The organism is Roseibium sp. 10G30-5 (assembly GCF_055809635.1).
In genome coordinates, this window is the sequence record NZ_JBVVUH010000001.1 from 227,288 (window position 1) to 284,958 (window position 57,671).

39 protein-coding genes, 14 pseudogenes and 1 riboswitch (1 of these 54 cut by a window edge) are annotated in these 57,671 nt (G+C 58.2%); of the genes and pseudogenes, 26 read left to right on the top strand and 27 right to left on the bottom strand.

Annotation, left to right across the window (positions count from 1 at the left end; genetic code table 11):
- Together AC0L7U_RS20075 and AC0L7U_RS20080 are read left to right on the top strand one after the other, a co-directional pair.
- Positions 1-821: the 3' portion of an amidohydrolase/deacetylase family metallohydrolase gene (locus tag AC0L7U_RS20075; RefSeq protein ID WP_473696311.1), read on the top strand. The gene continues 388 nt to the left of window position 1, outside the view; only the last 821 of its 1,209 coding nucleotides appear in the window; its start codon lies beyond the left edge, outside the window; its stop codon occupies positions 819-821.
- Between the two features lie 35 nt (positions 822-856).
- On the top strand, positions 857-1,369 hold the full coding sequence (locus AC0L7U_RS20080) for a RidA family protein (protein WP_473696313.1): 513 nt from the start codon (positions 857-859) through the stop codon (positions 1,367-1,369).
- A 9-nt stretch (positions 1,370-1,378) separates the two neighbouring features.
- Here the strand turns inward: AC0L7U_RS20080 and AC0L7U_RS20085 are convergent.
- A pseudogene (locus AC0L7U_RS20085) lies at positions 1,379-2,225 on the bottom strand (IclR family transcriptional regulator).
- A 97-nt stretch (positions 2,226-2,322) separates the two neighbouring features.
- On the opposite strand from AC0L7U_RS20085, the gene AC0L7U_RS20090 reads away from it, so the two are divergent.
- The 3 genes from AC0L7U_RS20090 to AC0L7U_RS20100 all read left to right on the top strand — a co-directional run bounded on the left by AC0L7U_RS20090 (position 2,323) and on the right by AC0L7U_RS20100 (position 6,200).
- On the top strand, positions 2,323-3,519 hold the full coding sequence (locus tag AC0L7U_RS20090) for an aminotransferase class V-fold PLP-dependent enzyme (protein ID WP_473696315.1): 1,197 nt from the start codon (positions 2,323-2,325) through the stop codon (positions 3,517-3,519).
- Positions 3,520-3,545: 26 nt separating this feature from the next.
- Positions 3,546-5,396, top strand: coding sequence for an ABC transporter ATP-binding protein (locus AC0L7U_RS20095; protein ID WP_473696317.1), 1,851 nt, complete (start codon positions 3,546-3,548; stop codon positions 5,394-5,396).
- 146 nt (positions 5,397-5,542) lie between these two features.
- A riboswitch (FMN riboswitch) is annotated at positions 5,543-5,680 on the top strand.
- A gap of 73 nt (positions 5,681-5,753) precedes the next feature.
- A complete protein-coding gene (locus AC0L7U_RS20100) occupies positions 5,754-6,200 on the top strand; it encodes a 6,7-dimethyl-8-ribityllumazine synthase (protein WP_473696319.1) in 447 nt (148 codons plus the stop codon).
- A 69-nt stretch (positions 6,201-6,269) separates the two neighbouring features.
- Here the strand turns inward: AC0L7U_RS20100 and AC0L7U_RS20105 are convergent, their stop codons facing one another.
- From AC0L7U_RS20105 to AC0L7U_RS20115, 3 genes are read right to left on the bottom strand one after another with little or no spacing between them, the layout of a single operon-like run.
- Positions 6,270-7,745, bottom strand: coding sequence for an FGGY family carbohydrate kinase (locus AC0L7U_RS20105; protein ID WP_473696321.1), 1,476 nt, complete (start codon positions 7,743-7,745; stop codon positions 6,270-6,272).
- Positions 7,742-8,704 (bottom strand): transketolase family protein, encoded by a 963-nt coding sequence (locus AC0L7U_RS20110; RefSeq protein WP_473696323.1) that lies wholly within the window; start codon positions 8,702-8,704, stop codon positions 7,742-7,744. The genes AC0L7U_RS20105 and AC0L7U_RS20110 overlap by 4 nt, the downstream gene beginning before the upstream one ends.
- Positions 8,704-11,007, bottom strand: coding sequence for a hypothetical protein (locus tag AC0L7U_RS20115; protein WP_473696325.1), 2,304 nt, complete (start codon positions 11,005-11,007; stop codon positions 8,704-8,706). Before AC0L7U_RS20115 ends, AC0L7U_RS20110 begins: the two co-directional genes overlap by 1 nt.
- A gap of 300 nt (positions 11,008-11,307) precedes the next feature.
- On the opposite strand from AC0L7U_RS20115, the gene AC0L7U_RS20120 reads away from it, so the two are divergent.
- The 5 genes from AC0L7U_RS20120 (at position 11,308) to AC0L7U_RS20140 (ending at position 16,505) form a co-directional block, all read left to right on the top strand.
- The gene (locus AC0L7U_RS20120; protein WP_473696327.1) at positions 11,308-12,246 is read left to right on the top strand and encodes a substrate-binding domain-containing protein; all 939 of its coding nucleotides are present in this window, start codon (positions 11,308-11,310) and stop codon (positions 12,244-12,246) included.
- Between the two features lie 95 nt (positions 12,247-12,341).
- Positions 12,342-12,989, top strand: a complete 648-nt coding sequence (locus tag AC0L7U_RS20125; RefSeq protein WP_473696329.1) for a DUF2291 family protein — start codon at positions 12,342-12,344, stop codon at positions 12,987-12,989.
- The gene (locus AC0L7U_RS20130) at positions 12,986-14,533 is read left to right on the top strand and encodes a sugar ABC transporter ATP-binding protein (RefSeq protein WP_473696331.1); all 1,548 of its coding nucleotides are present in this window, start codon (positions 12,986-12,988) and stop codon (positions 14,531-14,533) included. Before AC0L7U_RS20125 ends, AC0L7U_RS20130 begins: the two co-directional genes overlap by 4 nt.
- A complete protein-coding gene (locus AC0L7U_RS20135; protein ID WP_473696333.1) occupies positions 14,530-15,582 on the top strand; it encodes an ABC transporter permease in 1,053 nt (350 codons plus the stop codon). Before AC0L7U_RS20130 ends, AC0L7U_RS20135 begins: the two co-directional genes overlap by 4 nt.
- Before the next feature lie 113 nt (positions 15,583-15,695).
- Positions 15,696-16,505 (top strand): DeoR/GlpR family DNA-binding transcription regulator, encoded by an 810-nt coding sequence (locus AC0L7U_RS20140; protein WP_473696335.1) that lies wholly within the window; start codon positions 15,696-15,698, stop codon positions 16,503-16,505.
- A gap of 43 nt (positions 16,506-16,548) precedes the next feature.
- Here AC0L7U_RS20140 and AC0L7U_RS20145 read toward each other — a convergent pair whose 3' ends face one another.
- From AC0L7U_RS20145 to AC0L7U_RS20190, 10 genes and pseudogenes are all read right to left on the bottom strand, one after another.
- Positions 16,549-18,837 carry a polysaccharide deacetylase family protein gene (locus AC0L7U_RS20145; RefSeq protein ID WP_473696337.1) on the bottom strand — a complete coding sequence of 763 codons (2,289 nt, stop codon included), beginning with the start codon at positions 18,835-18,837 and terminating at the stop codon, positions 16,549-16,551.
- 293 nt (positions 18,838-19,130) lie between these two features.
- Positions 19,131-20,320: pseudogene (locus AC0L7U_RS20150) on the bottom strand (AGE family epimerase/isomerase).
- 55 nt (positions 20,321-20,375) lie between these two features.
- On the bottom strand, positions 20,376-20,693 hold the full coding sequence (locus tag AC0L7U_RS20155; RefSeq protein WP_473696339.1) for a WGR domain-containing protein: 318 nt from the start codon (positions 20,691-20,693) through the stop codon (positions 20,376-20,378).
- A gap of 134 nt (positions 20,694-20,827) precedes the next feature.
- A pseudogene (locus tag AC0L7U_RS20160) lies at positions 20,828-22,217 on the bottom strand (FGGY-family carbohydrate kinase).
- A gap of 5 nt (positions 22,218-22,222) precedes the next feature.
- A complete protein-coding gene (gene rhaM / locus AC0L7U_RS20165) occupies positions 22,223-22,537 on the bottom strand; it encodes an L-rhamnose mutarotase (RefSeq protein ID WP_473696341.1) in 315 nt (104 codons plus the stop codon).
- Between the two features lie 4 nt (positions 22,538-22,541).
- Positions 22,542-23,559 (bottom strand): annotated as a pseudogene (locus AC0L7U_RS20170) (ABC transporter permease).
- A pseudogene (locus AC0L7U_RS20175) lies at positions 23,556-24,541 on the bottom strand (ABC transporter permease). The pseudogenes AC0L7U_RS20170 and AC0L7U_RS20175 overlap by 4 nt, the downstream one beginning before the upstream one ends.
- The gene (locus AC0L7U_RS20180) at positions 24,538-26,055 is read right to left on the bottom strand and encodes a sugar ABC transporter ATP-binding protein (protein ID WP_473696343.1); all 1,518 of its coding nucleotides are present in this window, start codon (positions 26,053-26,055) and stop codon (positions 24,538-24,540) included. The pseudogene AC0L7U_RS20175 and the gene AC0L7U_RS20180 overlap by 4 nt, the downstream one beginning before the upstream one ends.
- Positions 26,056-26,193: 138 nt before the next feature.
- Positions 26,194-27,168, bottom strand: a complete 975-nt coding sequence (gene rhaS, locus AC0L7U_RS20185) for a rhamnose ABC transporter substrate-binding protein (protein ID WP_473696345.1) — start codon at positions 27,166-27,168, stop codon at positions 26,194-26,196.
- A gap of 83 nt (positions 27,169-27,251) precedes the next feature.
- Complete coding sequence (locus tag AC0L7U_RS20190; RefSeq protein WP_473696347.1) at positions 27,252-28,058, bottom strand: DeoR/GlpR family DNA-binding transcription regulator; 807 nt, start codon at positions 28,056-28,058, stop codon at positions 27,252-27,254.
- 185 nt (positions 28,059-28,243) lie between these two features.
- On the opposite strand from AC0L7U_RS20190, the pseudogene AC0L7U_RS20195 reads away from it, so the two are divergent.
- From AC0L7U_RS20195 to AC0L7U_RS20210, 4 genes and pseudogenes are all read left to right on the top strand, one after another.
- Positions 28,244-30,345 (top strand): annotated as a pseudogene (locus tag AC0L7U_RS20195) (bifunctional rhamnulose-1-phosphate aldolase/short-chain dehydrogenase).
- 14 nt (positions 30,346-30,359) lie between these two features.
- A pseudogene (gene rhaI / locus AC0L7U_RS20200) lies at positions 30,360-31,647 on the top strand (L-rhamnose catabolism isomerase).
- Between the two features lie 427 nt (positions 31,648-32,074).
- On the top strand, positions 32,075-32,608 hold the full coding sequence (locus AC0L7U_RS20205; RefSeq protein WP_473696527.1) for a TetR/AcrR family transcriptional regulator: 534 nt from the start codon (positions 32,075-32,077) through the stop codon (positions 32,606-32,608).
- A gap of 84 nt (positions 32,609-32,692) precedes the next feature.
- Positions 32,693-33,918: pseudogene (locus AC0L7U_RS20210) on the top strand (MFS transporter).
- Between the two features lie 175 nt (positions 33,919-34,093).
- Here the strand turns inward: AC0L7U_RS20210 and uxuA are convergent.
- Positions 34,094-35,316 (bottom strand): annotated as a pseudogene (uxuA, locus tag AC0L7U_RS20215) (mannonate dehydratase).
- A gap of 107 nt (positions 35,317-35,423) precedes the next feature.
- Between uxuA and AC0L7U_RS20220 the strand changes: the two are divergent.
- The 5 genes and pseudogenes from AC0L7U_RS20220 (at position 35,424) to AC0L7U_RS20240 (ending at position 40,048) form a co-directional block, all read left to right on the top strand.
- The gene (locus AC0L7U_RS20220) at positions 35,424-36,128 is read left to right on the top strand and encodes a GntR family transcriptional regulator (protein ID WP_473696349.1); all 705 of its coding nucleotides are present in this window, start codon (positions 35,424-35,426) and stop codon (positions 36,126-36,128) included.
- 81 nt (positions 36,129-36,209) lie between these two features.
- A pseudogene (locus AC0L7U_RS20225) lies at positions 36,210-37,258 on the top strand (L-idonate 5-dehydrogenase).
- 324 nt (positions 37,259-37,582) lie between these two features.
- Positions 37,583-38,332 carry a TRAP transporter substrate-binding protein gene (locus AC0L7U_RS20230; protein WP_473696351.1) on the top strand — a complete coding sequence of 250 codons (750 nt, stop codon included), beginning with the start codon at positions 37,583-37,585 and terminating at the stop codon, positions 38,330-38,332.
- A complete protein-coding gene (locus tag AC0L7U_RS20235) occupies positions 38,223-38,531 on the top strand; it encodes a hypothetical protein (protein WP_473696353.1) in 309 nt (102 codons plus the stop codon). The genes AC0L7U_RS20230 and AC0L7U_RS20235 overlap by 110 nt, the downstream gene beginning before the upstream one ends.
- A gap of 156 nt (positions 38,532-38,687) precedes the next feature.
- Positions 38,688-40,048, top strand: a pseudogene (locus tag AC0L7U_RS20240) (NAD(P)/FAD-dependent oxidoreductase).
- Positions 40,049-40,115: 67 nt separating this feature from the next.
- Here the strand turns inward: AC0L7U_RS20240 and AC0L7U_RS20245 are convergent.
- The 6 genes from AC0L7U_RS20245 to AC0L7U_RS20270 all read right to left on the bottom strand — a co-directional run bounded on the left by AC0L7U_RS20245 (position 40,116) and on the right by AC0L7U_RS20270 (position 45,703).
- On the bottom strand, positions 40,116-41,228 hold the full coding sequence (locus AC0L7U_RS20245; protein WP_473696355.1) for an ABC transporter ATP-binding protein: 1,113 nt from the start codon (positions 41,226-41,228) through the stop codon (positions 40,116-40,118).
- A 79-nt stretch (positions 41,229-41,307) separates the two neighbouring features.
- A complete protein-coding gene (locus AC0L7U_RS20250; protein WP_473696357.1) occupies positions 41,308-41,667 on the bottom strand; it encodes a hypothetical protein in 360 nt (119 codons plus the stop codon).
- A 147-nt stretch (positions 41,668-41,814) separates the two neighbouring features.
- Positions 41,815-42,465: a Gfo/Idh/MocA family protein gene (locus AC0L7U_RS20255; RefSeq protein ID WP_473696359.1), complete on the bottom strand. Its 651-nt coding sequence runs from the start codon at positions 42,463-42,465 to the stop codon at positions 41,815-41,817.
- Positions 42,466-42,563: 98 nt separating this feature from the next.
- Positions 42,564-43,400, bottom strand: a complete 837-nt coding sequence (locus AC0L7U_RS20260; RefSeq protein ID WP_473696361.1) for a carbohydrate ABC transporter permease — start codon at positions 43,398-43,400, stop codon at positions 42,564-42,566.
- 4 nt (positions 43,401-43,404) lie between these two features.
- Positions 43,405-44,292, bottom strand: a complete 888-nt coding sequence (locus tag AC0L7U_RS20265; protein ID WP_473696363.1) for a carbohydrate ABC transporter permease — start codon at positions 44,290-44,292, stop codon at positions 43,405-43,407.
- Positions 44,293-44,353: 61 nt separating this feature from the next.
- Positions 44,354-45,703: an ABC transporter substrate-binding protein gene (locus tag AC0L7U_RS20270; RefSeq protein ID WP_473696364.1), complete on the bottom strand. Its 1,350-nt coding sequence runs from the start codon at positions 45,701-45,703 to the stop codon at positions 44,354-44,356.
- A 251-nt stretch (positions 45,704-45,954) separates the two neighbouring features.
- Here AC0L7U_RS20270 and AC0L7U_RS20275 point away from each other — a divergent pair, with 251 nt between their 5' ends.
- From AC0L7U_RS20275 to AC0L7U_RS20290, 4 genes and pseudogenes are all read left to right on the top strand, one after another.
- On the top strand, positions 45,955-46,572 hold the full coding sequence (locus tag AC0L7U_RS20275; protein ID WP_473696366.1) for a GNAT family N-acetyltransferase: 618 nt from the start codon (positions 45,955-45,957) through the stop codon (positions 46,570-46,572).
- Positions 46,573-47,105: 533 nt separating this feature from the next.
- Positions 47,106-47,576: pseudogene (locus tag AC0L7U_RS20280) on the top strand (ROK family protein); the annotation flags it as partial.
- 17 nt (positions 47,577-47,593) lie between these two features.
- Positions 47,594-48,136: an ROK family protein gene (locus tag AC0L7U_RS20285; protein WP_473696529.1), complete on the top strand. Its 543-nt coding sequence runs from the start codon at positions 47,594-47,596 to the stop codon at positions 48,134-48,136.
- A pseudogene (locus AC0L7U_RS20290) lies at positions 48,133-49,775 on the top strand (amylo-alpha-1,6-glucosidase); the annotation flags it as partial. The gene AC0L7U_RS20285 and the pseudogene AC0L7U_RS20290, both read left to right, overlap by 4 nt.
- A 109-nt stretch (positions 49,776-49,884) precedes the next feature.
- On the opposite strand, the gene AC0L7U_RS20295 reads toward AC0L7U_RS20290, so the two are convergent.
- The 3 genes from AC0L7U_RS20295 to AC0L7U_RS20305 all read right to left on the bottom strand — a co-directional run bounded on the left by AC0L7U_RS20295 (position 49,885) and on the right by AC0L7U_RS20305 (position 52,264).
- Positions 49,885-50,799 carry an ROK family protein gene (locus AC0L7U_RS20295; protein ID WP_473696368.1) on the bottom strand — a complete coding sequence of 305 codons (915 nt, stop codon included), beginning with the start codon at positions 50,797-50,799 and terminating at the stop codon, positions 49,885-49,887.
- Positions 50,777-51,142, bottom strand: coding sequence for a winged helix-turn-helix domain-containing protein (locus AC0L7U_RS20300; protein WP_473696369.1), 366 nt, complete (start codon positions 51,140-51,142; stop codon positions 50,777-50,779). The genes AC0L7U_RS20295 and AC0L7U_RS20300 overlap by 23 nt, the downstream gene beginning before the upstream one ends.
- Before the next feature lie 177 nt (positions 51,143-51,319).
- Positions 51,320-52,264 (bottom strand): AraC family transcriptional regulator, encoded by a 945-nt coding sequence (locus AC0L7U_RS20305; RefSeq protein WP_473696370.1) that lies wholly within the window; start codon positions 52,262-52,264, stop codon positions 51,320-51,322.
- Between the two features lie 102 nt (positions 52,265-52,366).
- On the opposite strand from AC0L7U_RS20305, the gene AC0L7U_RS20310 reads away from it, so the two are divergent.
- The 3 genes from AC0L7U_RS20310 to AC0L7U_RS20320 all read left to right on the top strand — a co-directional run bounded on the left by AC0L7U_RS20310 (position 52,367) and on the right by AC0L7U_RS20320 (position 54,734).
- Positions 52,367-53,116: an SDR family oxidoreductase gene (locus tag AC0L7U_RS20310; protein ID WP_473696372.1), complete on the top strand. Its 750-nt coding sequence runs from the start codon at positions 52,367-52,369 to the stop codon at positions 53,114-53,116.
- A gap of 153 nt (positions 53,117-53,269) precedes the next feature.
- Positions 53,270-54,052: an SDR family NAD(P)-dependent oxidoreductase gene (locus AC0L7U_RS20315; RefSeq protein ID WP_473696374.1), complete on the top strand. Its 783-nt coding sequence runs from the start codon at positions 53,270-53,272 to the stop codon at positions 54,050-54,052.
- Positions 54,053-54,062: 10 nt separating this feature from the next.
- Positions 54,063-54,734 carry a TetR/AcrR family transcriptional regulator gene (locus AC0L7U_RS20320; protein WP_473696376.1) on the top strand — a complete coding sequence of 224 codons (672 nt, stop codon included), beginning with the start codon at positions 54,063-54,065 and terminating at the stop codon, positions 54,732-54,734.
- A gap of 35 nt (positions 54,735-54,769) precedes the next feature.
- Here AC0L7U_RS20320 and AC0L7U_RS20325 read toward each other — a convergent pair whose 3' ends face one another.
- From AC0L7U_RS20325 to AC0L7U_RS20335, 3 genes and pseudogenes are all read right to left on the bottom strand, one after another.
- Positions 54,770-55,840 (bottom strand): AbrB family transcriptional regulator, encoded by a 1,071-nt coding sequence (locus AC0L7U_RS20325; RefSeq protein ID WP_473696378.1) that lies wholly within the window; start codon positions 55,838-55,840, stop codon positions 54,770-54,772.
- Positions 55,833-56,442 (bottom strand): annotated as a pseudogene (locus AC0L7U_RS20330) (hydrolase). The gene AC0L7U_RS20325 and the pseudogene AC0L7U_RS20330 overlap by 8 nt, the downstream one beginning before the upstream one ends.
- Positions 56,443-56,708: 266 nt before the next feature.
- The gene (locus tag AC0L7U_RS20335; RefSeq protein ID WP_473696379.1) at positions 56,709-57,548 is read right to left on the bottom strand and encodes a GntR family transcriptional regulator; all 840 of its coding nucleotides are present in this window, start codon (positions 57,546-57,548) and stop codon (positions 56,709-56,711) included.
- Positions 57,549-57,671 lie beyond the last annotated feature (123 nt).

The following is a 57,671-nucleotide window of genomic DNA, read 5'->3' on the forward strand; positions in this document are numbered from 1 at the left end:
CGATCGGTCTTGTGGCCTGCAATCGGGTGCCGGAACTGCGCGACATCCACGACATCAATCTGGATCGTATCGTCGAGTGCTACGAGGCGAACAAAGAGCATATCGTCGGGATCAAGGTGCGGGCGAGCCACGTCATCACCGGATCCTGGGGTGTGATTCCGGTCAAACTGGGCAAGAAGATCGCCAAGATCCTTGACCTGCCGATGATGGTCCATGTTGGAGAACCGCCAGCGCTTTATGACGAGGTGCTGGAAATTCTCGGACCGGGCGATATTGTCACGCATTGCTTCAACGGCAAGCGCGGCTCCAGCATTCTGGAAGATGAAGATCTGTTTCAGCTTGCCGAGCGCTGTGCCGGAGAAGGGGTGCGTCTGGACATCGGCCATGGCGGTGCGTCCTTTTCGTTCAAGGTCGCGGAAGCGGCTGTCAAGCGCGGCCTCATGCCGTTTTCCATCTCGACGGATCTGCACGGGCATTCCCTGCCCAGGCCGGTTTGGGACATGGCGACCACCATGTCCAAGCTGTTGTCCGTGGGAATGCCGTTCGAGAAGATCATTCATGCGGTCACCCATGCCCCGGCCGAGGTGATCAAGCTGCCGATGGACAATCTTCTGTCGGAAGGTGCGAGAGCCGAGTTTACGCTTTTCAACCTGATTGATGCAGATCTTGAGGCGGTGGATTCCAATGGCGATCTGTCGCGCATGAAGCAGCTTTTTGATCCGATCCACACCGTGATCGGCACCGAGGTGATCAAGGCCAGCCGGTTCACGCCGGAAGATGCCCGCCATCGCCTTGAAAACCAGCCCTATTACCATCGCTGAGACCGACCCGGCGATTGACGTCTTTTTCTATTTGTATGACAGGAGTTTTTGTGTCCCAGTCTTCCTCCCTCAATGAGGCACAGTCCGCTTCGATCTATGATCGCCTTGCCAAACTCGGGATCACGATTCCGTCGGCACCGCCGCCCATCGCCAATTTCGTGACCCATAAGCAGGAAGGCAACCTGCTGTTTCTGTCGGGTCAGGGTCCGAGCGAAGCGGATGGGTCACAGCATTACGGCAAGGTTGGTCTGGATGTGACCACCGAAGAAGCCTACCGGCACGCACGGCTGACCGGCCTGAACTTGATCGCCGTCTTGCAGGATGCTCTCGGAGATCTCGGACGGGTCAAGCATTTCATCAAGATCCTCGGCATGGTCAATGCCAGCCCGGACTTCACGGAGCATCCGCAGGTCATCAACGGTTGTTCGGATCTCTTCAATGAAGTCTTTGGTGAAAAGGGCATTCATGCCCGGTCTGCCGTTGGTTTTGGATCGCTGCCCAACAACATCACGGTCGAAATCGAAGCGATCGTGGCGCTGAACGACTAGGAGACGATCTCAGTGGCCGCGCCATCCCATCATACGTTCGATCTTGGCAGCAGAATTGCGCACGTATTCGCCGTAAGGCGTTTCCGGGCCCATGGCTTTCTGCTCAGGCAGAACGATGGAAATCGTGGCAACGCATTCGCCTTGCTGATTGCAGATCGGCGAGGCAATGCAGGCCACCGCATAGTCGGATTCCCTCTGCCTGGATGGACAAACGGTCACGAAAGGCTTCAGCCGCCGCCGTCGACAGGGCTTCGGCGTCGATTACCGCACGGCCGGTCGGCGACGAGCGCGCGCCGCGCTTGAACAGTTCGATGCGGTCTGCATCGGGCATATGGCCGACCAGAAGACGGCCAGACGCGGTCCAGTTCAGCGGTACACGGGTGCCCACGCGCGAGGTCACCTGAAAATGGTTCGGCCCGTCGGCCATCGCCATGACCAGCATGTGGTGTCCATCGCGGCCGCAAACCTGCACGGTTTCCTCCGCTTGACGGCAGAGATCGTGCATTTCATGGGTTGCAACATCCATGAAGTCGATGGAGCGGGCATACGCCAGTCCATAGTGGTAAAGCCGCGGGCCAAGCCACAAGATGCCGTCGTTGGAGCGTGTCAGCATGTTCTTTTCGACCAGATCGTCGATGATCGTATAGACCGTGGACAACGGCGCGCCAATTGCCTTGGCAATGCCATAAGCCCCCTCGGGTTCTCCGGTTTCATACAGATGATCAATGATCTGGAGCACTCGGTCGATGCCGCTGACGCGCGAGCGTTTCGCCTTCTTCGGCGCAACAGTCTCAGCGGAAGGATCCGACGCGATTGCGTCAGCGAGGCCGGTCTCGGCGGTTTGGCTCTTGGTCATCGAAGCTCCATCGGTTTTGAGAAGCTATTACATTATTACGATACATGTGTCGAGTTGTGCTCCGCTCACACCGCGCACAAAATTGGAGAGTAACAAAATGAGTGACGACATCCGCGCCGCGCTCGGCCTTCGCCCCGTGATCAATGTTTCGGGCACCATGACCAGCCTGGGAGCGTCCATTGCCGTTCCGCAGGCGATTGCCGCAACACAGGCGATCATGCCGCAGTTCGTCGAGATGAATGATCTGCAACGCAAGGCCAGCGCCATCATCGCCCGCTTGACCGGCGGTGAGGCCGGCTTCGTGACCGCCTCCTGCTCCGCCGCGATCAGTCTGGCTGTTGCTGGCGCCATGACCGGTCCGAACCTCTATGAGATCGAGCAATTGCCGGATGTGCTGTCCGACAAGAATGAAGTCATCGTGCAGATGGGCCATATCGTCAATTATGGTGCCCCGGTGGATCAGGCGGTCAAATTGACCGGAGCCAAGCTGGTCACCATCGGTCAGTCGACGTCGACGCATCGGTTCCATCTGGAAAATGCCATCACCGACAAGACGGCTGCTGCCGTTTATGTGGTGTCGCATCACGTTGTCGATTATGGCCTGCTGCATCTGAGCGAGTTCGTCGAGATCGCCCATGCGCGCGGCGTACCGGTGATTGTGGATGCTGCCTCGGAATATGACCTGCGCGGCTTCCTGGAAACCGGGGCCGATCTGGTGCTCTATTCCGGTCACAAGTTCCTGGGCGGCCCGACATCGGGCATCGTTGCAGGCCGCAAGGACATGGTGCGCAACACCTACATGCAAAATGCCGGTATCGGGCGTGGCATGAAGGTTGGCAAGGAAAGCGTCTATGGCTGCATGGCCGCGCTGGAAGCTTGGGAAACCCGTGATCATGACGGCATCCGCGAACGCGAAACAAGCTACCTGCGCCTGTGGCAGGATACTCTGACAGGGCGTCCTGGCATCACGCCGGTGCTTGATCCCGACCCGACCAACAACCCGCTCGATCGGCTCAAGGTCTTCGTCAATACGGAAGAAGCCAACATCACTGCATGGGATCTTTCGGCAGCGCTTGCCAAGGGGGACCAGCCGATCATCGTGCGCGACCATGAGGTTGAGCATCACTACTTCTATCTTGATCCGTGCAATCTGCATCCGGGACAGGAAAAGATCGTTGCCGACCGACTGGTCGAAGAACTGGAGAAGGCCCGCAAGTCCAACGAGATCATCGCGAGCCCGATCGAAGACCTCAGCCGCCATCGCTTCGATGGTCTGATGAGCTGGCCGGACTGATAACAAGACGCTTCCAGAGGTATTCCATGTCCACACAGCAAACCATTTCCCCGACCCCGATGACTGCAGCATCTGCGTCACCGGTTCTCTCGGTCGAAAATCTGACGACCTCGTTCCGCACAGATGGCGAATGGAAATCCGTTGTTCGCGACGTTTCCTTTCAGGTCTTCCCCGGCGAAACCATGGCCATCGTGGGAGAAAGTGGCTCTGGCAAGAGTGTCACCTCCTTGTCGATCATGCGCCTTTTGCAAAGGGATACCAGCCGTGTTGAGGGCAAAGTCTACTTGCAGAACCGCGAGTTGCTTGGCCTGTCAGAGGCCGAGATCTGCAAGGTGCGCGGCGCCGATATCTCGATGATATTCCAGGAGCCGATGACGAGCCTCAATCCGCTTTTCACCATCGGCGACCAGATTTCCGAGGCTATCCGCTGTCACTCGGCGATTTCCAAAAAGGATGCGCGGCTGGAATCCATCCGCCTTCTGGAAAAGGTGCGCATTCCGTCAGCCGCTTCGCGGTTCGACGAATACCCGCACCGCTTTTCCGGCGGTATGCGGCAACGGGCAATGATTGCCATGGCGCTGGCCGCCAAGCCCAAGCTGCTCATTGCCGATGAGCCGACCACCGCCCTTGATGTGACAATTCAGGGTCAGATTCTCGATCTGATCAAGATGTTGCAGGAAGAGGAAGGCACATCGGTCCTGTTCATCACGCATGACATGGGTGTGGTGGCGGAAATCGCTGACCGGACCGTTGTGATGTTCCGTGGCGAGCAGATTGAAACCGGAAAGACCTCGGATATTTTCCGCCACAGCACACAGCCGTACACCCGGGCACTCTTGTCTGCTGTTCCGGTTCTGGGCTCCATGACCGGCTCCGAATTGCCGGCCCGGTTCCCGATGATGGACGTCATCACCGGCGAAATGGACAAGCCGCGGGAGATGCCTTCAACGGCTGCGACGGACAGTCGTCCGGTTCTGGAGGTCAAGAACCTGTGCAAGCGGTTCGACATTCATTCCGGTTTGATGTCGAAACTGAGCGGTCGGGTCCATGCGGTCGAAGATGTATCCTTCAACCTTCATGCGGGTGAAACACTGTCATTGGTGGGCGAATCCGGCTGCGGTAAATCCACGACTGGCCGTGCCATCATGCGCCTGATCGAACCCAACAGTGGGTCGGTCACTGTCAACGGCGAAGATGTTCTGGCGTTCAATGGCAAGGCCATGCGCAAGTTGCGCCAGTCGGTGCAGATGATCTTTCAGGATCCGTTCGCCAGCCTCAATCCGCGGATGACCGTGGGGGAGGCGATCGCCGAGCCGTATCTGGAACACAAGCTTGGCACTCGCAAACAGGCACAGGAGATGACGGCCGGCATGCTGGACCGGGTTGGGCTGTCTGCCGATATGGCACGACGGTATCCGCACGAATTTTCTGGCGGCCAGCGGCAGCGGATCTGTATTGCGCGGGCCCTGGCGCTGAAACCCAAGGTGATCATTGCCGATGAAAGTGTGTCGGCGCTGGATGTGTCGATCAAGGCGCAGGTCATCAATCTGATGCTGGACTTGCAGGAAAGCATGGGCATCGCCTTCCTGTTTATCTCGCATGACATGGCCGTGGTCGAGCGCGTCAGTCACCGGGTGGCGGTGATGTATCTGGGTCAGATCGTCGAGATCGGACCGCGCGACAAGGTTTTCAGCGACCCTCAGCATCCTTATACCCGCAAGCTCATGGAAGCGGTGCCTGTGCCCGACCCTGATCGATTGGGCATGAAGCGAAATGCCGATGTGGAAGAGCTGAAAAGCCCGATCCGCGCCGTGGATTTTGTGCAGGACAAGAAGGTTTACCGCGAAGTGGCGCAGGATCACTTCGTCATGACATGATGGCGTCTGCCAAGGTGTGGCGGGCCTTAACGCCTTGGCGCTTTTGATGAAGATAGGGGACGGTGGCGATACCGTCCCTTTTTCATGAACGCATTGTCCACCCTTTAAAAGAGGATTGTCTCTCCCCATTTTTCGGACTAGAAGAGATGTGTTCTCGGGGCGGGGTGAAATTCCCCACCGGCGGTTAAAGCCCGCGAGCGCTCTCCTGCCTTTGTGGCAGGGAGGTCAGCAGATCCGGTGAAATTCCGGGGCCGACGGTATAGTCCGGATGGAAGAGGACCAGCTTCGTTGCACCTTGTGTGCGGCGCGGCTTGTCGTGCTCTGGGACCTTGACTCATTTTTGCTGAAAGGTTCCGAATGTCTACTGAAAACTATTCCAACAAGAAAATCGCCTTCATCAAGGCCCGCTGGCATGCCGACATCGTCGACCGTGCACATGATGGCTTCGTCGAGGCTGCTGCAACCAAGCTGTCCGGCGCACAAGTCGTGACGTTTGACGTGCCGGGCGCATTTGAAATGCCGCTCCTTACCAAGAAGCTTGCAAAGACCGGTGACTATGATGCTGTTGTCGCTGCGGCTTTCGTCGTTGATGGCGGTATCTATCGCCATGACTTTGTCGCCGATGCCGTGGTTTCCGGGCTGATGAGTGTGCAACTTGAAACGGAAGTGCCGGTTTTCTCCGTGTCGCTGACGCCGCATAATTATCAGGAAACTCAGGTGCTGACCGATTTTTATCGCACGCACTTCATCACCAAGGGCAAGGAAGCCGCCGAAGCTGTCCGGCAGATTTTCGCGCTCGGTTGACGTCCTTCAGGGTGACCTGACGACATGAGGGCAGAGCGCGTCCTGCGCCCTGCCCCTTTTTGTGTGGTTTCAATGCGGTGTGGCGAGAAGATTGGCGACGCTTTGACGCCAGCGCTGCGACAGATTGACGGCCGCAGCGTGCTCTTCCTGCGCCGGAAAAAATGCCTTTCCGGTATCTTTTACAAGCGGGGCCGGGTGTCCGAGAGCCTCAAGTCCCATGGCCCAGACGCCGAAGGCCCCCACTTCTGCCTGTGCGCCACAGGTGACGGGCCGGTCCAGAATATCGGCCTGCAATTGCATCAGAAAGCCATTGGCAGATGCCCCGCCATCCGCCAGCAGCCCATCAAGCAGACGGCCGATGTCCTTTTCCATGGCGCGGAACACGTCAGCGATCTGTAAGGCGATGGCGTCAAAGGTAGCCCTTGCGATATGCGCCGGTGTGGTTGCGAGCGTCATGCCGCTGATGGTCCCGGTTGCGTAGTCATCCCAGTACGGTGCGCCCAAACCACTCAGGGCGGGAACGAAGGTGGTGCCTGCCGCATCGGGTACGGTTTGCGCCAGATCGGACAGCGCCTGTGCGTCTTGCAGGCCCAGCATGGTGGCGGCAAAGGCGGCGGCTTGTGCCGAGACAGTGATGTTGCCTTCAAGGGCGTAGGCGGTGCCGCGTGCATCTGTCCAGGCAATGGTGCTCGACAGACCATTGTGTGAAGTGATGCGCTCGGGTGTCAGCGTCATCAGTGAGGACCCGGTGCCATAGGTTGCCTTGACGAGACCGGGCGTGCGCACACCGTGCCCATAAAGCGCTGCGTGACTGTCGCCCATCATGGCGTGGATCGGTACGCCTTCGGGAAGTGCTGTCGTACCAGCCGACGTGTGGCCGAACAAGCTGTCGGAGGGCATTGGCGCAGGCAGGCAGGTTTCAGGCACCTCGAACAGATCGCAAAGCAGATCACTCCACTCAAGTCGGTTGATGTCGAAAAGCTGGGTGCGTGAGGCGTTGGAATGATCTGTCGCAAAAACTTTGCCGCCAGTCAGGCGATTTAACAGCCAGCTATCGATGGTTCCCGCCCGCAGACGTCCCGCATCTGCCAGCGCACGCGCGCCCTCAATAGAGCGCAAGACCCAGCCGAGTTTTGAGGCGGGAAACAGGGGGTTGATGGCAAGGCCGGTGGCCGCAAGCACATCGTCGCCTGCGCCCATCCTGCGCAGGGCTTCGCAGTCTGGCGCGGTGCGCCGACATTGCCACAGGATCGCCGGAGCAATTGGCTTGTTCGTGTCCGCATCCCAGACGACCAGCGTTTCGCGCTGACTGGCGATGCCGATGCCCAGCACGTTCATCAGATCATGTGTTGCGCCAATCCGGGCAATGACCTGCTGCACGCTGTGCCAGATGTCATCCGCAGATTGTTCGGCCCATCCGGGTTTTGGATAATGTGATGTCAGCGCGCTGGAGGCCCGCGCCACAACCGCGCCCTCTGTGTCGATGAGCAAGGCCTTCGTATTGGTCGTGCCCTGATCAATGGCAAGAAAACACGGGTGTGTCATGACCGCTTGCGCTCCAAGGCCTTGCGCGCGCGCGTAGCAATGCCTTCGCCGCTGAGGCCAAAGCGATGAAACAGCGTCTCGATGGAGCCTGTCGGCAGAAAACCGGGAAAGCCCATACGCTCGACCGGTACCGGTTGGTTGGCGCTGGTGAACTCGGCCACGGCGCCGCCCAAACCGCCATGGATATTGGCTTCTTCGACCGTGACAATGGCACCAAGCTCTGCAGCGCTGGCCACGGCCTCTTCATCCAGCGGGTTGATCGTTGCCATGTTGAGAACGCGGGCACTGATGCCGTGGTGTCGGTGCAGACTGTCTGCCGCTTCGATTGCGAGATGCACTGTCGTGCCGCAGGCGATAATCGCCAAGTCGCAGCCCTGGCGGACAAGCTCGGCTTTGCCCGGTTGAAAGCGCCGATCTGGCACATCCAGATTGGGCACTGCCATGCGACTGAGACGCAGATAGACCGGCCCCTCATGTGCGGCGGCCCAGCGGATGGCAGCTTCCGTTTCCCACGGGTCGGCAGGCACAACAACCGTGATGGCATCCAGCGGTCGCAGCCAGGCAAAATCCTCGATGGAATGATGCGTCGGGCCGAGTTCTCCGTAGGCAATGCCGGAAGACTGGCCGACAAGTTTCACGTTGAAGCGGGCATAGGCGATGTCAGCCTTGACCTGCTCCAGCGCACGACCGGTCAGAAAACAGGAGGCGGCAGAGACAAACGGAATGCGCCCGCCGTTCGCCAGCCCTGCGCCTACGCCGACCATGTTTTGCTCGGCAATACCGACGTTGATCAGTCGGTCGGGGAATTTCCTCTGAAACCCGCCAAGCTTGGACGACCCGACGGAATCATTGACCACAGCGACAATACGCGGGTCATTCGCGGCCAGATCCTCTAGGGTTTCAGCCCAGATGGTGCGGCAATCAAAGCGCTCTTGCTGTTTGTCGGCGGCATCGGCCATCAGACCAGCTCCTGCATTGCGGTTGCAAATTGTTCGGCATTGGGTACGCCGTGGTGCCAACCAGCCTGATTTTCCATGAAGGACACGCCCTTGCCCTTTACCGTGTTGGCAATGATGCAGCGAGGACGCCCCGCGCTGTTTGGCGGTGCGCTCAACACCGTATGGAGCGCCTCGATGTCGTGCCCGTCCACGTCGTCGACATGCCAGCCAAAGGCCCGAAACTTGTCGTCGAGGGGGTCAAGTCCGTTGGTTTCTTCTGTTCCCTGCCCCTGTTGAAGGCGGTTGCGATCCACGATCAGGGTCAGGTTGGCCAATTTGCGGTTGCCTGCGGTCATGGCTGCTTCCCAGTTGGAGCCTTCCTGCAATTCGCCGTCGCCGGTGAGAATGAAGGTACGGAAGGCGTTGCCCGAGAGCTGTCCGGCAATAGCCGTGCCCACGGCAACGGGCAGCCCGTGACCCAGCGGACCGGTGTTGGTTTCCACGCCGGGCAGGTAGTTTCGGTTGGGATGGCCGTTGAGTTTCGAATCCGTCTGCATATAAGTGGCAAGCCAGTCTTGCGGATAATAACCGGCGGCGCACAAGGCGGTGTAAAGCGCGCCCGTGGCATGACCTTTGGACATGATGAAGCGGTCACGATCCTGCGCATCGGGCTGTGCCGGATCGTAATGCATCACGCCAAAATACAGTGTGGCCAGAATATCAATAGCGGAAAAGTCGCCGCCCGGATGACCGAGGCCTGCGTTGAACACCATCTCAAAGGCCTGCCGACGCATCCACAGGGCCTTGTCACGGATCGTTGGAATGATATCATTTTTCAGCATCATCATGGGTCCCATCAAAAAGCGGTTCGGCAGGGTGAGCGTCGGTTCCGGCTCGGCATTATGGTGGTACATCGGCCATTTCAGGTAGCGATGAACGGCTTCCTGAAGCACGTCGGCGTGCTGGCCGCGCACCATTGCGACGTGATGTTCAAAACCGTTCTGACTGACGAAGCGCATCAGGCGGCGCAGGTTCTCGACCTGAGTTACAGCAATGCCGCCATCCATGGGGAAGGGATCATCTGTGAACGCCCCCTCGCCCAGATAGCATTTGGTCATGCCAGCGCGGTCGTCGGTCGACAGGCGGAAGTAGGTCATGGGGCCCGGCTGGACCTTTCCCTTCACGGCACCGAAGCACTTCTCGCGCCCGATTGTCTCGCCGAGCACATCCAGCTCACCGATCTCGGGCGTCGTTCCGAAGAAACTCTTTGGGTAATTGCCACAATGGGTGCAGACGCATTTATCAGTCTCGTCAGCGTAATTGTTGTTCCAGTCGAGAAGTGCTGCGGGCGCACCAGAGGCCAGTGACAAGGCGTACATGGACAAAGCGCCCATGACATCAACCTCGCAGGCCGATGGCATCAGTTCTTCGCCCATCATCGACATGGTGACACAGGTGGCGCAGCCGAAATTGTCCTGCAATGCGCGCCAACACTGGATGGCAGATGCGTCGCAGTCGTTCTCCTCGATCCAGCGGTTGACGGCGAGCGTCCATTTGGCCTGCCGCAGGATCTGGTCGGGCTTGATATGAGCCGGAATCGTGCCATAGGCCTTGATCCGCTCCATTTTCTCAAGCAGATCCGGTTCATTGTCCTTGATGGCTCCGGCCGCCTGCATCATTTCAGACAGATCCACCGTGACGACGGTCACGCCGGAGGCCTGTAACAGCTTTTCCGAATACCGCATGGTCTGAAAGGCGCCAGTGCGCGCGCCAATCGCTCCAAGCCGCGCATTGCGCAGGCCTTTAACGGTTCGACAGACGCGTGAAAAGCGATCCAGATCGTCCTTGAACTCTGCACTGCCCGTGTCACAGGTATGCGAGGTTGTCTCCGTGAAAGGCACGCCATATTGCCAGAAATTGTTGGCCACCGACAGTTTGCCGCAAAATGCGTCGCGGCGCTCATGCACCGATACCTTGTCGATTTCGTCATTGCTGGCCTGAAGCAGGATCGGCACATTCAGACGGGCGCGATTGACCAGTTCGGCGACAGCAATCTCGTCGCCGAAGTTGGGCAGGCAGATGACCAGACCGTCTATGTCATCACGGATCTTGCGGAAGTGATCGGCATAAAGATCCGCATCGGCAATGCTTTGCACGGCTCCGTTGACGGTCGCCTCATACGGCAGGATATGAGCCTCGACGCCCAGGGCCTCCAGATGCGCCAGCACCTCTTCACGGGCGGCTCGACATGGTGCACCGTTGAAAAAGGCCCGGCTGCCGATCACGACACCAAGCGCGATCTTCTTGCGAATGAAGCGGCTCATTTTTCCTCCCAGAAATTCACGACGCTATATCGCGCCTTCTTTCGATTATTTTTGTTTGTTTTTGTTTTTTTGTCCAGAGGCAATTAAATTTAAATATGAGATTTAAAAATATCGCATTGCACAAGCTTTTAGAGCAATTTTCAAAAGATCATTATGTGAAAAGGCTTGATCTCCACCAGAACGAGAAAAATTCAACGATAAAAATCTAAAAACAAAAATATATTGACATAAATCGAAAGAGATCGATAGTCTTTGCTCACGGCCCCACGGGAGAGGGGCTGCATCTAGGGAGGAGAAATCATGAAATTCGGCAAGCATCTGCTTGTGTCGGCATTGGCCCTTGGCCTTGCCGGTGCGGTTTCCGGTGTCGCTCAGGCGGCTGACACCATTGCCATCATTACACCCAGTCACGACAACCCGTTCTTCAAGGCGGAAGCAGAAGGCGCGGATGCCAAGGCAAAGGCGCTTGGCTACACGACTATGGTTCTCGTGCATAATGATGATGCCAACAAGCAGGATGAACTGTTTGATTCCGCCATTGCGGCAGGGGTAAAGGCCATCATTCTGGACAACGCTGGTGCCAATGCCACCGTGGCAGCGGTACAGAAAGCCAAGGACAAGGGTATTCCTTCGTTCCTGATCGACCGCGAAATCACCAAAACTGGCGTTGCGGTGTCGCAGATCGTTTCCAACAACTACCAGTGTGCCCAACTCGGCGCGCAGAAGTTCGTTGAACTAATGGGTGAGAAAGGCAAATATGCCGAATTGGTTGGCAAGGAATCCGATACCAATGCGGGCATCCGCTCGCAGGGCTATCACGATGTTATCGACCAGTACACCGACTTGAAGATGGTGGCCCACCAGACGGCCAACTGGTCGCAGACCGAAGCCTATACCGTTATGGAATCCATGCTTCAGGCGCATCCCGACATCAAGGGTGTGATCTCGGGCAATGACACCATGGCGATGGGGGCATATGCGGCCTTGAAGGCTGCGGGCCGTGGCGACGTGATTGTCGTCGGCTTTGACGGCTCCAATGACGTGCGCGATTCCATTTTGGAAGGCGGCATCAAGGCAACCGTCCTGCAACCGGCTTACCAGCAGGCGCAGCTCGCTGTGGAGCAGGCCGACGCCTACATCAAGACCGGCAAGACGGGTGAAGAAGAAAAGCAGCTCATGGATTGCGTGTTGATCGACAGCAGCAATGCCAAGTCGCTGGACACATTCGCCCTGAAATAAGACGACCCGTTCCCTCCCGAGTGAGTGCCCGCATTCTCAATAGGCGTGGCATTTGCTCGGGCGGTTTCCGGTTCTGCATGAAATCTGGTGTTCCCATGAGAATGAACCTGTGTCTCGCCGTTGCGGTGACGCTGAGTGTTGGCCTGTGCGGCTGCAAGCTGGTCAAGGATGGCAAGGGGCCAAGCAAGGCCGCCATGGCAGGTCAGGCTGGTGATGCGTCGCGTATTTCCGCGCTCATCGAAAAAACCTACAAGAGCAAGCTGGTGCCTTTGTTGGCCGACAAGTCTGTCGACGTGACCGATCTGGAAACGGGCAAGGCCAAGGATTTGAAAGCCTATGGCACGGATCACGGGGTGCGCGTTGGCGGTATGGGCGGGGCCTCGAATTTTGCCGTGAAGGGCAAGGGCAAGGTTGTGACGCTCAATCTCAAGTCTGCGGCCAGCTTTGCGGAAATTGACAGTAATGGCGATGGCAAGGCCGACGCGAAGTTGCAGCTTGGCCCGGTGGTGCGCGGATCTGCGCTGCGCGATCTGGCGCCTTTCTATGACTTCTCCAGCTTCCGCGATCAGATCGAGTTTGCCCGTCTGGGCCGGGCGCTGAACACGCGCGCCTTGCAAGACGTCAAACCTGCGAAAACGCCAGATCTGGCAGGCAAGACCATTACTTTCCTGGGCGCGACTGCCGTGCGCTCGGCCAGTGAAGAGTTGCTGATCACGCCAGTGTCGATCGAGGTTGCGCCATGAGTGACTTGCAGCATCCCACTGGGCAGCACCCCATTGGATTGACCATTCGCAACGGTTCGAAATTCTATCCGGGCACGCAAGCCTTGAAGAATGTGGACTTCGACCTTCGGCTTGGGGCGGTCAATGTTCTTGTTGGCGAGAACGGGGCCGGAAAATCGACGTTGATGAAAGTCATCTCGGGGGTTGAGAAACTCAACGGCGGCACGATTGAGATCGATGGTACACCGATTGTTTTCGCCGACAAGGCCGATGCAGCCCGTCACGGTGTTGGCATCGTGTTTCAGGAATTGAACCTGTTTCCCAATCTGAGCGTGACCGAGAACATCTTTCTTGGCCACGAGAAGACGATGGCGAAAATTCAGATCGACCGGGCCGCGCAGCGTGACGAAGCCCGTGCCCTGATGCAGCGGCTTGAGCAGGATATCGACCCGGACATGCCGCTTGGCAATTTGCGCATTGGCCAGCAACAGATTGTCGAGATCGCCAAGGCGCTGGCGGAAGATGCGCGTATTCTCATTCTTGATGAGCCGACCTCTGCCCTGTCTCAGGCCGAAGTTGAGGTGCTGTTCCGGGTGATCGGCGATCTGAAGCGTCAAGGTGTCGGCATTGTCTACATCTCGCACCGGCTGGAAGAGTTGATCCGCATTGGCGATTACATCACCGTGCTGCGCGATGGCGTGATTACCGGTGCGCGGTCCATGCAGGGCGTCGATATTCCCTGGATCGTCAGCAACATGATTGGCAGTGCTTCCAAGGAATTTCCCAAGGCTGAAGATCATGAGCTTGGCGCGGAAGTCTTCCGTGTCGAGGAGGTTTGCCTGCCCAGTCCGTCGAAGGGTTTCACCGTTGATCACCTGTCTTTGTCGGTGCGAGCCGGGGAGATCGTCGGACTTTACGGATTGATGGGGGCCGGGCGGTCTGAATTGCTGGAATGCATCATGGCGCAGCACCCGCAATCGACAGGAACGCTTTATATTGACGGCAAGCCGCTGAAGGAAAGTCATGTCTCCGGCCGCATCCGGCGGGGGCTGGCGCTGATTCCGGAAGATCGCAAACGCGACGGTCTGGTGCAGACCATGGCGATCCGTGAAAATCTGACACTGTCGTCCCTGCGGGATTTCACCAGAGGTATTCACTTGTCGCTGGTGGCGGAAGCCCGGCGGGCGGCCGAATTCGTACAGCGCATGACGATCAAGATTGCTGACATCGAGCACCCCGTGTCGAGCCTGTCGGGCGGCAATCAGCAAAAAGTGGTCATCGGCAAGGCGTTGATGACCAATCCGAAAATTTTGCTGATGGACGAGCCTTCTCGCGGCATCGACATCGGAGCCAAGGCAGAGATCTTTCGCAAGATGCGCCGGCTTGCGGCCGAGGGTCTCGGCATTCTGTTCGTCACATCCGATCTGGAAGAGGTGCTTGCCCTCTCCGACCGTATTCTCGTCATGGCCAGTGGCAAGCTGACGGGAGAATTTCCCGCTGGCGCCAACCCATCAGATGTCATTTCGGCGGCAACGCCCCTTCAGTCCGAGGCAATGGAACAATGAGCACGATCTCTCTGGAAAACCCGCCGAAAAGCAGCGCGTCGGCCCTGCTTTTGCTTCTTAAGTTGCGCACGCTGGTGGCGCTGTTTGTGGTCTTCTTTTTCTTCGCCTTTGCCGCGCCTAACTTCTTGTCGGCCGAAAACGTGCTGATCGTCTCGAAGCATGTGGCTTTGAATGCTTTTCTGGCCATTGGCATGACCTTCGTCATCATCACCGGCGGCATTGATTTGTCTGTCGGCTCTATTGTCGGGCTTTGCGCCATGGTCGCGGGCTATCTGGTGCTGAATGGTGTTGATCTCGGGATCGGCTACAGCCTGCAATTCAACACGCTGGAAATTTGTGCCATCGTGCTGGTTGTCGGGGCGGTGATCGGCATTGCCAACGGCTTGTTGATCACCAAACTGAATGTGGCCCCCTTTATCGCCACTCTGGGCACGCTGTATGTGGCGCGCGGCGCGGCTCTGCTGTCGTCCAACGGCGGCACCTTTCCCAATCTGACCGGCACCGCCGAATATGGGTCGGACACGTTCCCGCTCATTGGGGCGGGCACTATTCTGTCGATCCCGCTGTCGATCTGGATCCTGGCGGTTGTTGCCATTCTGGCCGCTTATCTGGCAACGCGCACACCACTGGGGCGCTACATCTATGCGGTCGGCGGCAATGAACGCGGTGCGGCCCTGTCCGGGGTCAATGTCGATCGGATCAAGATCTTCGTTTACATGTTCTCCGGCGTTTGTGCTGCGCTGGTCGGGCTGATCATCGCCTCGCAGCTTCAGGCCAGCCATCCGGCAACGGGCGAGACTTTCGAGCTGAATGCCATCGCGGCGGCCGTTTTGGGTGGCACATCCATGTCGGGCGGCCGCGGGCGCATCGGTGGTACACTGATCGGCGCTTTCGTGATTGGGATTCTGGCCGACGGACTGATCATGATGGGGGTTTCCTCCTTCTGGCAGACCGTGATCAAGGGGCTGGTGATCATTGCTGCTGTGGTCGTGGATCAGGTACAGCAGAAGCTTCAGGCCCGTGTCGTCCTGCAACAGCAGATCGGTTGAGAGAGGTGCCCGGATTAAATCTGGGTGCCTCGCTCTTGCCGTGTCGATCGGATGCGACTAAATCGGGATGGTTCGATTTGTTTGCAATCATCTTCATTTAAGTGGGATTCGAAATGGACACCACGTCCGATCACGACACCGGCGGGGCAATGGTCGGTCTGCTGTCCGAGCCACGCCGACGCCGTATTCTGGAGTGGATCCAGGAGGAAGGCTCGGCCCGTGTGCGCGAATTGGCGGAAGCGTTCCGTGTCTCGGATGCCACGATCCGTCAGGATCTGGAGCGTCTTGAAGGGGATGGTCTGATCACTCGCGAGCATGGCGGCGCCTTCTTGAACCGTGCCCCGGTGCAATCAACCTCGCTGACGTTGCACCATCAGGACAACATGGACAAGAAGCGCCGCATCGGCGCGCTGGCCGCCAGTCTGGTCAAGGACGGCGAGACGCTCATTCTGGATGCAGGCACCACGACGACGGAGATCGCCAGTCGCCTTTCGGGCCGTCATCAGCTTACGGTGATCACCAATGCATTGAACATCGCCATCGAGCTTGGCTCTGTGCCGGGCTTTGCGGTGCACATGCCGGGCGGGCAGTTCAAATCACCGACCTTGTCGTTGTCTGGCGACAAGTCGGTAGATTATTTTCGCAACATCTTTGCCGGGAAGCTGTTTCTGGCAACCGCTGGCGTGGCGCTGGATGCAGGCCTGACCTATCCGAGTTTTGCGGATTTGCAGCTCAAGGAAGCCATGATCAAGGCGGCGGCCCATGTTTATCTGGTGGCGGATTCCTCCAAGATCGGCAAGTCCTCCTTCACTCGGCTTGGGTCGCTCGATGTGATCCAGTCGTTCATCACGGATGACGGAATTTCTGATGCGACGGCCAAGGAATTTGAGCGACGCGGTGTCGAACTGTTGATTGCCAAATGAGACAAGACAGATGGAGGGTGGCCTGAGGCTCTCAATCCGAGTCTCAACCCTTCGTCAGCTTGAACGGAATGCCGGAGATCAGCGCGCGAACGTAGCGGCGTTTCTGAAATGCGCCGTTGAGAGATACGCGCGGCACATTCATCGGCTCTTGCACACAGACCTGACCCAGAACACCGGGCTGCGTTGTGACAGCCACATCAAACCCCCTTGCCCGAACAGCGTCCATCTCGCGCAAGCCCACTGCCGTTGTCCATCCGTAAGGATACGAGAAGGAGCGCGGCTTTTGCCCCGTGTCCCGTTCAACAATACGGGCGCTTTCGACGATCTCATGATGCAGCCGGTCTTCGCTGACGCGCTTCATGTTGATATGGGTCAGCGTGTGAGCGCCAAAATGCACCAGAGGGTCGGTTTCCGCGAGGCCTTTGAGCTCGCCGGCGTTCATCACCAGAGACGCTGTCAAGGCAACCGGGTCGACACCGATTGCGCGAGCTGCCGCGTCAATGCGCGCGACGGCAATGTCCTCCTCCTCCCGTTTGACAAAGCCTGCAAGACGTTGAAACGCCTGTAAGCGCCGACTGTCGGTGGCGACATCCAGGGTTTCGCTGCCTTTGCCAAAATCGAAGTGCAGAACATCGGTTGCCCGCAGCAGCGCTTCGGCAGTCTCCCACCATGGCGCGCGGCTGCGGTCGACCAGACCGGGCGCAATGAAAATCGTGTAAGGAATGCCATACCGGCGAAACACGGGGGCCGCATGGCGTGCATTGTTGCGGTAGCCATCGTCCAGCGTGAAAGCGACAAACCGGCGTGTGTCGGCGGCATCGGCCAGCAAGCGTGGCAGGTCATGCAAATGCACTGGCACGAGGCCCGCCTCTGTGGCAACGTCTATCGCCTGGGCCAGAAACTCCGGTGTGATCGACAAGATGTCATTGGGAGCAAAGGTGTTCTCCGCGTCGTGCGGGCGCACATGATGCAGGGTAAAGACCACGCCGCGTCCGGCCGCCTTCGGGAAAAGGTGTTTCAGGCCCGGCAGGCTGGTGGCTTCCAGTCCGGCCCGGATCGTCTGATAGCGCAGCCCCTGCTTCAATTTCTGTCTGGCTGACTGATCCGAGCAGGCCGCCTTGGCCGAGGAGGCATGTTTGCGTCCCAGCACGCGGCGGGTCAGCACGCGCCACGCTGTCAACGGAATATCGAGAACACCGGGCACAGGGTCATAGCCATCAAACGCGGCCCACGCCTGTACAGAAAAAATCGACTTCAGATAGACGGCAAGACTGAGCTTTTTGCGGCGGATCAAGGACAGAGCCGAGACCGCATCACGCACCAGATACATCCACGTTGTGCCGGGACGCGCAACCAGAGGGCCCTGCCCCTGTGCGAGAATGAGGTTGCGGGGTTTGCCCGCCGCCAGTTGCCAGAGCATGAAGCCGAGATTGAGGCCCGCTGCCTGACACAACCCAAACCACGACCAGGGCCGTGGGTTGACGTCGAGAAGTCGCAGCCGCCCGTCTGTCGGATGGCGTTTGAACTCGATTTCGACCAGGCCGGTAAACGTCTTGTGGCTCAAGAGCTTGCGTGAAATTTCAAGGGCGTCGGGTACATCGGCGACAATCACATGGGTGCTGGTATAGCCAAAGTCGACGGGGTATTGCCGGTTGCGTTTCGCGGTGAATTCGGCCAAAGGCTCGCCATCCAGCCAGAGAGCCGCATAGGAGATCTGCCCCTCGCCGCCGCCGGGGATAAGCTGTTGCACAATGACATTGTCGGCGCCAATTTCGGCAACCGCTTCCTGATAAATCGGCTCGAAAGCTTCCCATGTGTCGGCGCGCAGGGCCTTCGCCTTGGAAAACCAGCTTTTGCCGCCTCCCATATTGGGCTTCAGCACGACGGGAAATTCCGGCGGCGCGGCGCGAAAATCTGCCAATGTGTGCATTGCGCAGGTTCGTGGCACATCAATGCCCAACCGGGTTGCCAGCGGATAAAGCTGAGGTTTTTCGCAAAGCTCTTGCAGGCTGTCCCAATCGGGCAGGAAAATCTGGAAGGCGCGTTCGAGCAGCACCTTGTGTTCGGCGATCAGTTGGACTTCGGCGTCCCCTGCCCCCACAAGAAGATATTTGTGCCACCCCCGATCTCGCGCGAGTTCCAGCAGCAGCGCTGCGGCGTCCTCATGCATCGGGCCGTGCCAGGAAATCACCTCGCGCACCCGGCGCGACCAATGCGCCAGATGGCGATCATCCGTGACTTGATAAACCGGAATGCCACGTCCCCCAAGGCTACGCGCCAGAGCCAGCGTGGCATGTCCGCCACCCAGAATAACAACACCGGGTTCAATCAAGTTCGTCTGCTCCAGCCTATCCACGGTGATTGGTGCCCACCGAAAGTCCCTGTAGACCCGGCTTTATTGTCCATAACACTCTTGGCAAAGTTTGCCTTTCAAACCTTAAGAAATCAATGCAACGCATGTTGACCAAAGGCGGCAGGCGGCTTCTTTGGTGCTAAAACTTGCGTGATCTTCCAAGTGGTTCTCGGAATTGGTCAAAGTAGAGAAGACGCAGAAGATGCCCGCGCCTGGCGCCCAAACGCAGGCGTCATCGATCTCGGCCGTGCTTGGGCGACGCTGGACCGGCGTCAGGCTTCCAGCCGGTCGAGACCGTCGCGCAGTTCCAGCGCCGCACACACGATGTGATAGAAGGAGCTGGCGGGGGCCGCCTCTTCGACCCAGCTTCCATCTGGCTGCATCTTGTCGCGCCACAAGCCGGGGGTCGGTACATCGTCAAGAAACCGGCGCAGGGCTTCGATGCCCTTCAGCGTTGACGCCAGAGCGGCATCGCGGTCGGCTCCTGCGCGCAGGTTGGCAATGCTGATGCCGGCCTTGATCCATTCTGTTTGCGGCCACAACCGGGCGATCGGATCATGAACCGACAGGTCGTCGTTCAACTGCATGATGGCGACCTTCCGGTCCAGACAGACGCCGTGGTTATGAGCGTTTTCATACAGCTTTTCGGCCTTTGCCAGAGCTTCCGGATTGTTGCGTGAAAGACCGAAGCGGGAGAGCAACCAGTGCCCATTCGAACATATGTCCCGGCTCGACGGTGCGACCGGGCTGGCCCGGCATAGGCTGCCAGTTGCCGTCGAAAAACTCACGCAATACGCCGGTGTCCGGATCGATGAAGCGCGTCATGCACAGGGTGGCAATTTCGTCTGCCAGATCCGTCCACACTGTCGTGCCGGAGGGTGTCACAGCTTCCCAGCGCCAACATTGCCTCGAACAGGTGCATATGCGGGTTGGAACACAGCGGTTCCTTACGCGGGATGGCTTCCTCGAACCCTGCGACCGGGTGCTTATAGGCCTTCAGGGCGTCCAGAAGCGACAGGGCCTGGGCTTCCATGCGCTCGGCCTGGTCGGGCAATGCTTTTGCCACGCAGGCGTAACCAAACAGTGCAAAAGCTTGATTATAAAGATCAAAGCTAGTGTCGAGAACGTCGCCTTGTGGCGAAATCGTGCTGATTACCGTGCCATTGTCGGGGCGATAATGCTCTTCGAAAAAGCGCAGGCCATGCAACACGGCGTCGCGCCATGGCCCGGTCCATCCGGCCTGACCGGCGGCAGCGTAACAATAGATCTGCCGCGGCAACACCCGGGCGCGACGGTTGGAGGGTGTGGGATCTCCGCTCAACATCAACGTTTCATGGAAGCCGCCATTGACCTGATCAGCACCGTTCTGCCACCACATCGGCAAGGCCTGATCGAACAGCCAGGTGTCGAGATCCTTGCTGGCGCTCTTGAGGGTGGTGAAAAGGTCCTGCTGCGCTGTCATGAGAGTCGTGCCTTTGCTGCCGTCTGTGTGGTCCCGAAAGGGGTATCCATTGGCCTTAATTGATATGTTTCGCGTCCTGAAAACAAGGCGTTTTATCCGTAGAAATGCGAAGGTACCCACGCCTTTGTTTGGTCTTGATCAAAGCGGCAAGGCGTTGGCGTGCGTGCAGGTCCGACAGGGCCGGTTCACGCAGGCACCGGCCCCGCGTGCCGATGCGTCCCCATTCACGCACAATCTGAGGCGTGCCGAAGAGATCATGAGTGATATGAACGCGGTAAAAGCGAAACATGTTCCGCGACGCATCCTGCTTTGTCAGGCAGATGCCGGGTAATTCCGATGCGCGATCATGAGTTTTGGGGCTGGTCTGTGTCATGACGCAAGACTGCCGTCACACCAAGCGTGTGTCCAACGACAGTTTTGAATCGTTTCGACAGGTTCGATTCACATTCTGAATGAGTGGTGCAGGTTACTGATCGTTGGCCACCATCTCCTTGACCCGGCTAGCGGCTATGTGGCTGGCAACATGGGCCTGCCAGGCATGGCTGCGTAGCGGTGGCGTGCCGGGTCGGGCGACAGGCGCGGATCGGCCTGATTTGTGTGCGGTGTAACCTGTGGCGTCTGGTCGGCGAGCAGTGCCGCGCCAATGCTGGTGCCTGTGACAGAGCCTTCTGACGCGGTGACACGTCGTTCCGCCGTGCTGCGCAGCATATCGAGATACAACGCATTGCGGGCAAAAGGGCCTTCGACCACGATGGGGCCATCCGCGCCGATCATGTCCAGACAATCCCGCGTCACCAGCGCCAGATACCAGGACAGCGCCACATAGCGCTGACCGTCGGTCAATGTTGTCTCGTCGCAGGTCCATTTCGAAGCGAGGCCCTGATACGGCCCGGAGCGAGGTTCGACGGCGGGCAGCAGCATCAGGCCGCGCTCCAGAACGTCGGCAATATCCTGTTCGGTATAGTCGCGCCCATGCCCTAGCGAGGATGGTGTCAAACTCACGCCCGCCCATGAACCGGGCGGAGGGAACCGGATCTCCGAGCGCATTGACGTTGATCAGCGTGTCTCGCGTCGGATCCAGCGTTGTGGCTTTGCCACCGACTGACAGCGCGATCACCCAGGTGCCGGTGGAGACGACCGAAAATGGTGCGTCCCGCTCGGTCAGATGGGGGTAGAGCGAGGCATTGGAATCATGAATGCCGCAATAAACCGGGATCGTTTGCGGCAGGCCGGCCCGGGCTGCCACATCAGGCGTGAGTGGTCCAAGACAATCGCCGGCGTGGCGCACTGGCGCCATGCGGCCACTCAAGCCCAGCTTGTCCACCAGCGAGGAATATGTGGCGCGATGCGGGTTCCACAGGTCCGTATGACAGCCGAGCGACGTGACTTCATTTGCAGCAACGCCCGTGAGACGCCAGGTCCAGTATTGCGCATAGGTAAGAACAGTGTGGGTGCGCGCGAGAAGTTCCGGATCCCGCGTCAATTGCCAGTAGAGCTGCGCGCCAAGGTTCAATCCCAGCGGCAGACGCGGAGATCCGGTTTCGCTGAAAGGCGGTCGCATCGCCTCATAGGCGGTGGCCGTATCGTCCGGACCATTGTACTCATAGTCGAGGGCGGGTGCGGCCAGATCGCCGTCCTTGTCAAGAAACACGGCCGCAGCACCGTGAGTGGTCACTGAAATGGCGTCAATGCCGTGACTGCGATGCAAGGTCGCAAGCGCATGTAGGATAAAATTCCAATGACCTTCCGTATCAAAATGCGGATAGGGGCCGTCCTGTCGCACCGTGTTCGGGCGGGTCATCACGCCAATTTCGGTCTTTGTTGCCAGATCAACAAGTGCCACCTTGGCGTTTGTCTTGCCGATGTCGATTACGCCGACATGTCTTGCGTGGACCATACGCCCTACTCCATGTGGAAAACGGTTTTGAGCGGCGTTGCAACTGGCTCATTGTCCGGGGCGCTTTGCATGATGTCGGCCATATGCGCCCACCAGCGTTGCATCACCGGGTGCGCGGGCAGGTCATCCATACGGTGATCGTCGGTGCGCCAGAGCACCGCAAAAAGCGTCAAGGTGTCGGTGTCCAGATGAATGGAATAGTCGCTGACGCCAGCCTCCTTCAGCAGAGCGGACAGTTCCGGCCAGATCTCGTCGTGGCGCTTCTGGTACTCGGCTTCGCAGCCCGGATTGAGCTGCATCTTGAAAGCAATTTTTTGCATGTGGTCAGCCTTTCATCCGGACGGACAGGCGCTGCAACAGCTTCGGCAACGCAATGACGGCAATCAACAGCAGGCCGATGAAGATCGACATGACGATGCCCGGCACATTCAACAGGCCGAAGCCAAAGGTGACCATGCCCATGATGAAGGCAGCCAGCACGACGCCGGGAATGGAGCCGGAACCGCCCAGAATGTTGACACCGCCCAGAACCGCCATTGTGACGACTTCCAGTTCCCAGCCCGTGGCGATGGATGGACGGGTCGCGCCAAGTCGTGAGGTGAGGCAGATTGCGGCGACACCCGACATCAGCCCGGTCAGCAAGAACAGAGAAAATTTTACCCGTGACACGCGAATGCCGGAAAAAAGCGCACCGGTGGGGTTGTTGCCAATGGCGTAGACGATGCGACCGAATTTCGTTGCATGAAGCAGGACGCCGAAGGCAATTGCCAGACCGATAAACAAGGCGAACTCGAACGAAAAGACCCACCACACATAGCCCTGTCCGAAATAGGCCAGTCCTGCCGGGTACTTGGTGTAGGCCTGATCCCCAAGCACGCAGTAGGAGATGCCCCGAAACAAGCTCATGGTGCCGATGGTCACGACGATGGATGGCAGCCCTAGCCCGGTGACCAAGACCCCATTGAATGCCCCGCTGATCAGCCCGACCGCGAGGCCGATTGCCACCAGCCCACCAGTGTCGACGCCTTGGGTCGCGGCAAATCCTATGGCGGTGGACGCCATGGCGATGATCGAGGCGACAGACAGATCAATTTCGCCGGAAATGATCAGCAGCGCCATGGCAAAGGCGATCATGGCCTTTTCAGTGAAATTGAAGGTCGCGTCCGACAGGTTCCACGGATCGAGGAAATACGGCGAGGCAAAAGAATTGAGAATGAAGATGCCGATTGCCACGATCAGCAGAAACAGTTCCCAGCTCCTTAGCAATGCGCTGCCACGGGTTTTGCAAACGATCAGGGATATGACGGCCGGTTGCGGTGCCATCGACACTTGCCAGACTCATGAGGGTTGCTCCGCGTTTCTCAGGATCACACGTCCAGGGCTCGGTTGCTCAGGGCATTAAATGCGATGGCGATGATGATCGCGGCCCCGGAGATGGCCTGTTGCCAGAAGGGCGAAATATGCACGACTGGCAAGGCGTTTTTGATAATGCCGAGGAACAGCGCGCCAAGCACGGCACCGCCGACGGTGCCAAGCCCGCCAGAGATTGAAATACCTCCGATGACGCAGGCAGCGACCACCTGCAACTCGAAGCCATTGGCGATGTCGACATAGGCGACAGCATAGCGCGATACCCACAGATAGCCCGTCAGCCCCGCCAGCATACCGGAGAGAACGAAGGCGATGCACTGGGTCCGGCCGACGTCGATGCCGGTGTAGACGGCAGCATTGGGATTGCCGCCGACTGCATAAAAGGCGCGACCGATTGCCGTGCGGGTGATGATCACGGCAAAGAGGATAACCACCGCAATGGCGATCCAGGACAAGACCGGTATGCCAATGAACTCTGCCCGCGGAAAACCCTTGAACGCGGCACTCATCTGATGCGAGTTGATCCAGGCGCCATCGGACAGGAGAAAGATGATGCCGCGGTAGATCGTCATGGTGCCAAGCGTCACGACAATGGGCGGAATATTGACCTTCCACACCAACAGGCCATTGATCAGCCCGAGTGTAGCCCCCAGAAGCAGTGCCAGAAGAATGATCGCCGGGATTGGAATGCCGGGCACCGCGTTGCTCAACATGGCAACCACCATGCCGGTCAGCGCCAGGTTGGCTGCGACCGACAGATCAATGCAGCGTGTCAGAATGACGATCATCTGGCCGAGAGCCAGCAGAATCAGTGGCGAGGTGTCATTGAACACATTGACAAGATTGCCCGGCGTGACAAAGGCGGGAAAGCGGCTGGCAATGAGGATCACCAGCAGAACAATGACGCCGAACAGAGCGACTTCTCGTGACTTGAGGATCTTGAGCAAGGTCATGCGGTTTCCTTCCCAATGCCGGCTGCGGCCCGCACCAGATGTTCCGGGGTCAGCGTGTCGCCTGCAAATTCTCCGGCAATCCGGCCTTCGCGCATGACGATGACGCGGTCGGACATGCCGATGACTTCGGGAATTTCGGAGGAGATCATGATGACGGCGAGGCCCTGTGCTGCCAGTTCGCCCATGAAGGCGTGCACGGCGGCTTTCGAGCCAATATCAATGCCCTTGGTGGGTTCATCCAGAATGATGACCCGCGGCTTGGTCGCCAGCCACTTGGCAATGACAACTTTCTGCTGGTTGCCGCCAGACAGTTCGTCGATGTCCTGATCCAGTGCAGCGGCACGCAGGTCGAGACGCCCAACGTATTCGCGCGCCAGTTTGAACTCTTCAGCCAATTGCAGAAACCCGCTGCGGGATGTCTTGGCGAGGGAAGGCAGCGTGACGTTCTGGAAAATGGGCAAGCCCTTGATCATGCCCTGTTTGCCGCGATCTTCCGGCACATAGACGATGCCATTGTTGACGGCCTCATTGGGCGTGCGCACCACGGCGACGCGCTCGTCAATGCGGATGGCACCCTTGGAGGGTTTGGTGATCCCGATCAAAGCCTGCGCAAACTCGCTGCGCCCTGCCCCAACCAGACCATAAAGGCCCAGGATTTCACCTTCATGCAGCGTAAAGCCGATGTCTGCGAACTCGGTCGGATGGCTGTAGCCGACGACCTTCAGCAATTCCTTGCCGACCTTGTGTTCGCGTTGTGGAAACACCTGACTGACAGATCGTCCGACCATGAGGCGCACCAGATCGGCCTCACTGACATTGCCGATCAGCCCGGCATCCACCTGACTGCCATCGCGGAAAACAGTATAACGGTCGGCGATGCGGAACACTTCATCGAACTTGTGACTGATGAAGAGGATTGCCTTGCCCTCGGCCTTCAGCCGGTCAACAAGGTCGTAGGTTTCCTCGATTTCCTTGTGCGATAGTGCCGCCGTCGGTTCGTCCATGATGACGACCTGAGCGTCGACGGAGAGCGCTCGGGCTATGGCGACGAGATGACGGCTGGCGATACCCAGATGCTTGAGCGGTGTGGCCGGGTCGATCTCGGCCCCGATGCGGGTCAGCAGGGTCTGCGCCTCGGTGTGCATGCGCTTCAGGTCAATCAGACCAAAGCGGCCACGCGGCGCGTGGCCGATGAAGATGTTCTCTGCCACGCTCAATTCGTCGAAGAGCACGGTTTCCTGGTGAATGGCGGTGACGCCGGCGTTGGCGGCGGCATCTGCCGTGGCAAAATGATGCGTTGTTCCCTTGACGATGATCTTGCCATCGTCAGGCTGATAGATCCCGGTCATGATCTTGACGAGGGTCGACTTGCCCGCGCCGTTTTCACCGATCAGTGCCGTCACCTGACCGGGATAAAGGTCAAGTGCAACATCACTCAGCGCCTTGACGCCGGGAAAGCTTTTGGAAATGCCGGACAGCGACAGGATGGGCGTGGCCGTTTGCGAAACCTGCATCGCGGAGACATCCTCCCGGCTTTGGGGGTGGGGTGCATGGACCGGATCCCGAAGGCTGATCTTGAAGGGCTGAAACACGAACCTTCCGGGGCGCTGTAGATGACACACGCCCCGGAAGAGGATCAAGGACGAAGCGGCTTAGAAGACGCTCTTGTACTTGTCGATGTTGGACGCGTCATAGGTGAACGGCTTGCCCATGGGGCCTTCGTCGTTCTTGTCCAGCTTCAGTTTGCCCAGACGGCCCATGCCGATTTCCGCACCCGGCTTGGCCTTGGCCTTGCCGGTGGCCAGGTTGTAGGCAACCATCGTTGCGGCATAGCCCAGGCCGATCGGATTCCAGATGGCGAAGGACTTGGAAGCACCAGACTTGACGTGACCGGCCATTTCAGATGGTAGGCCAAGACCCGTGACGTTGACCTTGCCAACCTTGTTGGCATCTTCCACGGCCTGCGCCGCAGCAACAATGCCAACCGAGGTCGGAGCAACAATGGCCTTCAGGTCCGGGTAGGTCTTCATCAGACCTTCAGCTTCACGGTAGGACTTGTCAGCCAGATCGTCACCATAGACGGTCTTGACGAGTTTGACCTGCGGGTACTGGCTCTGAACCTTCTTCATTTCGGCAATCCAGGTGTTCTGGTTGGTTGCCGTTGCAGTGGCCGAGAGAATCGCGACCTGACCGCCATCCTTGGGCAGACCATCGGAAGCGAGCTTCATCAGCGTCTGGCCGATCAATTCGTTGGACGACGGATTGATGTGAACTTCACGCCCGGCCTTGGCCACAGCGGAATCCCACGAAATCACGGTAATGCCGCGCTTCATGGCCTTCTTGAGTACCGGAACGAGAGCGTCCTTGTCATTGGCCGAGATGGCAATCGCATCAACATGCTGGGCAATCAGCGAGTTGATGACTTCGATCTGGCCTTCGGCGGTGGTGTCGGTTGGGCCGGTGTAGATGATCTTGACGTCGCCAAGTTTCTTGGCGGCTTCTTCCGCCCCCTCATGAGCGGCTTCGAAAAAGCCGTTGCCGAGGGATTTCACCACAAGGGCGATGCGCATTTCCTTGGCTTGCGCCTGCGCCGAAAAGGCGACAACGGCCACGGCCGTGGCGGCCATGAATTTTTGAAAAGTTTCATTGGTATTCCTCCCATCTGCGCCGCCTGCCAACCCTCCTCAGAATCGCAGGCGACGGGTTTTCACTAGCCGGATGATGCGGCCCGGCTGGCCACCGCTTCCGCCTTCACCGTGATCAGTTGCAGGCCCGCCTGCTCAAGCATCTGGGCTGCGCTATCTGAAACTCCCTCGTCGGTGATGACGGTGGTTATCCGCTCGAGCGGACACAGGATGAGGCTCGATCGCCCCGCAAACTTGGATGAATCGACCAGAACGATCAGTTCATCCGCCTGTCCGATGAGCTTTTGTTCTGCCTGGATCAGAAGCGGATCGGCTTCCATGATCCCGATGGAACTCAGCCCGGCAGCTCCCATGAACATGCGGCGTGCATAAAAATTGCTCGTCACGTCATTTTCAAAGGGGCTCAAGATGATGTTTTGCTCACGGTAGATCGCCCCTCCCGAGAGCATGATCGAATTGCGCGAGTTCTTGAGCAGATGCTCGGCAATCGGAAAGGAATTGGTAAAGACCTGCAAAGAGCGGGCCGCCAGCGGATAGACCATTTGATAGGTCGTCGTACCGCCGTTGATGATGATGGATTCGCCATCTTCGCACATCTCGACAGCGGCGCGGGCAATGGCGCGCTTTTGATGAATGCGAATGGTTTCATTGATGGAGAACGGCCGCCCGGCGAGCGCCCCGAACTGAGGCGGGTGAAGCGCCTCCGCGCCACCGCGCACCCGGCGCAGCTTCTTTTGCACATGCAGTGTCGCAATATCACGCCGGATTGTCGCTTCCGACGAATCCGTCAAGGCCACGAGTTCGGAGACCGTCGCAACCGGACGGTCCTGAACTTCGGACAATATGACCCTGTGACGTTCTTTCTCGTGCATGTAGCGACCTCCAGAAGTTGTCACATTTCCATCACTATAAAGCAGTGTCAATCAAAAAACGTCATATTTGCCATATTGCAGCGCAATATTGACTGTTATTGATTGTTTTTGATTGACAATAAGCGGAAACGGTTTGAATGTCGGCTCCAATCAGGGCCAGCGAAAGATCTGTTTGGGAGGATAGTATGCTGCAAACGGCTGCCGATAAACGACTTCAAAACCTATGGAACGACGCCAAGGCCTCTTTGATGAGCGAGCCGGAGCGTCTTTTGTACCGCTCCAACCTTCTGGGGTCCGACAAGCGAATCACCAATTATGGCGGTGGCAATACGTCGGCCAAAGTCATGCAGAAGGACCCGCTCGGCCAGAGCGACGTGGAAGTGCTTTGGGTCAAGGGCTCGGGCGGCGACGTTGGCACCATCAAGATGGATGGCTTTTCAACGCTCTACATGGACAAGCTGCGCGCCCTGAAAGACCTTTACCGCGGTGTCGAGTTTGAAGACGAGATGGTCGGCTATCTGCCGCATTGCACCTTCAACCTCAACCCGAGAGCGGCTTCCATCGATACGCCACTGCATGCCTATGTGCCGAAAGTGCACGTCGATCACATGCATCCGGATGCGATTATCGCCATCGCGGCGGCGGCCGACAGCAAGGCGCTGACGCAGGAGATTTTCGGCGCCGATATCGGCTGGCTGCCCCGAAACGTCCGGGCTATGAATTGGGCCTGTGGCTGGAAAAGTTCTGCCTTGAAAACCCGGATGCACGCGGTGTCGTGTTGGAAAGCCATGGGCTTTTCACTTGGGCCGATGATGCCAGAACCTGCTACGAAACGACCATCGAAATCATCAACAAGGCCATGACCTGGCTGGATGAGAAGACCGAGGGCAAGACTGCATTTGGCGGTGCGCGGGTGGGCAAGCTTGCCCCGGCTGATCGCCGCAAGGTCGCTGCAAGCCTGATGCCCGTTATTCGCGGGATGGTATCTGGCAAGCAGCACATGGTCGGTCATTTCGATGACAGCGACACGGTGCTGGAGTTCGTCTGCTCGAAGGATATGGAAACGCTGGCGCCGCTTGGCACAAGCTGCCCTGATCACTTCCTGCGCACCAAGATTCGTCCGCTGGTTGTCAACTTCAATCCGGACAGCCCGGATCTGGACGCGGCGGTCGCTGGTCTTGGCGATGCTGTTGCAGCCTATCGTGACGATTATCAAGCCTATTACGATCGCTGCAAACATCCTGACAGCCCGCCGTTGCGCGATCCCAATGCGGTGGTTTATCTGGTGCCCGGCGTCGGCATGATCACCTTTGCCAAGGACAAGGCAACGGCCCGGATTTCGGGCGAATTTTACACCAACGCCATCAATGTCATGCGTGGTGCGGCCAGCGTCTCGACCTATTGCGGCCTGCCTGAGCAGGAGGCCTTCGACATTGAATACTGGCTGTTGGAAGAAGCCAAGTTGCTGCGGATGCCCAAGCCGAAGAGCCTGGCAGGCAAAGTTGCCTTCGTTACCGGTGGTGCGGGGGGCATCGGCTCTGCAACCGCCGAGCGGTTCCTGCGCGAAGGCGCTTGCGTCGTGCTGGCTGATATTGACCCTGAGGCGCTGGCGACAACGGCAGACAATCTGACCGGCCTTTATTCCAAGGATGTCGTGCGTTGTGTCACAATGGATGTGACCAGTGAAGACGCCGTCATGAGTTCATTTTCTCAGGCGACGACCGAATATGGCGGTGTCGACATTCTGGTCTCCAATGCTGGCATTGCCTCTTCTGCACCGATTGAGGACACATCGCTGGCGTTGTGGAACAAGAATATGTCGATCCTGTCGACGGGGTATTTTCTCGTGTCGCGGTCGGCCTTCCAGTTGTTCAAGGTTCAGGATATTGGCGGATCGGTGGTGTTCATCGGCTCCAAGAACGGGCTTGCCGCTTCGCCCGGTGCGAGTGCCTATTGCACGGCAAAAGCGTCTGAACTTCACCTTGCCCGCTGTCTGGCGCTCGAAGGCGCGCCGCTTGGTATCCGTGTCAATGTGGTCAATCCTGATGCGGTGCTGCGCGGATCACGGATCTGGTCGGGTGACTGGCTGAAAGAACGGGCGCAAGCCTACGGCAAAGACAAGGCCGAGCTGGAAGAGCATTACCGTCAGCGCTCGCTGCTGAAGCGGTCGGTCTTCCCGGAAGACATTGCGGAGGCGAGCTATTTCCTTGCGTCCGAGGCGTCATCCAAATCGACCGGCAACATCATCAATGTTGATGCCGGTAATGTGCAGTCGTTCACACGCTAGGGAGGTTGAGACCAATGGCGAAAATTCAGGACAACCTGCTGACGCAGGAGAATGAAAAGCGCATTGCAGCGCTGAAGAGTGATTATGCCGCCCTTGGCGAGCAGCTCGATCGGCGGGGCATTGCCATCGACGAGATCAAGAAGACGGTCGGTGCCTATGGCGTGGCCATTCCCTCTTGGGGGGTGGGCACGGGCGGCACACGTTTTGCCCGCTTCCCGGGACCGGGCGAGCCGACGACGATCTTCGACAAACTCGACGATTGCGGCGTCATCCAGCAGTTGACGCGGGCCACCCCTTCGGTATCTCTGCACATCCCGTGGGACAAGGAAAACCCAGCGGATCTGAAAGCCAAGGCGGAAGAAGCCGGTCTGACGTTCGATGCGATGAATTCGAACACCTTTCAGGATTCTCCCGGTCAGGAGCATTCCTACAAGTTCGGATCTCTGTCCAACACCCGCACCGCCACACGGCAGCAAGCGATTGAACACAATCTGGAATGTATCGAGATCGGCAAGTCCATTGGTTCCAAAGCCTTGACGATCTGGGTCGGCGATGGATCGAACTTCCCCGGTCAGACCAATCTGACACGGCAGTTCGAGCGCTATCTTGATGCGACCAAACAGATCTACAACGCTCTGCCGGATGACTGGCGGTTGTTCACCGAGCACAAGATCTTCGAACCGGCGTTCTATTCCACTGTCGTTCAGGACTGGGGCACCAATTATCTGATTGCCAGGGAGTTGGGCGACAAGGCGTCGTGTCTCGTTGATCTGGGCCATCATGCGCCCAACGTCAACATCGAGATGATCGTGGCGCGGTTGATCCAGTTCAGCAAGCTTGGCGGGTTTCATTTCAACGATTCCAAATATGGAGACGATGATCTGGATGCCGGCTCGATTGATCCGTATCGCCTGTTTCTGGTGTTCAATGAGCTGGTCGATGCGGATGTGCGCGGGGCGTCGGATTTCAATCCCGCCTACATGCTGGATCAGTCGCATAACGTCACCGATCCAATTGAAAGCCTGATGTCGAGTGCGGTGGAAGTGCAGCGGGCCTATGCCCAGGCTGCTGATCGTCGACCGCTCGCGCCTGAACGGCTTTCAGGAAGACAATGACGCCTTGATGGCGACAACGACCTTGAAACAGGCGTTCCGCACTGACGTGGAGCCGATCCTTGCGATGGCCCGCCTTGATAATGGTGGTGCCATTGATCCGATCGCGACCTACCGTGCGGCAGGCTATCGCCAGAAAGTGGCCAGCGAACGTCCGATCAGCACCGGTGGCGGTGGCGGGATCGTCTGATCCGTCGCCCCCTTTCTTGAACGCGCAATCCCGCCCCCACGCAAGTGGGAGCGGAGCCTCCTCTTCAGTCTCGCAAGGGTCTGAATGCCCGCTCCAGTGTCTCTCTCCTCCCACACTGGAGCGGGTCTCTCTTGCGTCGGCTGTCTTATGGATCTGGCGGCCGCTTGGTTGCCCGCTGACATGATGACAACAGGCCTTGTTTCCCAAGAGCCGCACCTGAACGCTCTTGCCCGTCCGCGCCCCAGCGGCGGGCTTTTTTGTGCGCTGCAGCAGGTTGACAGGCTGCAAGATTACTCCTAATTGGGAAATGCTTGTTTCCAAATTAAGAGACCGTATCGTCATGGCTGACGTTTCCTGAGTAAAAGAACCGCAGAGAGCGGCCGGCCGTCCCCGCGGGTTTGATATTGATCGTGCACTGGACCGGGCCATCGAGGTTTTCACGCGCTTTGGGTATGAGGGCACCTCGATTGCCGATCTCAAGACCGCGATGGATCTGACAGCCGGCAGTATCTACAAGGCGTTCGGCGACAAGAAGGGTGTTTATCTGGCCGCTTTTCGCCGGTACCGACTTCGCAGAACCTCGCAGTTGAACGAGCTTATGCGGGATGCGGAAACCGGCCGTGAAAAGCTCATGTGTCTGGCACAAGATTATGCCGGGAACGCGCATGGTCCCGAGGGCCGGATTGGGTGTCTCGTTATCGGTGCAACCAATGAGGTCGATCAGTTCACACCGGAAATGGCCGTCGAACTGAAGCGCATCAGTGACGAAATTCATGGCTACATCGAAAGTTATGTGCGCGAAGGTCTGGTGGATGGCTCGGTTGGTCCTGATGTGGAGCCGGTCGGCGCGGCCACGGCCTTTCATGCATTTCTCAAAGGTTTGCGAGTGCTGGGCAAAACCGGGATGACCCCGGAACAGGTACAAGCCGCGACAACAGCCGCGTTCAAGCTGTTTGACTGATATCTTTGATGGCGGTGCGTTTGTCCGCCATTCATTTTCTCCCTCTTGACCAAGGTTCTCCTCCCGCAGCCTGAGAGGAATTTCATGACTACTTCGTCCCCCCATTCAGACGGACATCCCGTCACACCGCCCTCCCGCCTGCTGGTCTTCATCATGGCGGCTGCCTGTGGGTTGGCGGCTGCCAACCTGTATTACGGTCAACCACTTGCCGGTCCGATTGCCCGGTCCGTTGGTCTGTCTGATGCAGCCACCGGCTTGATTGTCACCTTGACACAGATCGGGTACGGGCTTGGCCTTCTGCTGGCCGTCCCACTTGGTGATCTTGTCGAAAACCGGCGTTTGATCATCGCCATGCTGGGCGTCTGCATGATTGCGCTGATCGGCGCGGGCTTCTCCTTCACACCAGCGCCATTTCTGCTGGCTGCACTCGTCATTGGTGTCGGCTCGACGGCCGCGCAGATGGTGGTGCCCTTTGCTGCGAGCCTGGCACCTGCCGCCAGCCGTGGTCGGATCGTTGGCAATGTCATGAGTGGACTGATGCTGGGCATCATGCTGGCTCGGCCGGCGTCCAGTGTTATCGCCCAGTTTTCGTCCTAGGCACGTGGTCTATTTCCTGTCGGCGGCCGCCATGCTGGTCCTGGCTGTTCGTGCTTTGGCGCAACTTGCCGGAAAAGCAGCCGCAGGCGAAATTGTCTTATTGGGCGCTGATTGCCTCCATGGGGCAGATCTTTGTCAGCCAGCCGGTCTTGCGCCGCCGGGCCGCATATCAAGCCTGTCAGTTTTCGGCGTTCAGCCTGTTCTGGACAGTGACGCCCTTGCTTCTGGCTGACAAATTCGACCTGACACAAGGCGGGATTGCAGCCTTTGCATTTGCTGGTGTTGCTGGTGCCATCGCCTCCCCAATTGCCGGTCGTCTGGCCGACAAGGGGTTGAGCCGTTTTGCCACCGTCTCCGGTCTGACGCTTGTGGCGTTGGCCTTTCTGGTGACCTGGATCGCGCCGGAAGGATCGATCGTCGGATTGGCGTTGCTGACTCTCGCTGCGATCGTGCTTGATTTCGGTGTGACGACAACGCTCATCACCAGTCAGCGAGCGATCTTCGGCCTTGATCCGGCTCACAGAAATCGCCTCAATGGTTTGTTCATGGCGATTTTTTTCATGGGTGGAGCCGCTGGATCCGCCGTTGGTGGATGGGCCTATCACGTCGGTGGGTGGTCACTGGCCTCGGAAATCGGTCTTGCCTTGCCGCTTGTTGCGCTGATTTATTTTGCAACGGAAGCACGCAGCGTGACGCGTCTTTCAAATGGCTGAGTGCACGGTTCGACGAAAAAAAGCCCGAAAGCTATTTGCTTTCGGGCTTTCGAGTTTCGCAGACACCGGGCTCCTTCTAACGGGACCGGCAAACCGGTGGTGTTCCGCATCTCTTGTTTTTACGCCAGCCGGACAGAAGTTTCGGCTGGTCACGGTCAGTCTTGGTGCGGCTTGATCAGCGCGGCTCGGTGACCATTGGCGGATGGCTCAGAGCCAGTTCAATCCCGCGCAGTTCAGCCAGACCCTTCAGGCGCCCAATGGCGGGATACCCCGGCTGGGCATGACGTGTCAGATCGTCCAGAATGTCCTGACCGTGATCGGGGCGCATCGGGATCTTCCAATCAGCGCGCCCTTCTGCTTTGCGGCGAGCTTCCTCGCGCAGAACTTCCGCCACCAGCGCGACCATGTCCGTGTCACCGCCCAGATGTTCGGCTTCATGGAAAGAGCCAATGTCGGCCGGTGTTTCGCGGGTCACATTGCGCAGATGCAGGAAGTGGATCTTTGACCCCAGACGACGCATCATTCCCGGCAGATCATTGTCGGGACGTGCCCCCAGAGAGCCGGAACACAGCGTGATGCCGTTGGCGGGCGAATCGACCGCTTCCATGATCGCCCGGTAATCGGCTTCCGTCGACATGACGCGTGGCAGGCCCAGCAGCGAAAAGGGCGGGTCATCGGGGTGACAGCACAAACGCATACCCAGCTCTTCTGCCACAGGCACCACTTCCTTCAGGAAGTCGATGAAATGCTTGCGCAGTTGATCGGCTGAAATCGCGTCGTATTCGGCCAGATGGCGGCGAACGTCGCTCAGTTCCATCGTGTCGGCAGCGCCCGGAAGCCCAAAGACGATGTTGCGCGTGATGGCGACACAATGATCGTCGTCCCATTCGGCAAACCGGCGGGCGGCCTCATCCGCAATCTCTGCGGGCACAGTGTCCAAGGCGCCATCGCGCTTCAGAATATGCGCGTCAAAGGCGACGAAGTCCGGATAATCAAAGCGCATACAGGTGCCGCCATGATCCAGCCGCCAGTGCCAGGTCCGTGCGGGTCCAGTCAAGCACCGGCATGAAGTTGTAGCAGACAACTTCAATTCCAGCGGCTGCCAGATTGCGCAGGCTGTCCTTGTAGGTCTCGATGTGGGCGCGCCAGTCGCCGCTCTGCTTTTTGATGTCTTCCGACACCGGCAGGCTTTCCACCACTTCCCAGGCAAGACCAGAAGCCCGGCCATCCGAGAATTGGCCGATTTCTTTTTGACGCTTGGCAATCTCTTCCGGGGTCCATAGAGTTCCGGGGCCGAGATGATGCAAGGCGCTGACCACGCCCTGCACTCCTGCCTGGCTGCATATCTTCAATTGAAACAAGGTCCTTTGGACCGAACCAGCGCCACGTGTGTCGCATGTTTCCTCCCAGTATCGATTCACAGCTCTGCTGTTTGTCGAATTCTTTTATCAGTAGTTTTCAAAGTTGACTAGTATGGTAGATTGGTTTTAAGTCAACATCATTCAATGAGCGAGACAGACATGGAATCTGCGATCCAGCCCAAGTGGAGTATCGATGTTGCCGAGCCGGTGGGTCCGCAGCTCAAGCGCATTTTGCGCGAGCGCATCGTGCGCGCCGACTTACAACCGGGCTCCAATCTGTCGGAAGCCGAGATCGCGCGCGTCTATTCGATCAGCCGTCAGCCGGTACGCGAAGCGTTTATCAAGCTGGCCGAAGCCGGTCTGGTGGAGATCCGCCCCCAGCGTGGCACGTTTGTGCGCAAGATCTCCGTTGCTGCCGTGCGCGATGCCCGCTTTATCCGTGAGGCTGTCGAGGCCGACCTGATCCGCGACCTTGGTGACAAGATTGATGCCGAGGTCATTCGTGACTTGCGCGATCTGATCACCCGTCAGGAGCAGGAAACCAAGAATGACTGGTTGGGATTTCTTGAACTTGATGAGCAGTTTCACCGGCGCTTGGCCGTGGCGGCAGGAAAGCGCGGCGTCTGGTCGGTGATGGAAGATCTGAAGGCGCAGATGGACCGGGTGCGGTTCCTGTCCAAGATGCGGTTTCCGATTGAAACGCTGATTGATCAGCATCGGCAGATTGTCGATGCACTGGAAGCCATGAAGTCAGGCGAGGCGGAAGCCGCCATGCGCACCCATTTGCGTGGTGTGTTGATTGACTTGCCGAAAATTCAGGACGCTGTGCCGCATTATTTCGAAGACTGACTGGGTCGTTGGTGCGTCCCCCGCGCTGGCCTCTTCAATGCCTGCAGTCTCCTGCCCTGCCTAACAAGGATTTTTATTGCCATGAAAACTCGTGTCTGCCGTCTGCATGCGCCGCATGATCTGCGTATCGAAACCGAAGACGTCGCCATGCCGGGTCCGGGCCAGGTTCGGGTGCGCATTGGAGCCGGGGGCATTTGTGGATCCGACCTGCATTATTTTCATGAGGGGGCTTTGGCCCCGTGCGGCTGCGCGAGCCGATCATTCTGGGACATGAAATTGCGGGTACGGTGGAAGCCATCGGTGAAGGGGTCAGTGCAGTTGCGCTTGGTGACCGTGTCGGCGTCAACCCAAGCAACCCTTGCGGCCACTGTGCCTTTTGTGAGGCTGGCGATCATCAGCATTGCCTCAACATGCGGTTTTATGGCTCGGCCATGCGCTTTCCGCATGAGCAGGGCGGCTTCCGCGACCTGCTTGTGACGAGCGAGGCGCAGTGCTACAGAATTCAGGCGCATGTGTCGCTTGAGGAGGCCGCCTGCGCCGAACCTCTGGCGGTGTGTCTTCATGCCCGCTCACATTCGCCCTCGCTTGAAGGCAAGCGTGTTCTGGTCACGGGGGCCGGACCTATCGGTGCCTTGTGCACGGCCATTGCCAAACGGGACGGGGCCAGCGAGATTGTCGTCACCGACTTGCAGGATGCGACGTTGGCTGTCGCGGCCCAAATGGGCGCGACAAAGACCATCAATGTCGCCACGGAGGCGGAAAAACTCGCTCCTTACGGCGAAAATAAAGGTCAATTTGACGTTGTTTTCGAATGTTCTGCTGCCGTTCCCGCCATCCGCAGCGCCCTTGAAACCCTGCGTCCGCATGGCACTCTGGTGCAGGTTGGTGTGGCTGGTGACACAGCACTTCCCCTCAATATGATTGTGGCAAAAGAGATCGTTTTTGCGGGAAGCCATCGCTTCGATGCGGAATATGGTGATGCCATTGAGGCGCTTAACACCGGCACGATCGACGTCAAGCCTATGATTACAGGACGTTATTCGATCGATCAGGCGGTTCAGGCCTTTGAAGAGGCCAGTGACCGGTCCAAGGCCGTAAAGGTTCACGTGCTGTTTGGCGACGCGGCCTGACCTGATCTGACAGAGCGTTTGCGGGGACACCTTGCAACGAGAGATTTGCACGCAACGGCGGCCCTTGGGTCGCCGTTTTTGCAGGTTTTTGCGGAAGGAATGCTCTAAGTAATGCCCCGAAAATGTCTGAGTAAGAAAATTCTGATACTTTGAGGCAAGTGCATCAGAACAATTGTCAGAGATGTCAGGTGTCTGACTCAAGATGGTAGACGGGAAAATCTGGTGCCTCATTGCAGGGAGAACGCAATGTTGTCAGCCGCCAAGCGTGTATTGAGTGTGAGCATCGCGATTTTAAGCTTGTCAATACTGACAGGAGCAAGCGTCATGCCTGTCGTAGCTGCTCAGCCTGAAATGACATTGAAGCTCGGGCATATGGTCCAGGAGAATCATATCTGGCACAAGGCTGCGATTTTCTTCGCGGACGAGGTGCTCGATAATACGGACGGACGCATTCGTGTTGAAGTGTACCCGGATAACAGTCTGGGCCGTGAAATCGACCTGATCACCAGCATGCAGGACGGTTCTATTGACTTCGCACTGGCCGGCGAAAGCCTTCAGAACTGGGCGCCTCTTGCGGCATTGTTGGCTGTTCCCTACGCACTTCCCTCGCTTGAAGATGCGGTGCGCATTTCCGATGGCCCCTTGGGGCGGGCAATCGAGAAAGAGATCCTGGAACGGGCACAGATCCGCCCCCTCACCCATTTTCATCGCGGCCCGCGTGAGTTGACAGCCAACCGGCCCATCCGCACACTTGATGATCTGCGCGGACTTAAACTGCGTGTCCCCAATGTTCCACTGTCGCTGAAAGTCTGGGATGCGCTTGGTGCCCGTACAGCCCCCATGGCCTTTGCCGATGTCTATCAAGCCTTGCAGACCGGCCGTATCGAGGCGCAGGAAAATCCACTCGCGCTGATCAAAAGCGCAAGGTTTGCCGACGTTCAAAAATACATCAACATGACGAACCATGTGCGGTCCTGGATTTACCTTGACGACGTCAGAAACCCTGTGGAACAGGCTGACTGTGGGGGACCGGGAAGCTATTCTCAAGGCCGCACTGGCAACTCGCCAATATGAGCGTTTGTTGTTTGACGAAGATGAGAGACGTCTGATGCAGGATTTAGAAGAGCGGGGCATGATCTTTGTTGAGGTCGACCAAGGCAGCGTTCATGAGCAAGGCGCGCCAAGCCGTTTTGGACAATGTTCGTCCAGAGATACGGCCCCATGTCGAAGCATTGTTCCTGTTAAAATGATCTGTCTTGGATGGGAGGGCTGATTAAGGCAATCAGAACGAGGTGATGCTTCTGTCGACAGTCTGCAGTTTAACTGCAACATGCCTTGAGTTCGTGAGACAAAAATGTTGAGTTGGGCTGTGTTCTTGTCAGAGTTCCAAAGGCTCAGCCGATAGTTCAAGGCGACCTTCAATTTCTCGCTGTGGTTTCTCAAAAGGAATGTTGCTACATGCCAGGATCCAACAGTTGTACCGGTCCGGGGAGATGCAACGCTGCCTGAAAAGGTGGATGTGGTGGTCATCGGCGGCGGCATCATCGGCACGTCGACGGCACTGGAACTTGCGGATCGTGGTATTAGCGTTGCGCTGTGCGACAAGGCTGGGATCGCGCAGGAGCAATCCAGTCGCAACTGGGGCTGGGTGCGCTTGTCGGAGCGCGATCCGCGTGAAATTCCATTGATGATGGAAGCCTTTCGCATTTGGGATGGGCTGGAGCGCCGTATCGGCGCAAACGTTGGTTTCAAGCGCTCTGGCATTCTTTTTTTCTGCAAGGACGAGGAAGAGATTGAGGCCGAGATCCGCTGGAATCGGCTTGTCGAGCCGTATCAGGTCGATTCACGCGTTATCAATCAGCAGCAGCTTGAGCGGATGTACCCGGGCCTCAACCTGGGCGCCAAAGGTGCGCTTTACGCGCCGCATGATGGTCGCGCTGAACCGCAAATAGCAGCCCCTGCCATTGCCGAAGCAGCGCGGGCACGTGGTGCGTCTATTCATACCCATTGCGCTGTGCGCGGTATTCAGACGTCGGGCGGACGCATCAGCGGTGTGGTCACGGAGCATGGCGAAATCGCCTGTTCTTCTGTTGTGCTGGCAGGCGGCGCCTGATCCAATCTGTTTTGTGGCAATTTCGGTATTGATCTGCCGCAGCTTAGTGTCATCAATTCGGTATTGCGAACCAAGCCGGTGACGGGGGGCCGGAGGAAGCCATCTGGACACCGGATTTTGGCCTCCGCAAGCGTTTGGACGGCGGTTATTCCATCGCCTGTGGGTCGGCCAATGACGTGGATATCGTCCCCAATTCATTTCGCTATATGCGGCAATTCATGCCCGCTTTGCGGCAGGACTGGAAGTCGCTGAACCTGCGGGTCGGCAAACGCTTTTTCCATGAATTGCGCCGTCCGCGGCGCTGGAGCATGAATGAGGTATCGCCGTTCGAGCAGGTGCGGGTGAATGATCCGACGCCGAACGAGCGCGATGTGAAGGCGGCGCTTGCTGCTGTGACGAAAATCTTTCCGGTATTTGAGCAGGCAGAGGTTGCCCAGACATGGGGTGGTCGTATCGATGTGACGCCGGACGCCATTCCGGTGATCGATGCCATCGACCAAATTCCGGGGTTTCATATCGCCACCGGCTTCTCCGGCCATGGATTTGGCATCGGGCCGGGCGCAGGCCGTCTCATGGCAGATATTGTCGCGGGCGCGACCCCCGTGGTCGATCCGCATGAGTTCCGCTTTTCACGCTTTACCGATGGTACAAAAGTCAAGCCCGTCAGCGGGATGTGATTTTATGCGCGAGACGGGAGCGCCCTGTTCGGCGCCCCTGTCCTGATCTGGTTTTATGTCGCAGACATCACGCCGGTTCGGGCAGCGCGCTCAGATCCACACGACGGTTGAGAGCAGTGCCATCCTCGCGGAAAATATGGGCTTGTGCACCATGAAACGCGATGGTGCACGGGCGTCCCGGCACGATGGGTTCTGTGCCCGCCACCACGGCACAGATGGAGTGCTCCGTGTGGGTGCGGCCATGAACCACCGTCTGATTGCCAAGCCGTTCCACCACCTCCGGGATCATCGACACTTGCACGTCTGCCGTGCCGACTACGAGATCGTCCGGGCGAATGCCGACGCTGACTGTTTCTCCCAGTTTCACGTCCCCCTCGACCGGGATTGTGACTTCGCCACCGACCGACAGTTCCACACGAACGCCCGCCTCTGAAACACCAAGGCAGGTGCCGTCGAGAAAGTTCATGTTCGGATTGCCGATAAAGCCTGCGACAAACCGGTTGACCGGCTTGTGAAACAACTCCAGCGGTGAGCCAACCTGCTCGATCAGGCCATCGCGCAGCACCACGATGCGCGTGGCCATGGTCATGGCTTCGATCTGATCATGGGTGACATAGATCATGGTGTTGCCGAGCGTGTTGTGCAGGCGTGACAATTCCACACGCATCTCGGAGCGCAAAGCCGCATCCAGGCTCGACAGGGGTTCGTCGAACAGGAAGACCGATGGCTCCCGCACGATGGCGCGGCCGATGGCGACCCGCTGGCGCTGGCCACCGGACAAGGCTCCAGGCTTGTGCTCAAGCCGCTCCGTCAGCTTCAGGATGCCTGCGACCTTGCGAACGCGCGCATCCATATCCTGCTTTGAAAGTTTGGCGACCCGTAATGGAAACGCCATGTTCTCATAGACCGTCATATGCGGGTAAAGCGCATAGGACTGAAACACCATCGCCACCCCGCGCTCCACCGGGGCGACCTCGTTGACGATACGACCGTCAATGGAAATCGTGCCGCCGCTAACATCTTCCAGTCCGGCAATCATGCGCAGCAACGTTGATTTTCCGCAGCCGGACGGACCGACAAAGACGATGAATTCGCCGTCGTGAATGGCAAGGTCCGTCTTGTGGATGATCTCAAGTGCGCCGAAAGATTTGGTGATCCCTGAAAGCTCTAGTTGGCCCATTGTCTTATCCGTCTGTTGCAAGCGGCGGTGTCCGGCACCAGTCCACGCTCGTATCTTGAAAGGAGGCGCTTGCGCGCAATCAGGCGGCTGCCTTGCGTGTCATGGCTGCATCGAACTCTGCCCAGATCTCGGCCAGGCCGACCATGCGCCCTTCGCTGCGGGCCACATCCATGGCGATTGCCGTAAGGCCTGCTTCCAGCGCATCCTTGACGCTCAAGGGAAGATTGGGCAGTCGGCCGTTGATGTGATCGAGAACATCAATCGCCATGGCGGCATCCGCACCATAATGTCCGTCTTCCGTGCCAGACCCCAGATTGTGAATGTCGATAGGGCTTTCGCCTGTGTCTGAGAGGGTGACCTTGAAGGTGTTGCGGATGAAATCGCCTTCGGCCATGCCGTCAATGCCGATGACGGCAAAGCGGCGGAACTGGTCTGGCACGTTCAGGTTCGTGTGGAAGCACAGACTTGCGCCATTGGCGTATTCGACGATGGCGGTTTGATAGTCGATGATGTCGGCCGCACCGGAAAAGGCGTCATTGATCCCCCCCAGCGCGGCAGTTTCACGTCCAGATAGGCCGGGTCTTTGTCAGGGCGGTTTTCCGGCAGATACTTCTTCTTGCCACCAAAGCTTGCCACCCGTGTTGGCCGTGAACCGACAGTGCCCTGAGTAAAGATCAATGTCATGACAGCATTTTTCCAGCATGAAGCCGCCAGACATTTCGGCGCTACGCCGCCAGTCCCGCATGAAGAACGAGCCATGGTAGGGCGCGATATGTTCACTGGCCTCAATCGACATGACCGGCCCGATTTGCCCATCCGCCTGAGCTTTTCGCAAAGCGCGGTAAAGCGGCGAATAGCGCAGCACAAGACCCACGATCAGGCGTTTCATGCCGTCATGACGTGCAATCAGCCGGGCCAGCTCCATCGTTTCTTCAACGGAGACGACCACCGGTTTTTCGGTGAAGATGTAAGGTACATCCGACTGCAGCGCGAGGCGCAGATGATCGAGGTGCATATGATTGGGCGAACCGATCATCAGCAGGTCGAAGTCATGCGCAGCCATCATCTCTGCTGGATCTTCATAATGCGTCGGATTGTCTCCAAGCGCGGCCAGCTCGGGCAAACGTGCCTTGGAGGGATCACAGATAGCTGTGAACTGGATGGAAGGGTCGGCATCCTTGAACTTGGGGGCAAGTGAACTGATCCTGTGCCCGAACCCAATCACTCCGATTTTCATGTCATGACCTCATATATTGACCCGCGAAGGGGGACAGGGTGCGTGCCCCGTCATTCTTGTTTGGTGTGCCGGAGACAAACCGACGGATGTGCTGTCGCTTACTTGGATGCGCCAGCCGTCAGACCTTCGATGAATTTCCTCTGGAAGATCAGATAGACAACGATGATCGGGAAGATGACCAGGACAGCACCTGCCGTCAGCACAGGTGTGTTGACGGTGTAGCGCCCCTGGAAGAACAGCATGCCGATGGGCATGGTGCGGTAGGCGTCGTCGTTCACCAGAATCAGCGGAATGAGGAATTCGTTCCAGGTCCAGATGAACAGAAACAGGCCGAGCGAAGAAATCGCCGGCTTGAGCAGCGGAATGATGACGCGACGCAGGATCATGATCCGTGGGGCGCCGTCCAGCATGGCGGCCTCAAGAATATCCTTTGGCAGTTGCTGCATGGCACTGGCCATGAACAGGGTCGCAAAGGGCACCGACATGGCAATTTGCGGCAGGATCATCGCTGCATAGCTGTTGAGCAGACCGAGGTAGCGCATTTGGTAATACAGCGGAATGATGAAAGCCTCGGTCGGAACCATCATGCCGATGGTCAAAATGGCGAAGGTCAGCCGTTTGAAGGGAAATGTCAGATAGGCAAAGGCGAAGCCGGTCAACAGGCCCAGCAGAACGCTGATCACCACGACTGGCACCACAACAATGATAGAATTCCAGAAGTAGATGCCGAAGTGACCATCAACCCAGGCGCTGACATAGTTTTCCAGATGCAGCGTATTGGGCAGCGCAAAGGCGCCGCGGAACACGTCCTGCTTGCTTTTGACCGAGGTGAGCAGCAGCAATCCGAAGGGGATCACCGTCATCAGCGCGAAGAGCCACATGACAATGCGAAAGGAGATCGCCTTGGTCGCACGGGAACTATAGGTAAGGGACATCAGATCAGGTTCCGTTGGCAGGGCGTACGAAGCGGTGGACCAGATAGTTGACGGCGAAGATCAGGATCGCGCCGATGATGGCGACCGATGCTGCATAGCCGTAACGATTCAACTGGAAACCAAGCTGATACATGTAGATGTTCGGCACGAGCGTGGCGTTGGCAGGCCCGCCGCGCGTCATGGTGAAGATCAGATCGAAGCTCTTGATTGAGGCAATGATCGTCAACAGCAGCACAATGCGGATTTCCGGCAGAAGCAACGGCAGCGTGATACGGCGGAAGACATACAACGGGCTTGCTCCGTCAACGCGCGCGGCTTCGAAGACCGAGGCATCGAGACGTTGCAGACCGGTGAGGAAGATCACCATGCAGAAGCCGAAATAATACCATGTGGCCACAGCGCCCACAGCAGGCAGTGCGAAGTTGAAATCGCCCAGCCATGGCAGCGCCAGCGCGCCCAGACCGATATGCTCCAGGATCTGGTTGATCGGTCCGAAGGCGGGATTGTATAGCCACTGCCAGACAATGCCGAGAACAGCCGACGGCATGATGTAGGGCATGAACAACAGCGTGCGGATCGCCAGTTGTTCCTTGGTCTTGATCGAGGAGACGATGGAGGCCAAACCCATGCCGATGATCAGCGGCACCAGGCAATAGAACAGCATCAACTCGGCGTTGTTTTGAAGCGACTGGAAAAAACGGCTGTCGGAAAACAGCTGGATGTAGTTGCCGAAGCCGACAAGCTTGGGCTTGGTAAGGCCATTCCACTGGGTAAAGCTCAGGACGACCGCCGAGAGGATCGGCAGCAGGACAAAGGCGGCGTAAACGAGCAATCCGGGCAGAATGAAGAGAATGTTCTTGCGGACCGGGCCGTCAAGGACTGAACTTTTCATGGTGTTTCCTCAAGCAATCCGCAGCCGCACAAGACGGCTGCGGAGGCATGCTGGTCAAAGATTACTTGGACTTCTTGCTGGCCATGTAAGAAGAGTAATCCTTGTCGAGAGCGGCGAGGAATGCCTTGGGCTTTTCACGACCTGCCATCAGCAATGGCATATTGTCGTCAAAGGTTTTCAGCATTGTCGGGCTTGCCCAATCCGGATAGTGACCGATGGCATTGTTGGCGTTCAGGCTCTTCCAGAGCTTGACCCCATCGCTGAGCAACGGCGACATCTTGATGTCGGCATCGTCCGGCAGAGTTGTCGAGGGCAGATAGCCTTCCTTCGCCCAGATCGTGGCCGCTTCCGGCGATACCATATAGTCGATGTAGGAGGCCGCCAGGCCTTCTGTCTTCTGGTCCTTGGCAAGCGATGTGATTGCCCACGCCAGATCAACACCACCAACGGACAGCGGATGTTCGATGCCCTTTGGTGCCGGAACAGCCATGAAGTGGACGTTCGGGTTGTCTTTCAGGTCGCCAAAGTACCAGGCGCCAGACACGAGGAACGCGCCTTTGCCGGCAATGAACAACTGGACGGCATCGTCACCGGACATGCCCTGATAGCCTTTGAAGAAGTAGCCTTTTTCAGCCCACTTCTGCAGCAGTTTTGCAGCTTCCAGATGTGCTGGTGTATTCCAGGTGCCGCCGCGACCATAGATCAGGTCGTCGAACTTCTTGCGCTTGGAGGCGTCGATGTGGCTCTGACTGATACCGGCAAACAGGTGCAGTGCCAGATGGTTCTTGGACGTGCCCATGACGATGGGTGTCTTGCCTGCGGCTTTGACCTTGTCGAGAGCCTTGAGGAAATCACCGAAGTTCTTCAGTGGCAGTTTGACGCCTGCATCCTTCAGGATTTTCTCATTGTAGTAGAGGCCAACGATCTCAGCGAGACCGGAAATGCCATAGGTCTTGCCCGTGCCGAAGTCTCCGGACTTGGTCCAGCGATCGCGTGCGAGCACGCCATCTGACTGGCGCTTGTCCCAGTGGTATTTCTCGATGTACTTGTCCACCGGCAGCAACAGGCCTTCCTGTGCCATGGCGCCCATATCGCGCGCACCCTGGTTGACCTTGGTAACTTCCGGCCCGTTACCCGCGGAAACCGCCAGCTTCAGGGTCAGCTGCAGGTCGTTGAAGGCGCGCTGGGTGCGCTGGACTTTGACGTCCGGATGCGCTTTTTCGAAATTCTTGTTGAGTGTCTCCATGACCTTGACCTGGCCCGGATAGGTGTAATCGTCCCATACCGGCAGGTCCGTGGCCGATGCCGATGCGGCAACGGCTGTGGTCGCCACAACGGCCAATGCGGCAAAACCGGCAAATTTGCCAATTCGTCTGGCTAGAGTGTCTTGCAGTCGTCTCTGGTAAACCATTTCTCGCCCTCTTGGATTGTTCGTTGGAAGTGGTGTTGCCGGACCATGTTCGTGCATGATCTCGTTGCTTGTTGTTGGGTCGTGACAGGAGACGTTTCTGCGAAAGTCTGTCCTTGCCACGGTGAAAGAAAGCTCAGGCGGGCCCTTGTTCTCCGGCGTTCAATCGCTCTATAGAGATTCGGGGTTTGAGGCCGCCTTGCCTGTTTGAAGGCGCGCATATCCTGCTCGCTCAAAACACAAGGATGCCATGCATGTCGCTGAATGATAACGATTTTTCCATCCGTCAAGCCACGCAGGATGATACGGATGCGCTGTTTGAAATTTGCCTGAAGACGGCGGACGCCGGAAAGGATGCAACCGCTCTTTTCAGTGATCCGCAGTTGCCCGGTTACATTTGGGCCGTGCCCTATTTGAAGCTGCAACCGCAGTTCGCCTTCGTGTTGGCCGATGCTTCTGACCGGGCGATCGGCTATGTTGTTGCGACCCCTGATACGGCTGCTTTTGCCAAGCGTCTGGAAGCTGAATGGTGGCCGGATGTGCGTGCGAAGGTGGCCGGTCTGACACCGAGCGCGCCGCGCGACGAAATGGCTTTGGCGCGCATTGCGGCCCCGGACCAGCCTGTCGAATGGCTCCAGGCTGATTACCCGGCGCATCTGCATATCAATATTCTGCCGCAAGCCCAGTCGGGCGGGTGGGGCAAGCGGATGATCCAGACGCAGCTTGACGCGCTCAGGGCGCATGGCGTTGTGGGTGTTCATCTGGGTGTCAGCCCCGATAACGAACCGGCCAAGGGCTTCTACAGTCACATCGGCTTCGATGACATCAGCCGTGAAGGCCACGTCACATTTGGAATGATTTTTCAAAAGTGACCTCCCCTGCGATCGGGGTTTCGCCGAAACCCCGATTAGCTCGACCGTCTGAGCGTGAAATTGTGATCGCCCCGACTGTTGAAACAAAATATCCCGCCCCTGTTTGCCATAGTATTTCGCTTTTATTACAAGCGTTTCCCACATCCGCGACGCAGATCTTGCAAATTGACGAAACAACTTTCGAGGGCACAGTCACGCGGGTCGGTCTCTGCTAGGCTTACCTAAGATTACGGATCGTACAAATCCCGATGCTTATTTGTCAAGTAAGCGGACGAATGAGTATTTTCCCCCTTTAAAATTGTGGGTAACACAGCATTGCAACCAACTGTCCGTGCATGGTTGAAAGGGCCGGAAAGCAAGGCCTTTGGGTCCGTCTTGCCAAGTCGGTGTTGGCGCGCGAGGGTTGCTCGGTTGTGCTCCCTACCCTGTTGATGAGGCTCTTTCCCGGTCCCGCGCTCCTATGTGCGGGTTGCAATGCCGGGAGAACTCGGTTTATGTCATTCGTCAATATACCGAACAAATGAGGTTTGACAGTGCCAATCAACGACGCCGGACGTCAGGATGAGCTGCTTGATCCGGACGCAGCACTGGCCGGGTTCAGCCGGCTACAGGTCATTGGCCTTGATCTGGGGGGCACCAAGTTGCATGCAGGGACGGTGGCGTTCAACGGTGATCTTGGGCCGGAAGTGCTGCAACCAACGGAAGCCGCCAGCGAGCAGTCTGCCTTTGCGCAAATCGTGCGCGTCGCGTCCAGCTTGCGCGACAAGCGACCGTGCGCGGTGCTGGCAATCGGGGCGCCGGGGGCGGTTGATCCGGCCAGTGGCGCGTTGGATCTGACGCCCAATATTCCCTTCACGGCGGGTCGCAAACTCGGGCAGGACCTTAGTGCAGAGCTGGGCTTTCCCGTGGTTTTGGAAAATGACGTCAATCTTGCCGCGCTGGCGGAAGCGCGTCTTGGCAATGGTCGCAATCTCGGCCTTGTCTGTTTTTTGTCCTTTGGTACGGGTGTTGGCTCTGAGCGCTGGTTTCCGAGGGAAAAATCTTGCGAGGTGCTCACGGTCGCGCCGGTGAAATCAGTTATCTGCCCATGGCGCAAAATGCGTTTGGCGAAGCGGCAACATCGGCTGCGGGCCAGTTCGAGGATATGGTGGGCACACAAGGCTTGCGCCTGCGCTATGGGCGCGACATGCCGGATGTCCGCACGCTTTTTGGTCGCGCCAATCAAGGTGACGCAGACGCAATTCAGGCGATTTTCGAGACGGCACGGGCCGCCGCGCTTGGGGTGGCCAGTCTGCAATCTCTGCTTGATCCTGACCTCATCGTCATTGGCGGTGGAATTGGCATGCAAGCACGGTTTTATGATGTGCTGCGGGTCGAGACCCAGCGTCTTCTCCCTTTCCCGATAGCGATGGCGCAGGCAGCGCTGGGGGCCTCTGCCGGACTTCTTGGAGCGCTTGTTCTGGCCAGTGACACGGCAGGCCTTGGCGTGCCAGCCTTGACGAAATCCCTTTCATCCCAGACTGCCGAGGCTCCGGCGGTCCCCGCATCTGGAGACGCCGAATGAGCGAGTTCGACACATTGCCCCTGCAACCGCAGTCCGATGGAACCTTGCGGGCGCCCAAGCCGGTGGTTCTGCCGTTTATGGCCCCCAGACTTCAGGGTGATCTTTATCCTGACGGCAAGCTGACCGTGTCGCTATGGGGGGCGGGACATTTGGCAAGCCTTTTTCTTGAGCTGCCGCTTGGCGATATGATCTACGCGCCAAACCAGGCGAGTTGGCATGATGGGGGTCTGTATGTGGCGCAATCGCAACCGGTTCTGCTGATTTGCGGGGCGGCGTTGAAGCGATCCCTGCCCGCGACGCGCGGGGCGTGGTGGACGCCACCGGAGCCGGTCGAAAAAGTCGAGCGCAAAGGAAACCGCCGGACCCTGCGAACCGGTTGGGGCGTGACCCTGATCGACATCAGTGAGGATGGTCTTCGCGTGGCCGTGGGCGAAACCGACGCTGAAGCAAAACGCGCGCTGTCGTTGTCTTGCGCCGAGATCCGCAGCGAGGCCGCAGACTATGTCGCGCGTTGCGACGCCGCACCGGAGGCGGAGCCGCTGATGCGCACGATGATTTCGCAGAGCCTGCATGCCGGATTGTCGAGCATTCGCAAGGATGCCAGCGGAGCTTTTGCCGGGCTTGCCGCCGGACAGTCCTATTCCGCACCGGCCCGCACCTATTACCGGGATGGCTACTGGACGTTGCAAATTCTGCTCGACCGGGAGCCGGATGTGGTGGCCGCGCAGATCGAACTTCTGGCGCGCGGGGTGCAGCCCGATGGTGAGGCCCCGAGCGGCGTGATTCTGACCGGCGACAAGCAGTCGGATCGCTGGGAAAAGTACGGCAGACACATCCCGGGATTGTCATCGAGCATTTGCGCCCCGGCGACTGGTGGTCAGATCATTTCGACAGTCCCTTGTTCTTCGTGCTGACGATCGCCGACTACGTCAAGGCGACGGGCAATCGGGCGCCGTTGCAGCGGCACTGGAAAAGCATCGAGGCGATTTACCGGCGTTATCGGGGATTTGACACGCATGGCAATGGACTGGCTTGCAAGCCGCGCAATGACCGCGACTGGGCTGACAACGTCTACCGCCATGGCTATGTCAGTTACGACATCGGTCTGTGGATCGGAACGCTGGATTTCATCGCCCGCGAAGGCGGTAGCGAGAACGCGGCCCTGGCGGCAGAGGCTGCGGAAACGGCCAAACGCGCCCGGGCCTCCCTCGATGATGAGTTGCTGACCGACGATGGGTATTATGCCGATTATGGTGATCGACGCGACTTCCGCGAAGATCATCTGACACTCGACAGTCTGACATTGCTGCGTTTTCGCGCCGTCACGCCGGAGCGCGCGAAGATCGTATTGAAGCGGGTGCAGGACATGCTTGAAACCCGCAACAACGCCAGACAGCCCTATGGGGACTGGGGCGTCATGTGTGCGTGGCCGCCTTTTTCACGTCATGCCGACACACGTGAAAAGACGGCTTTTGCCTATCGCTATCACAATGGTTCCGACTGGCCGTATCTGACCGGGCTCTATGCCGAGCAACTGGTCGATCATGATGGCGGCGATCCGACCTATGCACTGACTCGCTGGTGGCGAACCTGCCTCGAAAACGGCTGGGCGGGCGCGCTTGAATATTTTGCGCCGCCCTGAGGGCGCGGTTCGTTGTTGCAGGGCTGGTCGGCCATGCCTGCATATGTTTGGCTGTCTCGGCTGCAAGACCAGAAAAAAGACTGATGCCCAAACGGGTTATAGTCCCTCAAAGTGCTGCGGCGTTCTCTGACTTATGGGAGGACGTCGCGGTCATCGCTGTTGCCGGATCAGTTGCCGCAGGCACCGGCAAATCAAGCGGTGCGCCGCCGAATTGCGGCGAGAATACCTGATTATACATACCGCTGAGTGCCAGAAATGTGGCTCCGGTGACCATGGCCTGAAGCCCAAGCGATCCCTGAACCAGATTGACCTTTCTCGCGGTGCGGCGGGCCAGTTGCTTGTCGGTCTCCTTGAAAACGGCTGGGATCAGGCCCAGAAGGCCGCCTATCACAATGACTTGCGGGTCAAACATGGCCTGCACGGACAGGGCCAGAAGGGCACTGAGTTCTGCGATGCGCCCGAGCGCGTCTTTCGCAGCAGGGTCCCCCGCGTTCAGCGCCGTGATGAAACTGCTGAGGGTTGCGGACGTGCCTGCGGGATCTTTGAAATCGATCAGTGCAGCATCCAGTCCAAGCGACCGTTCAAGCGCTCCACGCTCGATGGAATCTGCATGAAGGCTGTCCTGCCCGATGGGCAGATAGGAGACTTCACCGGCGGCGCCATTGGCCCCGCGCATCAGTTGGCCCCCTGCAACCAATCCAAGCCCGACCCCTGTCCCAAGCGACATATAGGCTGCATAGTCAGAGCCGCGCGCCTTTCCTTGCCAGCGCTCACCGATGATGGCGGCATTGACGTCATTCTCGACGGTGACTTCGCAGCCCAACCGGTCTTTCAGCACCTCCTGCAAGTCAATGCCCATCAACTCGCGCAGGTTCGGTGCAAGTGTCAGTTGTCGGGTGTCCGGGTTGATGACGCCTGGAGTGGCCAGACAGGCACTGCGCAAGGGGCGTCCTTCGGAGGCGCGGGTCACCAGATCACGAGCTTGTGCGATGATCTCATCAATCAGCGGCTTTGTCCGCATTTCTGACGTGCGCAATTCGCGCCTTGGCCAACGGACGGCCCAACACATCGGTCAAGGTCATCTTGAAGCGGTTTGCACCGACATCCATGCCCAGCACAGCCCCGGCAGAACTCTTGATTTCATAGACGATGGCGGAGCGGCCGGGGCGGCCGATGGTGGTGCCAATGTCGCGCACCCATCCGGCCCCTTCCAGAGATTTCATCACCTCTGATGTCGTCTGTTTGGACAGACCGGTATCTTTTGCCAGATCAGCGCGTGACCGCGGGCCTTGCTGCAAGATATTGATGACGGCACGAGTGGAGGGCTGACGTAATGTCGGAGAGGCTTTATCTTTTTGCGGCATTGCGCCCGGCACTCCTCGTCGTTTGGCACGATTGCAGCCGCCCGGTTTTTGATTGGGGGCGAGCCCAACCAAAAACCGGGCGGCTGCATCAGAATATTTCATGTCATATTACTCGGACGAAAGGCCATTGGCTACCAAGGCGACATGGGGCAAGCGTGCCGCTGTGAAAAATCCAGCTCAACCGATTTCACTGCTGGTCAGAAAAGGGTCTGGGGTTGGCCCTTTTACGGCCATCCGGCTGTACCGGGCCGGCGATACGCCGACATGACGGGTAAAGGCGGTGGTAAAGGTGCTGGCAGATCCATAGCCGGTGAGTGTGGCAATCTGATTGATGCCAACATCGCCGGCACGCAGGAGGCGTTGTGCCAGTGCCATGCGCCAGATCAACAGATACTCCATGGGCGGCAAGCCCAGAATGCGGTTGAAGCGGGCGAAAAAGGCCGAGCGGGACAGGGAGCCTTCTCTGGCGAGTTCGGCGATTGTCCAGGGATGGTCCGGGCGCGCGTGAAGCGCGCGCAACACGACCGAGAGTCGCTCATCGGCAAGGCCACGAACAAGGCCCGGCGCCGAGGTGGCGTCTTCTCCGCCGCGCAGTGCCTCAATGAGGAGCACCTCCAGTAGACGCTCCAAAATGAATTCCCGCCCGGGGCGTGCTGCTCGCGTTTCGTCGTCGAGCAATTTCATCAGGATGGCAAGCCTGTTTTCGCCGCGCACGACAACAATCTGAGGCAAAAGTTGTACAAGAAGAGCCGCATCCGGTGCACCGAAATGGCAGTGGCCGACCCTCATGCGGGACGACACGGGGGCGGTGTCCGGGCCGAGACGAAAATAGCCCGGCCGGAGTTCTCGAGGTGGGGGGCAGTTTCCGTCTGGTGGCGTGGCCGCGCTGGCAAGGCGCATGTCCTGTGTCGCGGGAACCAGCATGAAATCTCCACCGCGCAGGCAGATGGTCGGGTGTCCCTCAAATGTGACGTAGCATTCCCCCTCCAGCACCGCGCAGTAAAAAGGTTCGGCGGTCCCGACCAACGACAACGCCCATTGCCCTGCCCCTTCCCCTTCTTTTGAAAAGCGCACAGCCGGCTGCAGCAGCGTCACGATTTCAGCCAGCGTATCGATGGTCATTTACAGGACTTTCGCAAAAGAAATAGGGACTAAGAGCTATACTAAGTCCTAAATTCTTACCCTACCTTGAGGTCTGGTTCAATGCTCAAGGAGTTTACCAATATGTCTAGCGTTCTTATCACAGGCTGTTCGTCTGGTTTTGGTCTGGAAACGGCGAAACTTTTCCTCGCACGCGGGTGGGATGTGGTGGCCACCATGCGAAATGTGAATGCAGACGTGCTGCCGACATCGGATCGGTTGCGCATTCTGGCGCTTGATGTCGCTGATGCAGACAGTGTCGCCAAAGCGGTGGCCGAGGCTGGCCCGATTGATGTTCTTGTCAATAATGCCGGTTTTGGCGTGCTTGCCCCGATCGAACTGACCGATGTTGAGACAACCCGCGCATTGTTTGAGACCAATACGCTGGGAACGCTTGCCATGATGCAGGCTGTGCTGCCTGCCTTTCGAACCGCTCGGTCAGGCGTCATTATCAATGTGACCTCTTCGGTGACGCATATGACGTTGCCACTGGTTGGTCTGTACCGGGCAAGCAAGGCGGCGGTGAATGCCTTCACGGAGTGTTTGGCGCTTGAGATGGAGCCATTCGGCGTTCGTGTGCATCTGGTTCTACCCGGTCGTGCGCCCGGAACGCGGTTCGCAGAAAACGGACTTCCCCATTTGCGTGGACAGGACAACCCCGACTATGCGCCAATGATCGAAGGCATGATGAAGATGCTTCAGGACAGCGCAGGCCCCATGACGCACCCTGTCGATGTGGCCGAAGCGGTCTGGCGGGTTGCCACGGATCCGAAGGCCGACCTTGCAGTCACTGCCGGGGCAGACGTGGAAGAGCTGCTCTCCCCCAAGAAATGAGCTGACTAGCGCTGGATCAAATCACCTTCAACGCAGGCCGGGCGCGCAGTGCCGTTTGAGCGCGTCCGGCGATCCGGGATGAAATATTGTCTTCTTCTTGATTATGACCAACGGTCATTTTATATATTGACCACTGGTCATAAGGAGAGGGCGATGGATTTACGCGGCAAATGGGCTTTGGTCACCGGTGCATCCGGCGGTATGGGTGTGGAGTTCGCCTCTCTCCTTGCAGAGCGCGGTGCCAATCTTGTGCTTGCGGCGCGCAACCAGGATCGGTTGGACGCGGTGGCCTCAGATCTGCGCAACCGTTTTTCGGTGCAGGTGCAAATTGAGCGCAGTGACCTTGGTCAAGACAATGCCGCAGAAGCGCTCTTCGAAGCAATCCAGCGCGCAGGACTCTCGATCGACATCCTCATCAACAACGCGGGTCAGGGCGCGCATGGTGATTTCATTGCGCAATCATCGGAGGTCGTTGAGCGGATGCTTCACCTCAACATAACGAGCCTGACGGTGCTGACGCAGATATTTGCCCGCGATATGGCGCGTCGGGGCGGTGGTCACATACTCCTTGTCTCAAGCCTGACGGCCTATATGCCTGCGCCCACTTATGCGGCCTATGCCGCAAGCAAGGCCTATGTGCGCCATTTTGGCGAGGCATTACATGTCGAACTCAACTCGCAAAAAGTCACGGTAACCGTGCTGTCTCCGGGTCTGATGGACACTGGCTTTCTTAGCACTGCCGGACAGACCCCGAGCAAGGCGATGATCGCGTCGATGACGTCCCCGCGCATGGCGGCCGATGTTGGATTGAAGGCTTTGTTTTCCGGTCGTCAAAATGTTGTCTCCGGCCCCATGAACAAGGCGGTTGCGCTTGCCTCGCGCCTGATCCCCCGCCGGATGCAGACAATGCTCATGTTCAACGCCTTGAAGGGGTGAGCACAGCACGATGGTTCGTCACGCCCATGCAAAAAAGGATAAGGATGCGCGTCGAGACGACATTCTGTCCGCAGCCCTTGATCTGTTTCTGGAAGATACGCGGCGCTTTCCTGCGGTCGCCGCCATTGCCGCCAAGGCTGGCTTGGCAAAGGGAACGATCTATCTCTATTTCAAGACAAAGGAGCAGATCTTTACCGCACTGTTGTCGCGTGAGTGGCAGGTTCTGCTGTCTTGTGTCGAAGCGGAATTTCGCGACGGGAACAGGACGAAGGCGGACACTATCGCGGGCTTTATCAATGGGTTCGCCGATTTCCTGAACACCCATCCTTACTTTCTGCGACTTGACTCGCTCGGCTATGCCCTGCTTGAGGTGCATTTGTCGTCAGAGGCGTTTTGGCGGTTCAAAGGAGAGTTTTTCTCGACGCTGCTTCACACGGCGCAAGCGGTTGATGAGTGTCTCGGCCTTGACGCTGGCGAGGGTTTGCGGCGGCTGTTGCGCAGCTACGCCATGGCCAAGGGACTATGGCAAACACTTGATCTGCCCGAACGATGGCGCAAGGACGATCAGGTCAGGGATCATCCGCTGTCATCGTTCGACTTCGATACCGAGTTGCGAGTGACACTTCACGCGCTCTGGCGTGACGCGCTTGTTGTTCCTGCCGCCTCACAGTTCAGGCCCTGACGCGCCCTCGCCTGTCAAACGGACCGTCGAGGCTGTCAGGTGGTGCGCTTGCCTGATAGCACGCGCGCCAGCAGGGGACCGAAAATCAGCACAAGAAGAAACCGACAGACCTGCATGCTCATGATGAAGGGCAGATTGATACCCGGTGTTGCTGCAGCAATGATGGCGATAGAATCCGCGCCCCCCGGACTAGTGGCCAGAAAGGCCGTCAACGGATCAATACCGAGTGCAAAAATCAGCACACAGCCGATGGCCGCGCTGGTCAGGATAAGCGCGAAGATCGACGCCATGACCCGTGGAAACACCTTGGCCGCATGTGCAATGACGGCGCGGTCAAAGCGGAAACCGATGCCCCAACCCAGAATGATGTAGCAGATTGCCAGAAGCCACGGCGGCAGGGCTGCGTGCAATGTACCGCTGAGGTTAAGAGCCATGCCCAGCACCATCGGCACCAGCAGGGGGCCGCCCGGCACTTTCAGACGCCAGCCAAGCATCGAGCCGCCAAAGGCGACCGCCAGACCGCCCAGCAATTCCGGCGTTGAGAGCTGACCATACCAGTCTGTTGCAGGCATTGGCCCGGATGTATCGAGCAACAATCGGGCCAGCAGAGTGGCCAGAACGGCGCACACCAGAACGCGGGCGTATTGCATGAAGGCAACGAGGCGCATGTCGCCACCATAGGCCTCCGACATCAGCGTCATCACCGTGGCGGCCCCTGGAGACGATCCCCAGATTGCCGTCGTGCCCGGCAGCAAACCGGAGCGGCCAAGCAACCAGCCCAGCAGGCACGACATGACAATTACTGCCAGTGTTGCAAAGATGAAGATTGGCCAGTCCTTGGCCACCTCGGCAAAGATACTGGCGGGCAGATGACTGGCGATCATCGTGCCCGTGCCGCCCTGAGCCAGAATGAAAAGGATGCGCGACAGGCCCGGCTTCTGACCCGCAACGGTAAAGAGGATGCCGGCGATCATTGCCCCCAGCAGCGGAGCTGCCGGGATATGGACAAGTTCGAGCAGCCCAAACAGGACGGCCGAGGCCACCAACAGGCCGCCCCAGCGAAACAGCGTTTTCAGTCCGGAATCTGTCGACCCTTGTTCAGCCATGCAACTCGTCCATGTTCCGTGAAAGCCGACGCGTCAGGAAAATTGAACGTCGGCGCAGGTGATCACGCGCGCGATCTCGCGGCATGATCATCTTGATACTCATATCGTGCAGATCTTTCGTGAAGGTTGCGCAGGCATCTTCCACGGTCACGACATTGTAGTTCAGTTCCCATCCATGACGGACGGTGGATTCAACGCCCATGTTGGTGGCAATACCGGCCACCAGAATGGTGTCGATGCCACGACGGCGCAGCTCAAGGTCCAGATGGGTGCCGGTGAAGGCACCCCACTGGCGCTTCGTGACGCAAAGGTCCCCCGGTTGTTCCAGACCTTCGGCCAGTTCGGCAAAGGCATCTGGCAGCCCGCCCTCGGGGCGAGCAGGAGCCATGTCGACCAAGCCCTTTGGAGCGTTGCCGAAATCCTTTGACCAGGTGGACATTCACCAGAACCACCGGCGCACCCGCAGCGCGGAACTGGTCCGCCAGGGTCTTGCAGCGGGTCAGTACCTCATCAGAGGTGTAAGGCGCAGTGTCGTTGGCCAGAATGCCCTTTTGCAAATCGATCAGGACAAGGGCGGTTTTATGGGGGTCAAACTGGGTCATGAGCGTGCCTTTTGGGTGCGCAAAAAGAAAGGCCGACAACCTTGCCTGAGACGGTCTTGCAGGGTGTGACCATGGGAAGGACTTGGGTCAAGCCGGGCGTGTGCAGGCGCAATGTGCGCCAGCGTTTCATGCCCTGTCAACCCAGCGAAAAGCCTTGAAAAGTCAGCGATACGCGTCACCTGAAAAACACGTGTGCGCCGCAACGTCATTCGGCCAATCGGAGGCTTTAATTGGCCACTGGGACCAAAACGCGGAGCTGCTCGAAATCAGATCAATCTTGCCAGATCGAGATCGGGGACGTCATCCAGCTCCGTATCGAGAATGAAATAGTCGGGATAGGTTTCCAGCCCTTGATCGAAGAATTGTCGCAAGCGCGAGAGATGTTCGCCCATGGCCAGGCTGGAGGCCTTGCCGTCACGGCGCTCCAGCCCTTCGACAATGCTCAGATGCTCGCGTAACACCAGAGTGGTGCGGCCGTTTTCGCTCAGAGTGAGTTTGCGAAACCGGTCGACCTGCACCTTGATTTGTTCAATGTGCTGCCAGACGCCGGGCAGACCGGCCATCTCGGCAATGGTCTGATGAAACAGATCGTCCAACTCGTGAAATCGGTTGAACTGTCCGTTGCTCGCTGCGTGTCGCTGGGCATCCAATTGATCGCGCAGCCGGGCGAAATCCACGGCATTTGCCCGCTCGCAAGCCGAAGCGACATTCATTTCTTCCAACGCCCGTCGGGACAGAAGGGCTTCGGGCAGCGAGGAAATCGGAATGCGTCCGACATAGGACCCGGATTGCGGGACGACCTCGACCAGATGTTCCTTGGCCAGTCGCAGAATGGCTTCGCGCACAGGCGTGCGGCTGACGCCTTCCTGCAGGGCGATGACATTTTCGGAGACCGGTGTTCCTAGCAGCAGTTCCATCCGCACGATCTGGTTGCGCAACTTGCTGTGCAACTGATCGGCAATCGAACGATTGGTGCCCTGGATCCAGCGGGCTGGACCGGTGGGCGCTGCATTGGGCGCGCGTGTCCGTCGGCGTTTCTTCACCGGCTTGGCGCGGTCATCTTTCAGGTTATCGTCTCCTGAGGATGGAGCTTTCTGGAAGGTCATTCTGGTGGCCCTGCCCTTGCGGCGGAATAAAAAACAACGTGTGTGCGACAACCGGCGCCTTGAGGAAAGACAGCGGACTGCGACGCAAATCGCTTGTTTTCAAAAGGGTTCAAATGCATGGAA

Coding starts and splice junctions, on each gene's coding strand:
- AC0L7U_RS20080 (WP_473696313.1), top strand. CDS start 857: ATGACAGGAGTTTTTGTGTCCCAGTCTTCCTCCCTCAATGAGGCACAG.
- AC0L7U_RS20090 (WP_473696315.1), top strand. CDS start 2,323: ATGAGTGACGACATCCGCGCCGCGCTCGGCCTTCGCCCCGTGATCAAT.
- AC0L7U_RS20095 (WP_473696317.1), top strand. CDS start 3,546: ATGTCCACACAGCAAACCATTTCCCCGACCCCGATGACTGCAGCATCT.
- AC0L7U_RS20100 (WP_473696319.1), top strand. CDS start 5,754: ATGTCTACTGAAAACTATTCCAACAAGAAAATCGCCTTCATCAAGGCC.
- AC0L7U_RS20105 (WP_473696321.1), bottom strand. CDS start 7,745: ATGACACACCCGTGTTTTCTTGCCATTGATCAGGGCACGACCAATACG.
- AC0L7U_RS20110 (WP_473696323.1), bottom strand. CDS start 8,704: ATGGCCGATGCCGCCGACAAACAGCAAGAGCGCTTTGATTGCCGCACC.
- AC0L7U_RS20115 (WP_473696325.1), bottom strand. CDS start 11,007: ATGAGCCGCTTCATTCGCAAGAAGATCGCGCTTGGTGTCGTGATCGGC.
- AC0L7U_RS20120 (WP_473696327.1), top strand. CDS start 11,308: ATGAAATTCGGCAAGCATCTGCTTGTGTCGGCATTGGCCCTTGGCCTT.
- AC0L7U_RS20125 (WP_473696329.1), top strand. CDS start 12,342: ATGAGAATGAACCTGTGTCTCGCCGTTGCGGTGACGCTGAGTGTTGGC.
- AC0L7U_RS20130 (WP_473696331.1), top strand. CDS start 12,986: ATGAGTGACTTGCAGCATCCCACTGGGCAGCACCCCATTGGATTGACC.
- AC0L7U_RS20135 (WP_473696333.1), top strand. CDS start 14,530: ATGAGCACGATCTCTCTGGAAAACCCGCCGAAAAGCAGCGCGTCGGCC.
- AC0L7U_RS20140 (WP_473696335.1), top strand. CDS start 15,696: ATGGACACCACGTCCGATCACGACACCGGCGGGGCAATGGTCGGTCTG.
- AC0L7U_RS20155 (WP_473696339.1), bottom strand. CDS start 20,693: ATGACACAGACCAGCCCCAAAACTCATGATCGCGCATCGGAATTACCC.
- rhaM (WP_473696341.1), bottom strand. CDS start 22,537: ATGCAAAAAATTGCTTTCAAGATGCAGCTCAATCCGGGCTGCGAAGCC.
- AC0L7U_RS20180 (WP_473696343.1), bottom strand. CDS start 26,055: ATGCAGGTTTCGCAAACGGCCACGCCCATCCTGTCGCTGTCCGGCATT.
- rhaS (WP_473696345.1), bottom strand. CDS start 27,168: ATGGCCGCCACGGCCGTGGCCGTTGTCGCCTTTTCGGCGCAGGCGCAA.
- AC0L7U_RS20190 (WP_473696347.1), bottom strand. CDS start 28,058: ATGCACGAGAAAGAACGTCACAGGGTCATATTGTCCGAAGTTCAGGAC.
- AC0L7U_RS20220 (WP_473696349.1), top strand. CDS start 35,424: ATGAGCGAGACAGACATGGAATCTGCGATCCAGCCCAAGTGGAGTATC.
- AC0L7U_RS20230 (WP_473696351.1), top strand. CDS start 37,583: ATGCCTGTCGTAGCTGCTCAGCCTGAAATGACATTGAAGCTCGGGCAT.
- AC0L7U_RS20235 (WP_473696353.1), top strand. CDS start 38,223: ATGTGCGGTCCTGGATTTACCTTGACGACGTCAGAAACCCTGTGGAAC.
- AC0L7U_RS20245 (WP_473696355.1), bottom strand. CDS start 41,228: ATGGGCCAACTAGAGCTTTCAGGGATCACCAAATCTTTCGGCGCACTT.
- AC0L7U_RS20255 (WP_473696359.1), bottom strand. CDS start 42,465: ATGAAAATCGGAGTGATTGGGTTCGGGCACAGGATCAGTTCACTTGCC.
- AC0L7U_RS20260 (WP_473696361.1), bottom strand. CDS start 43,400: ATGTCCCTTACCTATAGTTCCCGTGCGACCAAGGCGATCTCCTTTCGC.
- AC0L7U_RS20265 (WP_473696363.1), bottom strand. CDS start 44,292: ATGAAAAGTTCAGTCCTTGACGGCCCGGTCCGCAAGAACATTCTCTTC.
- AC0L7U_RS20270 (WP_473696364.1), bottom strand. CDS start 45,703: ATGGTTTACCAGAGACGACTGCAAGACACTCTAGCCAGACGAATTGGC.
- AC0L7U_RS20275 (WP_473696366.1), top strand. CDS start 45,955: ATGTCGCTGAATGATAACGATTTTTCCATCCGTCAAGCCACGCAGGAT.
- AC0L7U_RS20295 (WP_473696368.1), bottom strand. CDS start 50,799: ATGCGGACAAAGCCGCTGATTGATGAGATCATCGCACAAGCTCGTGAT.
- AC0L7U_RS20300 (WP_473696369.1), bottom strand. CDS start 51,142: ATGCCGCAAAAAGATAAAGCCTCTCCGACATTACGTCAGCCCTCCACT.
- AC0L7U_RS20305 (WP_473696370.1), bottom strand. CDS start 52,264: ATGACCATCGATACGCTGGCTGAAATCGTGACGCTGCTGCAGCCGGCT.
- AC0L7U_RS20310 (WP_473696372.1), top strand. CDS start 52,367: ATGTCTAGCGTTCTTATCACAGGCTGTTCGTCTGGTTTTGGTCTGGAA.
- AC0L7U_RS20315 (WP_473696374.1), top strand. CDS start 53,270: ATGGATTTACGCGGCAAATGGGCTTTGGTCACCGGTGCATCCGGCGGT.
- AC0L7U_RS20320 (WP_473696376.1), top strand. CDS start 54,063: ATGGTTCGTCACGCCCATGCAAAAAAGGATAAGGATGCGCGTCGAGAC.
- AC0L7U_RS20325 (WP_473696378.1), bottom strand. CDS start 55,840: ATGGCTGAACAAGGGTCGACAGATTCCGGACTGAAAACGCTGTTTCGC.
- AC0L7U_RS20335 (WP_473696379.1), bottom strand. CDS start 57,548: ATGACCTTCCAGAAAGCTCCATCCTCAGGAGACGATAACCTGAAAGAT.